At 66.6% G+C, this 57,671-nt stretch carries 40 protein-coding genes (2 of these 40 cut by a window edge); 17 read left to right on the top strand and 23 right to left on the bottom strand.

Annotated elements, in window-relative coordinates; translation table 11 throughout:
* Positions 1-149, bottom strand: partial view of a glycoside hydrolase family 68 protein gene (locus tag NZL82_RS02640; protein WP_261268212.1) — the beginning only. The gene continues 967 nt to the left of window position 1, outside the view; 149 of the gene's 1,116 nt are visible here — the first part of the coding sequence; its start codon is at positions 147-149; its stop codon lies off the left edge, out of view.
* 68 nt (positions 150-217) lie between these two features.
* Positions 218-1,585 (bottom strand): MFS transporter, encoded by a 1,368-nt coding sequence (locus NZL82_RS02635; RefSeq protein ID WP_405051335.1) that lies wholly within the window; start codon positions 1,583-1,585, stop codon positions 218-220.
* A gap of 175 nt (positions 1,586-1,760) precedes the next feature.
* Between NZL82_RS02635 and NZL82_RS02630 the strand changes: the two genes are divergently transcribed.
* Positions 1,761-2,216: a hypothetical protein gene (locus tag NZL82_RS02630; protein ID WP_261268211.1), complete on the top strand. Its 456-nt coding sequence runs from the start codon at positions 1,761-1,763 to the stop codon at positions 2,214-2,216.
* 7 nt (positions 2,217-2,223) lie between these two features.
* Here the strand turns inward: NZL82_RS02630 and NZL82_RS02625 are convergent, their stop codons facing one another.
* Positions 2,224-4,449 carry a S9 family peptidase gene (locus NZL82_RS02625; RefSeq protein ID WP_261268210.1) on the bottom strand — a complete coding sequence of 742 codons (2,226 nt, stop codon included), beginning with the start codon at positions 4,447-4,449 and terminating at the stop codon, positions 2,224-2,226.
* Between the two features lie 192 nt (positions 4,450-4,641).
* Here NZL82_RS02625 and NZL82_RS02620 point away from each other — a divergent pair, with 192 nt between their 5' ends.
* Entirely contained in the window at positions 4,642-6,000 is a 1,359-nt protein-coding gene (locus tag NZL82_RS02620; RefSeq protein ID WP_261268209.1) for an FAD/NAD(P)-binding protein, read from the top strand.
* A 21-nt stretch (positions 6,001-6,021) separates the two neighbouring features.
* On the opposite strand, the gene NZL82_RS02615 is transcribed toward NZL82_RS02620, so the two are convergent.
* Positions 6,022-7,536, bottom strand: a complete 1,515-nt coding sequence (locus tag NZL82_RS02615) for a tryptophan halogenase family protein (protein ID WP_261268208.1) — start codon at positions 7,534-7,536, stop codon at positions 6,022-6,024.
* 241 nt (positions 7,537-7,777) lie between these two features.
* Between NZL82_RS02615 and NZL82_RS02610 the strand changes: the two genes are divergently transcribed.
* Both NZL82_RS02610 and NZL82_RS02605 read left to right on the top strand, forming a co-directional pair.
* Positions 7,778-10,336, top strand: a complete 2,559-nt coding sequence (locus tag NZL82_RS02610; RefSeq protein WP_261268207.1) for a TonB-dependent receptor domain-containing protein — start codon at positions 7,778-7,780, stop codon at positions 10,334-10,336.
* Positions 10,337-10,401: 65 nt separating this feature from the next.
* A complete protein-coding gene (locus NZL82_RS02605) occupies positions 10,402-11,424 on the top strand; it encodes a LacI family DNA-binding transcriptional regulator (protein ID WP_261268206.1) in 1,023 nt (340 codons plus the stop codon).
* A 70-nt stretch (positions 11,425-11,494) separates the two neighbouring features.
* Here the strand turns inward: NZL82_RS02605 and NZL82_RS02600 are convergent, their stop codons facing one another.
* Positions 11,495-11,920, bottom strand: coding sequence for an organic hydroperoxide resistance protein (locus tag NZL82_RS02600; RefSeq protein WP_261268205.1), 426 nt, complete (start codon positions 11,918-11,920; stop codon positions 11,495-11,497).
* 109 nt (positions 11,921-12,029) lie between these two features.
* Here NZL82_RS02600 and NZL82_RS02595 point away from each other — a divergent pair, with 109 nt between their 5' ends.
* Positions 12,030-12,488 carry a MarR family winged helix-turn-helix transcriptional regulator gene (locus tag NZL82_RS02595; RefSeq protein WP_261268204.1) on the top strand — a complete coding sequence of 153 codons (459 nt, stop codon included), beginning with the start codon at positions 12,030-12,032 and terminating at the stop codon, positions 12,486-12,488.
* Between the two features lie 127 nt (positions 12,489-12,615).
* On the opposite strand, the gene NZL82_RS02590 is transcribed toward NZL82_RS02595, so the two are convergent.
* The 3 genes from NZL82_RS02590 to NZL82_RS02580 form a co-directional block, all read right to left on the bottom strand.
* Positions 12,616-15,009: a hypothetical protein gene (locus NZL82_RS02590; RefSeq protein WP_261268203.1), complete on the bottom strand. Its 2,394-nt coding sequence runs from the start codon at positions 15,007-15,009 to the stop codon at positions 12,616-12,618.
* Between the two features lie 108 nt (positions 15,010-15,117).
* Complete coding sequence (gene yghU / locus NZL82_RS02585) at positions 15,118-15,981, bottom strand: glutathione-dependent disulfide-bond oxidoreductase (protein ID WP_261268202.1); 864 nt, start codon at positions 15,979-15,981, stop codon at positions 15,118-15,120.
* A 75-nt stretch (positions 15,982-16,056) separates the two neighbouring features.
* The gene (locus NZL82_RS02580) at positions 16,057-17,568 is read right to left on the bottom strand and encodes a glycosyltransferase family 39 protein (protein WP_261268201.1); all 1,512 of its coding nucleotides are present in this window, start codon (positions 17,566-17,568) and stop codon (positions 16,057-16,059) included.
* A 244-nt stretch (positions 17,569-17,812) separates the two neighbouring features.
* Between NZL82_RS02580 and NZL82_RS02575 the strand changes: the two genes are divergently transcribed.
* From NZL82_RS02575 to NZL82_RS02555, 5 genes are read left to right on the top strand one after another with little or no spacing between them, the layout of a single operon-like run.
* Positions 17,813-18,712, top strand: a complete 900-nt coding sequence (locus tag NZL82_RS02575; protein ID WP_261268200.1) for a glycosyltransferase family 2 protein — start codon at positions 17,813-17,815, stop codon at positions 18,710-18,712.
* The gene (locus NZL82_RS02570) at positions 18,687-19,487 is read left to right on the top strand and encodes a ChbG/HpnK family deacetylase (RefSeq protein WP_261268199.1); all 801 of its coding nucleotides are present in this window, start codon (positions 18,687-18,689) and stop codon (positions 19,485-19,487) included. The genes NZL82_RS02575 and NZL82_RS02570 overlap by 26 nt, the downstream gene beginning before the upstream one ends.
* Positions 19,488-19,502: 15 nt before the next feature.
* Positions 19,503-20,054 carry an RNA polymerase sigma factor gene (locus tag NZL82_RS02565; RefSeq protein WP_261268198.1) on the top strand — a complete coding sequence of 184 codons (552 nt, stop codon included), beginning with the start codon at positions 19,503-19,505 and terminating at the stop codon, positions 20,052-20,054.
* Complete coding sequence (locus NZL82_RS02560; RefSeq protein ID WP_261268197.1) at positions 20,051-20,980, top strand: FecR domain-containing protein; 930 nt, start codon at positions 20,051-20,053, stop codon at positions 20,978-20,980. Before NZL82_RS02565 ends, NZL82_RS02560 begins: the two co-directional genes overlap by 4 nt.
* Positions 20,940-23,324: a TonB-dependent receptor gene (locus tag NZL82_RS02555; RefSeq protein WP_261268196.1), complete on the top strand. Its 2,385-nt coding sequence runs from the start codon at positions 20,940-20,942 to the stop codon at positions 23,322-23,324. The genes NZL82_RS02560 and NZL82_RS02555 overlap by 41 nt, the downstream gene beginning before the upstream one ends.
* On the opposite strand, the gene NZL82_RS02550 is transcribed toward NZL82_RS02555, so the two are convergent.
* The 15 genes from NZL82_RS02550 to NZL82_RS02480 all read right to left on the bottom strand — a co-directional run bounded on the left by NZL82_RS02550 (position 23,281) and on the right by NZL82_RS02480 (position 46,651).
* Positions 23,281-24,198 carry a glycosyltransferase family 2 protein gene (locus tag NZL82_RS02550; RefSeq protein WP_261268195.1) on the bottom strand — a complete coding sequence of 306 codons (918 nt, stop codon included), beginning with the start codon at positions 24,196-24,198 and terminating at the stop codon, positions 23,281-23,283. The two genes, NZL82_RS02555 and NZL82_RS02550, sit on opposite strands and share 44 nt — an antisense overlap.
* Entirely contained in the window at positions 24,195-25,106 is a 912-nt protein-coding gene (locus tag NZL82_RS02545) for a polysaccharide pyruvyl transferase family protein (protein WP_261268194.1), read from the bottom strand. Before NZL82_RS02545 ends, NZL82_RS02550 begins: the two co-directional genes overlap by 4 nt.
* On the bottom strand, positions 25,103-26,179 hold the full coding sequence (locus tag NZL82_RS02540) for a glycosyltransferase (RefSeq protein ID WP_261268193.1): 1,077 nt from the start codon (positions 26,177-26,179) through the stop codon (positions 25,103-25,105). The genes NZL82_RS02545 and NZL82_RS02540 overlap by 4 nt, the downstream gene beginning before the upstream one ends.
* Positions 26,176-27,090, bottom strand: a complete 915-nt coding sequence (locus NZL82_RS02535; RefSeq protein WP_261268192.1) for a galactosyltransferase-related protein — start codon at positions 27,088-27,090, stop codon at positions 26,176-26,178. Before NZL82_RS02535 ends, NZL82_RS02540 begins: the two co-directional genes overlap by 4 nt.
* Positions 27,087-28,232 (bottom strand): glycosyltransferase, encoded by a 1,146-nt coding sequence (locus NZL82_RS02530; RefSeq protein ID WP_261268191.1) that lies wholly within the window; start codon positions 28,230-28,232, stop codon positions 27,087-27,089. Before NZL82_RS02530 ends, NZL82_RS02535 begins: the two co-directional genes overlap by 4 nt.
* Entirely contained in the window at positions 28,229-30,268 is a 2,040-nt protein-coding gene (locus NZL82_RS02525) for an HAD-IIB family hydrolase (protein ID WP_261268190.1), read from the bottom strand. The genes NZL82_RS02530 and NZL82_RS02525 overlap by 4 nt, the downstream gene beginning before the upstream one ends.
* Positions 30,269-30,634: 366 nt before the next feature.
* Positions 30,635-32,545, bottom strand: a complete 1,911-nt coding sequence (locus NZL82_RS02520; protein WP_261268189.1) for an alpha-L-fucosidase — start codon at positions 32,543-32,545, stop codon at positions 30,635-30,637.
* A gap of 23 nt (positions 32,546-32,568) precedes the next feature.
* A complete protein-coding gene (locus NZL82_RS02515) occupies positions 32,569-34,881 on the bottom strand; it encodes a GH92 family glycosyl hydrolase (protein ID WP_261268188.1) in 2,313 nt (770 codons plus the stop codon).
* Positions 34,878-36,302, bottom strand: coding sequence for a glycoside hydrolase family 125 protein (locus NZL82_RS02510; RefSeq protein WP_261268187.1), 1,425 nt, complete (start codon positions 36,300-36,302; stop codon positions 34,878-34,880). Before NZL82_RS02510 ends, NZL82_RS02515 begins: the two co-directional genes overlap by 4 nt.
* On the bottom strand, positions 36,299-38,821 hold the full coding sequence (locus tag NZL82_RS02505) for a glycoside hydrolase family 3 C-terminal domain-containing protein (RefSeq protein ID WP_261268186.1): 2,523 nt from the start codon (positions 38,819-38,821) through the stop codon (positions 36,299-36,301). Before NZL82_RS02505 ends, NZL82_RS02510 begins: the two co-directional genes overlap by 4 nt.
* On the bottom strand, positions 38,818-41,403 hold the full coding sequence (locus NZL82_RS02500) for a glycosyl hydrolase 2 galactose-binding domain-containing protein (protein WP_261268185.1): 2,586 nt from the start codon (positions 41,401-41,403) through the stop codon (positions 38,818-38,820). Before NZL82_RS02500 ends, NZL82_RS02505 begins: the two co-directional genes overlap by 4 nt.
* A 294-nt stretch (positions 41,404-41,697) precedes the next feature.
* Positions 41,698-42,696, bottom strand: a complete 999-nt coding sequence (locus tag NZL82_RS02495; protein WP_261268184.1) for a DUF3667 domain-containing protein — start codon at positions 42,694-42,696, stop codon at positions 41,698-41,700.
* Between the two features lie 79 nt (positions 42,697-42,775).
* Positions 42,776-44,407: a Na+/H+ antiporter gene (locus tag NZL82_RS02490; RefSeq protein ID WP_261268240.1), complete on the bottom strand. Its 1,632-nt coding sequence runs from the start codon at positions 44,405-44,407 to the stop codon at positions 42,776-42,778.
* 315 nt (positions 44,408-44,722) lie between these two features.
* On the bottom strand, positions 44,723-45,751 hold the full coding sequence (locus tag NZL82_RS02485; RefSeq protein WP_261268183.1) for a glycosyltransferase family 1 protein: 1,029 nt from the start codon (positions 45,749-45,751) through the stop codon (positions 44,723-44,725).
* A gap of 15 nt (positions 45,752-45,766) precedes the next feature.
* Positions 45,767-46,651 (bottom strand): UDP-2,3-diacylglucosamine diphosphatase, encoded by an 885-nt coding sequence (locus NZL82_RS02480; protein ID WP_261268182.1) that lies wholly within the window; start codon positions 46,649-46,651, stop codon positions 45,767-45,769.
* 733 nt (positions 46,652-47,384) lie between these two features.
* On the opposite strand from NZL82_RS02480, the gene NZL82_RS02475 reads away from it, so the two are divergent.
* The 7 genes from NZL82_RS02475 to nagE all read left to right on the top strand — a co-directional run.
* Positions 47,385-48,095 carry a copper homeostasis protein CutC gene (locus tag NZL82_RS02475; RefSeq protein ID WP_261268181.1) on the top strand — a complete coding sequence of 237 codons (711 nt, stop codon included), beginning with the start codon at positions 47,385-47,387 and terminating at the stop codon, positions 48,093-48,095.
* Positions 48,096-48,211: 116 nt separating this feature from the next.
* The gene (locus tag NZL82_RS02470) at positions 48,212-48,949 is read left to right on the top strand and encodes a GntR family transcriptional regulator (RefSeq protein ID WP_261268239.1); all 738 of its coding nucleotides are present in this window, start codon (positions 48,212-48,214) and stop codon (positions 48,947-48,949) included.
* A complete protein-coding gene (locus NZL82_RS02465) occupies positions 48,942-49,982 on the top strand; it encodes an SIS domain-containing protein (protein ID WP_261268180.1) in 1,041 nt (346 codons plus the stop codon). The genes NZL82_RS02470 and NZL82_RS02465 overlap by 8 nt, the downstream gene beginning before the upstream one ends.
* Positions 49,979-51,118, top strand: coding sequence for an N-acetylglucosamine-6-phosphate deacetylase (nagA, locus tag NZL82_RS02460; RefSeq protein ID WP_261268179.1), 1,140 nt, complete (start codon positions 49,979-49,981; stop codon positions 51,116-51,118). The genes NZL82_RS02465 and nagA overlap by 4 nt, the downstream gene beginning before the upstream one ends.
* Positions 51,115-54,021 carry a beta-galactosidase GalA gene (gene galA, locus NZL82_RS02455; RefSeq protein ID WP_261268178.1) on the top strand — a complete coding sequence of 969 codons (2,907 nt, stop codon included), beginning with the start codon at positions 51,115-51,117 and terminating at the stop codon, positions 54,019-54,021. The genes nagA and galA overlap by 4 nt, the downstream gene beginning before the upstream one ends.
* Positions 54,022-54,076: 55 nt before the next feature.
* Positions 54,077-56,527 (top strand): phosphoenolpyruvate--protein phosphotransferase, encoded by a 2,451-nt coding sequence (gene ptsP, locus NZL82_RS02450; RefSeq protein ID WP_261268177.1) that lies wholly within the window; start codon positions 54,077-54,079, stop codon positions 56,525-56,527.
* On the top strand, positions 56,524-57,671 hold the 5' portion of the coding sequence (gene nagE / locus NZL82_RS02445) for an N-acetylglucosamine-specific PTS transporter subunit IIBC (protein ID WP_261268176.1). It continues 574 nt past the right edge of the window; only the first 1,148 of its 1,722 coding nucleotides appear in the window; it begins with the start codon at positions 56,524-56,526; the stop codon falls past the right edge of the window. Before ptsP ends, nagE begins: the two co-directional genes overlap by 4 nt.

Raw genomic sequence — 57,671 nt, 5'->3', positions numbered from 1 at the left:
GCATAGGCGATCTGCCACATGTCCCACAGATCATGGTCGGGCAGGATCGGGACGACATCGGCGGCCGTGAATACGGGCAGGCGCGCATCCGTCTGGGCGGCGATCCCGGCCAGCGCGTCGGCCGACCAATGGGTGGGGGTGGTCGTCATAATACCTCGGGATCAGAATTGGAGGATCAGAATTGGGGGATCGGAGAAAGGGAGCAGGAATCGGGAGATCAGGCCTGCGATGCAGCGCCGAGCGGCACCCCCTGCGGCGCGCGCGCGCGGACCCAGTAGACCGACGCCGCCGCGAACAGCATCAGCACGCCGCACAGGGTCAGGACGTTGCGCGGATCGCCGCCAAGCCAGCTTTGATAGAAAAGGGGCAGGGTCACGCCGAAGATCAGCATTGGAATGACGATCATCATGTTGAAGATGCCCATATAGACGCCGGTCCGTTCGGGCGGGATCGAGCCCGCCAGAATGACATACGGGTTGCCCATCATGCTCGCCCAGCCGAGCCCGATGCCTATGGCGGGGAGGAACAGCATCGCCTTGCTGGTCATATGGGGCATCGTCATCATGCCGATGCCGGTGATGACCAGGCACAGTGCATGGAGCGGTGCGGCACCGATCCGCTTGGCGAGCGGCACCATGGCGAAGGCGGCGACGAAGGCCACCCCGTTATAGAAGGCCGCGACCTCGCCATTGGTCAGGACGGCGGCGTGAAAGCCCGACGAAGTGGCATCGGCGGTGCCATAGACTGAGCGGCCGATCGCATAGATGACGTAATTCCAATAGGCCATCATCGCATACCATTGGAACAGGCTCATCAGGGCCAGCTTGCGCATCGGCATCGGCATGGCGCGGATCGCGTCGCCGATCTCCTTCAGCGTCGCGCCGATCCCCTTGGGTGCGGCGGCGATACGGGCGCGATCCCCGGTCGTGAGGGGGAGTTCGGGCACCCGCCGGATCGACCAGATGATCGTGGCGAAGGACAGGACCGCGCCGATCATGAACACGACGCGCGCCGTATAGGGAATATGATGCCCGTCGACCCAATCCGGGTTCATTCCCGCCCAGACCAAGATCGAGGGGGTCAGGAAGGCAAGCATCTGGGCAAGCCCGGTAAAGGCGCTCTGCGTCAGGAAGCCGATATTATGCTGCGCCCCGTCGAGCCGGTCGGAGACATAGGCGCGGTAGGGCTCCATGGTGATGTTGTTGCCTGCGTCGAGAATCCACAGTAGCGACACCGCCATTAGCAGCGACGAGCTGAGCGGCATGAAGAACAGACCAAGGGCGCAAAGCACCGCACCGATCACGAAATAGGGCGTGCGGCGGCCCCAGCGACTGTCCGTCCGGTCGCTCATCGCACCGATCAGCGGCTGGATCAGCAGCCCCGTCATCGGCCCGGCGAGCTGAAGCAGCGGAATCTGCGCCTCCGACGCGCCGAGATAGCTGTAGATCGGCGCCATATTGCCCTGTTGCAATCCAAAGCTGAATTGCAGTCCGAGGAAGCCGAGATTCATTTCCAGAATGCGGCCCAGGGACAGGCGGGGCTTGATCGGGGCCATGGTTCCGGCGGCGGGGGTGGACGGGGTCATGCGAATCCTCTCGCACGCGGGGGAAGGGCCATGGTCTATCGCTGGCTTGCCGCGTCGGGCTCGATCATGCCGTGGCTTTCAGAGGAATGCAACAAACGATTGCAAGGAATGCGACCGGTGGCGACTTGCCTGTGGTGCGGAGCCCGACGATAGTCGGACAGGAGGGAGAAACGCATTGATCCATCTTGGAATATTGGCACTGCTCACCCCTTTGCCTGCCATGACGGCGGCGGAGAGGAAAGTGTCGTGCGAACTGGGCAAGACGGTCCTTGCCGACATGCCGATCACGTCGGAGGCGGGCCGCTATATCGACACGGATTCCGGGCAGGCCGGTCTGCTGGCGCTATGCCCGGAATTGGCGGGAAAGCTGCCCGCCGGCTATCGGGCGGCAGACGCGGATGCGCGTTTGCGGGCCAGCATTCATGCGCCCCCCTTGGCGGGACCCCGGCCGCCGGTCGCCATTCTATACACGATCGGTCTTCCGGAGATCGATAAGGACGGGCGCCATGCCAAGCTGACCCTCACCACCGAATGTACCGGAATGTGTGGCAGCGGAATGCTCTATCGCTATGTCCGCACGAGCCGGGGATGGCGACGCGATGGCCCTCCATCCCCGCTATGGGTTTCGTGATCCCGGCTTATCGCCCGCCGGGGGGCAGGTTGGTCTCCAGATAGCGGGTCATCAGCGAATAGAGGTGGATGCTGGTATTCTCGCCCTCATAGATGCCGTGGCTGCGATCGGGATAGGCCATCATCGTGAAGGGCTTGTTGAAGTGGATCAGGCGATCCACCAGCTGATCCTGGTTCTGGTAATGGACATTGTCGTCCAGCGTGCCGTGGATCAGCAGCAGATTGCCCTTCAGCCGGTCGGCGAAAGTTATGGGCGAGCCGTTCTTATACCCTTCGGCATTGTCGTCGGGCAGGCCCATATACCGTTCCTGATAAATGGTATCGTAGAGCTTCATGTCGGTCGGTCCGGCGACCGCAATGCCGGTCTTGTAGAGGTCCGGATAGCGGAACAAGGCGTTCTGCGTCATCGCGCCGCCGCCGCTCCAGCCCCAGATGCCGATCCGCGCGGGGTCGATATAGGGCCGCGTCGCCAGCATCTTGCGCACACCCGCCGCATAATCGGCCGAGGCGAGGATACCGACCTGGCGATAGATGCTCTTGCGCCAATCGCGCCCGCGCGGGGTGGCGGTGCCACGCGGATCGAGGCTGGCGACCAGATAGCCCTTTTGCGCGAGCATCCTGTGCCACAGCCCCTGTGCCCCCGCCCAGCGGTCCGCGACCGTCTGGCCCCAGGGTTCGCCATAGACGAAGTAGAGGATCGGATAGCGCTTGGCCGGATCGAAGCCGGGCGGCTTGATCAGCCATCCGTCGAGTTGCGTCCCGCCGCCGATATCGACGCGGAAGAATTCGGTCGCGGGCAGGCCGCTGTCGGTGACTTCCTTCGCCAGCGGCGCATTCGCGGCCAGGGTACGCAGCGGCTGCTGGCGGGTCATGTCGAGCATGTCGGTGACCGGCGGCGCGTCGAAGCGCGAGACGGTGTGCAGTGCCCAATGTTCGCCAGGCGCAATATTGTAGCTGTGCGTGCCCGGCTGGTCCGCCGGGGTCAGCCGCTCGACCCTGAGGCGGCCCGACAGGGTGGTGCGATAGAGATAGCGCTGGGTCGGATTGTCGGGCGAGGCGATGAACCAGGCATAGCCCGCCTTCTCGTCGACATGGAGCAGATCGACGACGTCGAACTTGCCCGGCGTGCGGAGCGTCGCGCGGCCCGTCGCCCGGTCGACGGTGTAGAGGTGACGCCAGCCGTCCCGCTCGGACAGCCAGGTAAAGGCGCCGCCGCCCTTCAGCCATTCGGGCGCGGCATTCGCCTCGACCCAGGCGGCGTCCTTTTCAACCAGGATCGGCTTCACCGCACCGGTCGCGGGATCGCCGAGCAGGACATTGTAACTGTTCTGGAGCCGGTTGGACTGCTGGATGAACAGCGCCTCCGCTCCGCCCGCCCAGCTGATCTGCGGCACGTAATTCTGACGCGGGTCGCCCGACAGCTTGAACCAGCGGGTGGCACCACCGTCCAGGTCGATCGCGCCGACCGTCACCGCCGAGTTGGTCGTGCCCGCCTTGGGATATTGCAGCGGAATGACCTTGGAATATTGGCCGCCGGTGTTCTTGATCATGTCGAAGGTACCGACGCCCTTCGTATCGAAGCGCAGAAAGGCAATACGCTTGGAATCCGGGCTCCATTCGAACGCGCGGTGGACCGAGAATTCCTCCTCATAGACCCAGTCGGCCAGGCCGTTGACGACATAGTCGTCACCGTCCCTGGTCAGCGCGGTGGGCGCACCGCCGGAGATCGGTTCGACATAGATGTTGTTCGCGCGGACATAGGCGATGCGGCTGCTGTCGGGGGAAACCGTGGCGTAGAGCAGAGTGGAGGGCGCGGCGTCCTTGCCGACCTTGTGCAGCCGCTTGTTGGCGACGTCGTACAGCCAATAATCGGACAGTGCGTTGGTCCGGCGGAAGCGCTGGCCGTTGGTCTGGATCAACAGCCAGCGATTGTCGGGCGACCATTCATAGCTGTCGATGGACAAGGGGGCGCTTGCACCCGGCGGCACCAGATCGGACGCGGCGACCACCACCTGTCGCTTTCCGTCGGCGATCGCGTAGCGGACGATATCCTGTCCGCCCTGGGCCGCGCTTTCGAGCGCGAGATAGCTTTCGCCATCCTTGCCCCAGCGGCTTTCGCGGACGGATTCGATGCGGACGGCCTTCGGGCCGAAAATGCCCTCGACCGACAGGCTTTCCGTCGGGGCGGGCGCCGTGGTGGCAGCGGGGGGCTGAGCGGCGACGGGGACGGCCATGGCGATGGACGACAGGGAAACCAAAAGACCGGAAATCCGCCAACACGACCGCATCGAAACGTCCACTTGCCCAGAGATGATGCCGATAGCGTAACGCTCGGATGTAAAATCGTATACTGAAATCTGCGTGAAGAGGTGGCGCGATCCGATTAGAGGGTGATGCGACGCCAGCGGAAAAGGACGAGCGGACCAATGACGACGGGTATCGATCATGTCGCCATCATCGGTGGCGGCTTTGCGGGGACGCTGCTGGCCATCAATCTGGTTCGCCATGGCGGGCCGCGGGCGACGCTGATCGAACGGCGGGCCAATCAGTTGGCGCGGGGCGTCGCCTATAGCGCCGCGCATGCCGAGCATCTGCTGAACGTCCGGGCAGGCAATATGAGCGCCCTGCGGGACGACTCCGATCATTTCGTCCGCTGGCTGGTCGCGCGCGGGGCGGGGGATGCCAAGACCTTCGTGCCGCGCCGGGTCTATGGCGATTATCTCCGCGATCTGCTGATGGAGACGATCGCCGCCGATCCGGCTCGGTTGACGCTCGCCTCGGGCGAGGTGGTGGCGCTCGACCGCGAGGGGGCGGGCTATCGGCTGACGATGGAGGGCCGCGCGCTGTCCGCCGACGCGGTCGTGCTGGCGCTCGGCAACCTGCCGCCGCACAGTCCGCCGGGAATCGATCCGGCCGCGCTGGTGGAGGGCTGCTACCGGGAGGACCCTTGGGCGGGCGATATTGCCGAAGGGCTGGGGCCGGACGACCGGGTCTTGCTGGTCGGCAGCGGGTTGACCGCGATCGACGCGGCGCTGCTGCTGGATGCGAGCGGGTTCGGTGGGCGGATTACCGCCATGTCGCGGCGGGGCCTGGCGCCGCGTCGCCATGCCGAAACGCCGCCCGCCATGCCGCTGCGAGAGCGGCCCGCCGCCAGCTTGTCGGCGCTGGTGCGGCATGTGCGCTGTGCCGCAGACGAGCAGGGCTGGCGCGCGGCGGTCGATGCCTTGCGGCCCGTGACCCAGATGATGTGGGGTGCCGCCGATGGCGCAACCCGCGCCCGCTTTCTACGGCATTTGCGCCCCTATTGGGACGTGCATCGGCATCGACTGGCCCCTTCGGTCGCCGATCGGGTCGATGCGCTGGTCGAGGCGGGGCGGCTGTCCATCGCGGGCGGCAAGCTGGTGCGGGTCGAGTGCGATGGCGACGGGGCCCTCGTCCATTGGCGACGGCGCGGGGCCGACAAAGTGGAGGCGATGCGTGTGGCGCGGATCGTCAATTGCACGGGGCCGCAGGGAGATTTGCTGAGATCGCGCGAGCCGCTGATCCGGCAATTGCTGAGCCAGGGCATGATCCGGCCGGATGCGCTACGGATCGGGCTGGAGGTCGATGCGCAGAGCCATGTCGTGGCGGGCGATGGCGGAGTGGATGACCGCCTCTATTGCATCGGCCCGATGACGCGCGGCGGTTTGTGGGAAGTGGTGGCGGTACCGGACCTGCGGCAACAGAATTGGGAATTGGCACGGCGGCTGGCCCACGCCCAATGGGTGGGCGGCGAGGGGCTGTAAATCCCCCCGCGCCGGGTAGGATCAGGCCAGGGCTCCGATCCGTTTCAGCCAATCCGTATGGGCCGGCATCGATTCCGCCATCTGTCCGATCGCGCCCGCCAGCTTGCCGACAAAGGTCCGGCTCTGCGCAGGCTCGCCATAGGCCAGCAGCGGGTCGAGTCCCTGGGGCATATTGAACTGCCCGATATGCACCGCCGCCCAACTCGCCGGGCCGAACAGGTCCATGTCGCGCGCGACCAGACGACCAGCCGTGCGGAAATGCGCGATCTTCATCGCCAGCGTCTCCGGGATCGGCATCGCCGCGCATTCGCGCCACAGGGCCGAATCCTGTCGCTCGGTCAGCTTGTAGTGCAGGATCAGGAAGTCGCGAATCCGCTCATATTCGGTGATCGCGACGCGGTTATATTCGGTGATGGCCTCGGGCTCGAAGGCTCGGGTGGGGAAATAGGCGAGCAGCTTGGCGATGCCCGCCTGGATCAGATGAATGCTGGTCGACTCCAGCGGCTCCATGAAGCCGCTCGACAGGCCGATGGCCACAACGTTGCGGTTCCACATCAGCTTGCGCCGACCGGTGGTGAAGCGCAGGAAGCGCGGATCGCCCAATGCCTCTCCGTCCAAATTGGCCATCAGCGTCGCGGCTGCCGCGTCATCCGAGATATGGCGACTGCAATAGACATAGCCATTGCCGGTGCGGTGCTGGAGCGGAATGCGCCATTGCCATCCCGCCGCCCGCGCGGTCGAACGGGTATAGGGCGTCAGACCGTCGCCGCCGGTGACGCATGGCGCCGCCACCGCCCGGTCGCAGGGCAGCCAGTGGGTCCAATCCTCATACCCCGTGCCCAGCGCCTCTTCGATCAGCAGCCCGCGAAAGCCCGAGCAATCGACGAACAGATCCGCCGCCAGCGTCCGGCCATCCTCCAGCGTGACCGAGGCGACATGGCCGCGCGAACCCTCCAGGCGATGGTCGGCGATCTTGCCCTCGACCCGGATCACCCCGCGTGCCTCGGCATAGCGGCGCAGGAAACGGGCATAGAGGCCTGCGTCGAAATGATAGGCATAGTCGAAGGTCGAGGCGACGCTGCGCGGGTCGGTCATCGGCGCGGCGAACCGGCCGCGCTTGGCGGCACCCCATGCCATGGACAGGTCGTCGAAGGCGATGCCGCTGTCCGGCCCTCCCGCCGCCAGCCAATGCTGATGCACCGCGACCAGATCGAAGGATTTGCCGTGCGTGCCGAAGGGGTGGAAATAGCGATGCCCCTCGCGCCCCCAGCCGACGAATTCGATGCCGAGCTTATAACTACCCTTGGTCTCGCGCAAGAATTCGGCCTCGTCGATGCCCAGCGTCTGGTTGAACAGGCGGATCGGCGGGATGGTCGCCTCGCCCACGCCGACCGTGCCGATGGCGTCCGACTCGACCAGCGTGATGGTCAGCCCACGTGGGCTGGCATGGGCGAGGGCGGCGGCGGTCATCCAACCCGCCGTGCCGCCGCCGACGATCAGGACGGACCGGATCGCATCGGGGGGAGTATCGCTCATTCTGCCATCCTCTTCTTCACGCCTTGATCCTGTCGGTCCGGGTCGCGCGCCTGTCCCTTGGCATATCATGCAAAGGTTTGCGATCCCACCGCCATGATGGCGACGGTCATGCTGTGTTTTCTCGATCACAGTCATGCAGATTTTATGCAATGGTTTGCAAAAGTCGTGTTGCAAACGATTGCGAGTATGCTAACCCTTAATCACGACATCCCGGACACCGGGGCGAATCAGGAGAGGGTGAATGAAGACGAGCGTTCTGCGGTCCTGTGGATCGATGGCAGCTTTGGCGGTGGCGCTGGTGAGCTTCCCGGCCTTCGCGCAGACCAATGCCCCCCAGGCGACGACCGCGCAGCCGGCTCCGACCGGTTCGGGCGCCGTAGCCCAGGCCGGTAGCATCCCCGACGCCGGTGTGCAGAGCGAAGACATCGTCGTCACCGCGACCAGCGGCGAGCGCTCGCGCTTCCGCAGCTCGATCTCGGTGTCGCAGGTCAGCCAGGAAGCCATCCAGAATTTCACCCCGCGCTCGACCGCGGAAATCCTGCGCAACATCCCGGGTCTTCAGCCCAGCGATACCGCAGGTCCGGGCGGCAACGCCAATATCGGCGTGCGCGGCATCCCCGTTTCGACCGGCGGCTCGGAATATGTCTCGCTGCAGGAAGACGGCCTGCCCGACGTCCTGTTCGGCGACATCAACTTCGGCAACAACGACTATTGGCTGCGCTTCGACCAGAACATCAAGACGGTCGAGGCGGTGCGCGGCGGTTCGGCCTCGACCTTCGCCAGCCAGGCGCCGGGTGCGGTGATCAACTTCATCAGCAAGACCGGCGACATCAAGGGCGGCCAGGTCGCCTATTCCAACGGCTTGGGCTTCCGTGAACACCGCGTCGACTTCGACTATGGCGGCCCGATCGACGACAGCACGCGCTTCCACATCGGCGGCTATGCGCGCAACGGCGGCGGCTACACCAACGAGAATTTCAACATTCTGCGCGGCTACCAGATCAAGGCGAACATCACCAAGGATCTGCCCGACAATCGCGGCTTCATCCGTCTTTATTTCAAGCGGCTGGACGAGCAGGCGCCGACCAACACCACCACGCCGACGCTGGCGACGCTGGACGGTAATCGCGTGACCGGCTTCACCCCGCTGCCCAATTTCGACGGGCGTTCGGGTTCGGCCTATACGATCTACAACCGCAACTTCCAGTATCTGGACTATGACAATGGCGGCGTGAAGTCGGCCGAGGTGCAGGGCATCCACCCGCGCGTCACCGGCATCAGCGGCCAGATCCATTACGACTTCAACGACAATATCTCGCTCGACGACACGATGCGCTATCAGTGGATCAGCGGGAATTTCACGACCCAGTTCATCAACGTCCAGACGCTGACCGGCAGCGGCGGCCTGATCGGCTCGACCGTCAACGGCCAGACGGTGGGTTCGGTCCGCTATGCGGCTGGGCCGAAGCTGGGACAGTTGTTCACGGGAAGCTATGTAAACAACAATCCGAACATCAACGTGTTCATGAAGAACATGGACAATTTCGCCAACAACCTGACCCTGAACGGCAAGTTCCAGGTCGGGCCGGGCAAGGCGCGCCTGACCGCCGGTCTGTTCGTGATGCGGCAGAACATCGTCCAGGACTGGCATGTCAATCGCCAGTATAGCGAGCTGAACGGTAACAACGCCGCGCCGCTCGACCTGTTCTCGACCACCGGCACGCAGCTGACCGCCGCTGGCCAGGCCGGGTTCAACGACAATTGGGGCAGCTGCTGCGCCCGCCGCGTCGACCTGACCTATACCGACGTCGCGCCCTTCCTTCAGGCGGGTTACGAAGTCGGCGGCCTGAACCTCGACGCCTCGGTCCGCTATGACAGCGTGCATGGGGAAGGCACCGCGCAGGGCGGTATCGCGGGTCCGAATACCCGCGTGTCGGATGCGCTGGGCTCGGCGCTGATCCCCTCGCTGGTGCTCAACCCGACGGCCGAGAAGATCAACTATACCGATGGCTATGTCAGCTGGTCGGTCGGTGCCCTCTATGCGTTCAACAGCAAGACCAGCGTCTTTGCCCGCGCCAGCCGGGGTGGCCGCTTCAACGCCGACCGCCGTGTCCTGTCGGGCAATTTCAATGCCGATGGCTCGCTCAACAGCCAGGGGCAGGCGACCTCGGTCAATTATCTCAACCAGCAGGAAATCGGCCTGAAGCAGCGCGGCGGCATCTTCGGCGCGTCCTATTCGGTCGAAATCACCGGCTTCCGCTCGACGCTGACCGAGAATAATTACGACTTCACCCGGATCAACAACCCCGCGCCGAACAACAACCCGAACATCTCCAACGGCTATCGCTCGCTGGGTATCGAGTTCAGCAGCCGGGTGAGCTATGGCAATTTCCATCTGTCCGCCGATGCGACCTATGCGAATTCCAAGATCACCAGCAGCGCGACGGCGGGGCTGGTCGGCAAGAAACCCGGCGGCCTGCCCGACTTCCTGTTCGTCGTATCGCCCTCTTACGATGCGGGTCCGATCGCCTTCGGCGTCAGCGTGAACGGTCAGACCAGCACGAAGTCGGACGACTTCAACCTGTACACGATCAAGGGCTCGACCTTCGTCAACGGCTTCGTGACGGTGCGTCCGATGGAGAAGCTGGAACTGGGCCTGAACGTCAACAACCTGTTCGACAAGCTGGGTTTCCGTGGCGGCGGCGGGCTGTTCCCCATCCTGTCCTCGACCCAGGGGGTCTTCAACAATACCGCGCTGTATGGACGAACGCTAACGGCATCGGTCCGTTACCGCTTCTGACCGACAAACAACTTTGGGGCGGGTGCCAATGGCATCCGCCCCTTTTTTCGTTCAGGAGGCAGGCCATGACCGACACGGCCCAACCCGCCCGCACCCTGAAGGACATTGCTCGGCTGGCAGGCGTGTCGCCCGGCACGGTCAGCCGGGCCCTGGCGGGCAAGAGCGTCGTCAATGCCGAGACGCGGCAGCGGATCGAGGCCCTGGCGGCGGAACATAATTTCCAGATCAACCAGATGGCCCGTCGCCTGCGCGCGCAGCGTACGGGAGTGATCGGCCTCGCCATTCCACTGGGGCATGAGCGACGGCAGCGCCTGTCCGATCCCTTCTTCATGACGCTGCTCGGCCATCTCGCGGATGAACTGGCGGCGCGCGACCATGACGTGATGCTGTCGCGGATCATTCCGGATGACGACGACTGGCTGTCGCGCATCGCCCGTTCGGGCATGGCCGATGGCGTATTGCTGATCGGCCAATCGGATCAGCTGGCCGTGATCGAGGCGGTCGCGCAAACCTATCTTCCGCTCGTCGTCTGGGGCAGCAATCTGGCGGGGCAGCGTCACTGCGCGGTCGGCGTCGACAATCGGCTGGGCGGACGGCTGGCGGGCGAGCATCTGATCGCGACGGGCCGCCGTCATATCGCCTTCATGGGTGAAATCCGCACCCTGGAACTGGCGCAGCGCCATGCCGGGCTGTGCGATGCGCTGGCGCAAGCGGGATTGCCGCCGCCCTATCAGTTGGACGTCGCGCTCGCGCCCGACCTGATGCCCGATCAGATCGCCGCCAATCTGTCGCGATTGCAGCGGGAGGGGCGGGGGATCGACGGTATCGTCGCGGCCTCCGACATGATCGCGGTGGCGACCATGTCGGCGCTGGCCGCGTCCGGCGTTTCGGTACCGGGCGATGTCGCGGTCACGGGGTTCGACGATCTGCCGCTGGCCGAACGCGCGGTGCCGCGGCTGACCACGATCCGACAGGATCTGGAGGCGGGGGCGAAGGCCATGGTCGAGGCGCTGTTCGCGCGGCTGGACGGACAGGCGGCGCCGGGGCTGGAAATGCCGCCTCGCCTGATCGTGCGGGATTCGGCCTGAGGAAAAAAGAACGGCGCGGTCTTAGGGAAGAATCGACCGCGCCGGTAGGTTCAGGGAGTACGGATGGATGTCAGGCCAGCGTCAGGCCGACATCCACATTGCCGCGCGTGGCATTGGAATACGGGCAGATATGGTGCGCGGCTTCGACCAGTTTCTCTGCTTCGGCACGGTCGATGCCGGGCAGCGCGACGGTCAGGTCGGCCGTGATCCCGAAACCGCCCGCCGCGCGCGGGCCGATACCGACTTTGGCGGAAACCGACACGTCGTCGGGCACCTTCACCTTCAACTGCTGGCCAGCGACCTTCAGCGCGCCGATGAAGCACGCGGAATAGCCCGCCGCGAACAGCTGTTCGGGATTGGTGCCGTCGCCGCCCGCGCCGCCCAATTCCTTGGGCGTCGACAGCTTGACGTCGAGCGTGCCGTCCTCGGTCCGGGCATGGCCTTCACGGCCACCGGTTGCGCTGGCCTGGGTCTGGTACTTCACGTCGATCGTCACATCTGGTCTCCGATAATTGTTATCGCGATACATAAATGGCGCGAGTGATCGGGCTTGTCCAGCCCTTCTTTTATCGCGATATGCATTTTGTGATTTCGGGAGAATGTGGATGTCGGTGCCGTGGCCGCTGGACGATCAGTTATGCTTCGCACTGTACGCGGCCAATATGGCGGTCCAGCGCACCTATAAGCCGATGCTCGACCAGCTTGGCCTGACCTATCCGCAATATTTGGCGCTGCACGTCCTATGGGAAGAGGATGGCCGGACCATCGGTGCCATCGCCCAGCGGCTGGGGCTGGAGTCCAGCACGGTGACGCCGCTGGTCAAACGGCTGGAGGCTAGCGGGCAGCTGATGCGCGAGCGCGATCCGCAGGACGAGCGTCAGGTGCGTGTGCGTCTAACCCCGGCGGGCCATGCCCTGCGCGACCAGTGCGGCTGCCTGGGCGAGGAGATCATCTCCCGGTCCGGGATGGCGATGGACGACCTGACCGCACTTCGCGGCGAAGTGCGCGCATTGCGTCTGGCGCTCGAACAGCGAGAGGGCGGCGGCGACGGGAAGGCGGCGTGAAAAGGGGATCGCCGACAGCCCTTTGAGCTGGTGAACCGAGCTATGGCATAGTCCCTTGGTTTCGGTCCTCCCGGCGGTGCCGCCCGCCAATCTCCGTCAAGCCGGAGCGGCGGCCAAGGCAAACCCCTTACGGCTTTTGCGACAAGGCGAACACCACCCCCGGCGCATCGCGCAGCGTCAGGCTCAGCCCGCCATTCTGCGGCTGCGGCACCGTCAACCGCGCCGCCGTGAAGCCCGGCGGAACGCTGATCGCCCCGGTCATGTCGGCGCTGGCCGCGACCCGCTCGATCAGGAAAAGGTCGCTGCCGGACATCTGGCAACCGTCCGTCGTACAGGCGACAGCATCGATCCGGGGCAGTCGCACCAGCGTGGCGAGCGGTGCCCAGTCACCCCTGACGGGCCCGCGCACGATCCTATAACGGAGCGGGCCCGCCGCCGCCGGCCCCAGCCGCGCCGGATCGAGCGTCGCGACCGCGATGTCGGGCGAGGACAGGCGAACGTCGCGTCCGCCCTCCAGCATGACGCTGGTGTTGCCATCGGTGGTGGCGACCTCGACCGCGTCGGTCGGGGCCAGCCGCGTGCCCTCGGCGGCGCGGATCGAGAAGGTCAGGCGGCTATGGTCGGGCAGGACGGCCTCGTCCCGCGTCGCGAGCGTGACGGCGCCCGCGGCATCCTTGGGCGTCAGGCTGCGCGCGATCAGCGTCGCGGCGGGGCGCGGCGGCGCGGGCGTGATCGGCACCGACAGGGTCCGGCCGTCGTCCAGTCGTATCCTGGCGCTGTTCCCATCGGGCAGGCGGCCGTCGGCGGCGGTCGCGATCAGCCGATCGCTATCCCCCTCGCGCGTCACCTGATCGGGTGACAGGCGCACGTCGCCCACCTCGACCCCGGCAATCTCGTCCAAGCGCTGGCCGGTCAGCGTCACGAACCGGTCCCCCTTGGCCAGCGTCACCGTGTCGATCCGGCTGGCGGGCGAATAGGCGCGCAAGGTGACGGTGCGCGGAGCCGGATCGCCGATCTGTTGCACCTCCAGCGTGACGTCGCCACCGCGCGCGTTCTTCAACGGCAGGGTGACGGCGATGCCGTCATTGCCGCGAAGCGTGAAGGACACGGGCTGTGCCGCGCCGCCGGGCGATCGCATGGTGACCCCGGTGACGCAGGCGGCGGCGGGGCCGGTCAGCGTCACCGCATTGTCGCGGCCGACGACCAAGCTCTGCCCCGCATCGCCCGCGCGCCATGCCCCGCCGTCGGGGAATTGCAAGGTAAAGCTGGGCCCCTCGAACCCGTCGAAACCCCATTGGCCGTGCAGCTTGGCGGTGACCTTGCCCGACAGGCCACCGGCGGGCAGCGGTTCGGTCAGCACATAGCCGCCCCGGTCCGCCCGTGCCCGGACGGGCAGGTCGATCGTCTTGCCGTCCGCGCTGGTCAGCGACACCGTCATGTTACGGGCAAAGGCAGTCGAATAGATGAGCGGCGCACCCTCGACCGGCAGGACCAGGCCGGGGCGGGCACCGCAGAGGGGCTGATCCCCGGTCACGCGCAGACGCGGCGGGCTGACCGCGTCGATGGCCGGCATCGCGGCGACCAGCACCGATTTGGGCTTGGCGAAGGACGGTGCGGCGTTAAGCAGCAGCGACAGCCGATCCCCCTCGCGCGTCGCGAGCGTGGGCAGATAGCCGAATTGCGGATTGCCGAACGCGCCGAACACGCGGGCAATGTCGCGGATCACACCGATATAAGGGCTGTAATAACCCAGCCCGGCCTCGCGCGTATAGCTGAGTTGCAATGCCAGGTCGGTCGGTGCGCCGATCAGCGTGTCGGTCATCGAGCTGCTGTGAATATCCGCCAGCACCAGCGAATCGCGATTTTCAAGAAGACAGGCCGCCTGCAACTCGATGACGCGGGCCAGGCAATCGGGGTTCAGTTTGATCGCCAGGCTGTTGGACAGCGCCGGGGCGAGGGTGCGCAGAAATTCGGGATGGCTGTTTTCCTGGGCCCGGATCGCCGCGACGAAGGCGTTGAGGCGAGAGCGGTCGAGCGAGGCCTGGTTCAGATCCTGTACCGCGCGGACGAACTCGCCGGGGCGGTCGCGCACGGCATCGACGATCGTGCCCGATGCGCCGCCGGTCTCCGGCACCAGGAACAGCGCCATCTGCCGCGCGCCCTTGGGCACGGTCAAGGTCAGGCGGCGATCCTTGTCCTTGGCCTTCCAAGTCTCGGCGGACTGGACCCAATTCTTGGGCGGCGGATTGGTCGCACCGCTGAGAAAGGCGGAGAATAGGATGTAATGCGCCCGCTGGTCGCTCGGCAGATCCGCCTCGATGGTCAGGCGATCGCCAGCAGCGAGATTGGGCACCTCGGCTATGGGCAGCGTCTTGTCGCCGCGCGTCACCGCGATCCGCAAGGCCGGGCCGGGCAGGTCGAAGGGGGCCGGGTCGGCCGCGCAGAGCGGGCTTTCGACCAGAGCGGCGGCGGCTAGCGCCAGCGTCAGAAGAGGGCGCGGGAGGAAGAAGCGGGGGAGCATGGCAAGGACTTAAGGCGCAGACGGCCGCAGGGATCAACCCATTCGCGGCAGATGACATCGGCCCGTCATTTTTGATCCTCCCCATCAGCGATGGGGAGGATTGGCAGGTCAGCCGATCTTGTCGGCGGTCCGCGTCTCGAAATCGCTGGCATCGTGCCGCTCGGGCAGTTGCTCGGCGGGGTCACCCATGGTGCGGTTGACCATTCGCCCGCGCTTGACCGCCGGGCGTGCGGCCAGTTCACGGGCCCAGCGAATGACATGGCCATAGTCCTGCACCTGCAGAAACTCGGCCGCGCCATAGAGATCGCCCAGCACGAGCTGCCCGTACCAGGGCCAGATCGCCATGTCGGCGATGCTATAGTCATCGCCCGCGACATAGCGATGATGCTCCAGTTGCCGGTTCAGCACGTCGAGCTGACGCTTGGCCTCCATGGCATAGCGGTTGATCGCATATTCGATCTTCACCGGCGCATAGGCATAGAAATGGCCGAAGCCGCCTCCCAGGAACGGCGCGCTGCCCATCTGCCAGAACAGCCAGGACAGGACCCGCGCCCGCGCGGCGGGCTCGGTCGGCAGGAAGGCGCCGAAGCTCTCGGCCAGATGGGTCAGGATCGCGCCGGATTCGAAGATGGCGAGCGGCTCGTCGCCGCGATGGTCGACCAGTGCCGGTATCTTTGAATTGGGATTGATCTCGACGAAACCGCTGCCGAACTGGTCGCCTTCGCCGATGCGGATCAACCACGCGTCATATTCCGCGTCCGTATGACCGGCGGCGAGCAACTCCTCCAGCATGATCGTGACCTTCACCCCGTTGGGCGTGCCCATTGAGTAGAGCTGGAACGGATGCCGACCGACGGGCAGGGGCTTGTCGTGCGTCGCACCCGCAATCGGCCGGTTGATCGAGGCGAAGCGGCCGCCGCTCTCCTTGTCCCAAGTCCAGATGGCGGGCGGGGTATAGGCGTCGTCGCTCATGCGCTTGCGGCTCCATAAAGGGTTCGACGCGGCAAATGGGGCGGGGTGTCAGCGAAAACAACCGCGACCGTGCTTTTATTTCAGGGGCGGAACGAGCCGGTCGCGGCGGACATACAGGACTTCGTGCCGTCCTTCGCGCGGGACCGCCATTACCGGGCGATAGTCGCGGGCGAGAGCCTGGATCATCAGCCTTTGCGTCGCGACGTTCCAGGGCGAGAAGGGATCGTCCAGCGTCACGATGGCGGGCGGGCGGCGGGCCAGGATGCGCGCGACCTCCGCCGTCTCGTCCACCCCGATCGCCCCGCGCTCCGCCTCATAGGCGAGCGAGGAGGGGAAGGCATAGGCGGTCGGCACGCAGCCACCCGAAAGATGATAGAGGCTGGAATCCCCGGCAAAGACATAGGGACATTCGGCGCCATCGACGGCCGCCATCATCCTGGCCATGCGACGGATGCCATCGCCCTCGCTCGGGTCGTTGGTGGCGGCGTGGAAGATGAACAACCCGGTGCCGATCAGGGAGACCGGGACGATCGCCTTTCGCCCCATGGCGAAGGCGGGCACGGCGGCGAGCGAAAGCGGGGCGACCAGCGGCAAGGCATAATGGTCGAAGAACGCGCCGATCATCGCGAAGGCGACCAGCGCGAAGATCAGCCAGATGCGGGTCAGGGTCATGGCGGGGCTTTGCGGCCCCTTGCGCCACGCGATCACGGCGCAGGCGATCAGCGGCAGTAACTGGCCCCCGATTCCCGCCAGTCGTCCGACGATCTTCGCCATGGGATAGCCGCGTCGTAGCGTGATCGAGGTGAAGTTGGCGAACCAGAAGGCGTCGAACGCCGCCGGGCCCTTCATCCAATATTGCAGGACGATCAACGCCGTCGGCAACAGCCCCAGCACCATCCAGAGCAGCGCCGCGAATCCCAGCGAGAGGACGCTCGCTCGCGCCCGCCAGAGATACCAGAGATGGGCAAGCCCGAAGAACGCGCCTTCGACCAACGGGGTATATTTGATCTGGATGGCGATACCGGCCAGCAGGCAGGCCGCCACACCGCTCGTCCCGATCGCGCCCACCGCGCGCCGCTCGGCCAGGCGGGGGAGTTCCAGCGTGAGCACCGCCGCCGCCGTCATCGCCAGATTGTAGAAGACCGGCGACTGGCCGCTCCCGCCGCTGAGCAATGGCAGCCAAAGGATATAGGCTGCGCCCGCCGCCAGCCCGGCGGGCGGTGCCAGCGTCATGCGCCGCGCCGCCAGCCAGATCAGCCAGCCCGTCGCGGCGGCGCACAGCGTGGCGACCAGCTGATAGGCCAGGAAACCATCCCCCGGCAGCAGGCGGAAACCGGCGAACAGCAGGAACAGCCCCGGCGGCTTGCGATCCCAGAGATCGATATAGAGACGTGCGCCGTGCAACAGCCGATCGCCGACCAGCAGATAATATTGCTCGTCCACATGCGCGACCGGATTGCCGTAATCGCGCGCGCGGACCAGTACGGCGAAGATCAGCAGCGCGAACGCCACGACGGTCGGCCTGTCGAGGAGGCGGAGCGTGGCAAAGCGGCTGGCGTTCAAGCGGGGCGACGTCAGATCCGTCATTTCGATCCGTTCCGGGTGGGCTGCCGGGGGCCCCGGCTTCGCAGCGCCCATGTCATTGCCGGTCGCCCGATCGCAAAGGAAATCGGCATCGCATCCGCCCGGTGAAAAATTTTTCCTAACCTATGTCCGGTCGGCCGGGGGTGGTGACGTCAGGCTTATGAAACACCTCGACTTGAGCGGAAACGCTGTCGGGCGGGGGCTTTGGCGACGAGGTTGTTTTGGGTTTCATGGGCGGGGTGGGTTGATGCTGCTCGATGCGGAAGGCGCGGCTTGGCGCAATGTCAGGGCCTGCGCCAATGCCGGCAAGACGGAACAGGCACCGGCATATGTCGCGCCAGGTTGGACGGTGATCGTGCCCTTCTTCAACGAAGAGGCCGAACTGGCGGCGACGCTGGAAAGTCTGGCGCGGCAGAGCCTGCGCTTTCGGCTGGTGCTGGTGGACAATGGCTCGCTCGACGCCAGCGCGCGGGTAGCGGCGGAGGCGTGCGAGCGGCTGGGCCTGGACCATATCCTGCTGCATCAGGGATTGCCGGGCAAGATCAACGCGCTGCGCCTCGGCCTCGACCATGTCCATACGCGCTTCGTCGCGACGTGCGACGCCGATACGCGGTACCCGGAGACCTATCTGGCCGAGGCGCAGGCGCTGCTGGAACGACCCGGATGCGTCGTCGCGGGGGCCTATTTCATCGCACCGGGTGATGGCGAAGCGGAGCGTCGGCGCGAGTCCGCGACCATCCGTCTGGCCGCGCGACTGCTGCCTCGGCAATGCCATGCGGGCGGTGCGGGGCAAGCCTTTTGCACCAGGACGCTGAAGGCGGCGGGCGGTTTCGATCCGCGCCGCTGGAATTACGTGCTGGAGGATCATGAGGTGATCCACCGGGTGCTGCGCCACGGCACGATGCGTTATGCCGACGGCTTCTGGTGCACGCCCTCCGACCGGGAGCGGGACCGGGAATCGATCCGCTGGACCTTCAGCGAGCGCCTGCTCTACAGCATCGCCGCGCCGTTCGCGGGGGACTGGTTCTTCTACACGTTTCTGGCCCGCCGACTGACGGCCCGGCGGCTGACCACCGAGCGGATGCGCGAAAAGGCCTATCAGAATCTGGCGGGAGTGGTGGGTGAACCGGCTTATTCTATGCGCTGACGATTTCGCCTTTTCGACCGCAGACAGTCTGATCATCGCCGAACTGCTGAAAGCCGGCAAGCTCAACGCCACGAGTTGCATGACGCTGCGCCCCAATTGGGCGGAGGACAGCGCGATGCTGCGCGATCTGCCCGACACGGCGCAGATCGGGCTTCACCTGACGCTGACCGAAGAGGCGCCGATCCACCCCAATGGCTTTACCCGTGATGGGGTGATGCCAGGGATCGACCCGCTGACCCGGCTGGCTGCGCGCGGGCGGCTGGATCCGGCAGAGATCGCCCGCGAGGTCGAGGCGCAGTTCGACCGTTTCGAGGAGGCGATGGGGCGTCCGCCCGCCTTTGTCGACGGGCATCAGCATTCGCACGCGCTTCCCGGCATCCGCCCGATCGTGCTGTCCACCACGCGTCGCCGCGCGCCGGACGCCTGGCTTCGCACCTGCGAGGACAAAGTCGCCGCACTGCTCGGTCGGCCTTGGCGCGGCAAGGCGATCGGCAGCGCCTTTCACTCGCGCGGATTGCGCCGCGATGCCGGGGCGGCGGGGCTGCGCTGCAATGACGGCTTTGCCGGGCATTATGGCTTTGACGGCCGCTTTGCGCAGGCCCTTCCGTCTTTTCTCGATCGGGCGGGTCGCTTTCACCTGGTCATGTGTCACCCCGGCGCGGGTATGCGGCCGGGTGACGCCATCGCGGCGGCACGGCGGGACGAGGCCGATGTCTTGCGCGGGGTTTCGGTTTCGGACATGGCGGCGCAACGCGGGCTGGCCTTCGCCGCCTGACCAGAGGGCGGTGGATTGGGCGATACGGGTCTGGAAGGCCAGTTCATGGAGGCGCGACCGCTGCTGCGTCGCCTGTTGGCGGCCCGGCTCGGCTCGGTGGAGGATGCCGAGGACGCGCTTCAGGATCTCTGGCTGCGCATCGCTGCGCTGGAGGGGGGGCATGTCGAACAGCCCATTCCCTTTTTCTGCCGTATGGCGACCAACCTCGCCACCGATCGCCGGATTGCCGCCGCCCGACGCGGTGCCCGCGAGGGGGCATGGGAAGAAGTCCAGCCCCAATCGGAGGAATATGCCGACCCCGAACGCATCGTCGCGGCGCGGGGCGAACTGGCACAGGCCCAGGCGCGGATCGCGCAAATGCCCGAGCGGATGCGCCAGGCCTTTACGCTTTTCCGCTTCGAGGATCAGCCGCAACGGATGATCGCCGACCGGATGGGCATCACCGTCAGCGCGGTCGAGAAACTGTTGCGCCGGGCCTATCATTTTTTGCAGGAAAATCGGGAGATGGAGGGTGCGGATTGCACGTCACCGCATCGTCATGTCCTCGAAAGGAGCGCGGACGAGTGACGCGTGAGGAACAGGCGATCGACTGGCACATCCGGCAGCGTGACATGAGCGCGGCCGAATGGGACGCCTTTGCCGCGTGGCTGGAAGAAAGCCCGGCCAACGCACGCGCCTATGACGCGGTCGCGATGGCCGATGCGTTGCTGGTCCCGCCGACGGCGGCCGTGGAACCTGCTCCTCCGATTGAGGCAGTCAATGACAATGCCGGCTGGGGGCGCTGGTGGCTGCTCGGCGGGGTGGCGGCGGCTGTCGCTCTCGTCGCCGGCCCGACGATGTTGAACCGCGGCCCGGACATTCGGGTCGAGCAGACGCGGGCAGGGGAAACCCGCCAGATCGCGCTCAACGACGGCACCCGGATCGAGCTCGCCGGGGGATCGCGCCTCCGCTACGATCGTAACGACACCCGCGTCGCCACGCTGGAGACCGGGCAGGCGCTGTTCCATGTCCGGCACGACCCGTCCGCGCCGTTCGAACTCCATTCGGGCGCGGTCGTGATCCGCGACATGGGCACGGTGTTCGACGTGCGCCGTGCGGGAACCCGGCTGGACGTCGCGGTGGCCGAGGGATCGGTGTCGCTGGCTCCACTGGGACAGCAGGTCGCACTGACGGCGGGGCAGGGAATTCGGCTGGACGAAGCGCGCCATAGCCTGCGCCGCGTTGCGATCGATCCGTCCGCCATCGGGGGGTGGCGCGGCGGCTTGCTCGATTTCGACCGGGAGACGGTGGGGGCGATTGCTGCACGATTGCAATCGGCCTATGGCGTTCGCATCGCGGTGGAGGGGCCACTGGTCGATCGCAACGTCACGGGTGTCGTCCGGATGACGGGCGATGCCGGCAAGGATGTTCCCCGTCTCGCGAGGCTGATCGGAGCGGAGTGGCGCCAGAGCGGTGGGGACTGGATTTTGCGGGCGTCGGACGGGGATCGTTGAGCGCGGCCTTTGGGCCGCGTTCTGTCTCGTCCTGCCCGTTACGGTCCAGGCGCGTGAGCGGCCCGTAGCGGTCCCGCGCCGCATCGTCCTACCATCCGCGACGCTCGATATCGCCTTGCGCGAACTGGCGCGGCAGGGCGGGATTACCATCGTCACGACCGACGATCGCTTGCGCCGCGTGCGCACTCCGGCGCTTGCGACCCAATCCCCACCCGCGCGCGCCTTGTCGCAATTGCTGCGGGGGACAGGATATAGGGCGGTGGCGATCGATGGGGAAAGTTTCCGCATCGTCGGTTCGCCGCGCATGCCCCGACAGGCCTCGCCCAAGCGCGGACCAGCGCCACCGCCGCCGCCGTCCGGCAATGCGCAGGACATCATCGTCACCGCCAGCAAACAGGGCACCGAACTCGCTCGCTATCCGGGCAGCGTCTCCGTGATCGGGCGCGGGGTCACCATTCCCACGGGCTCGGTCGATCTCAGCGATGTGGCGGCGCAGACCCCCATTCTCCAGACCACCGCATTGGGGCCGGGGCGCAACAAGCTGTTCATTCGCGGCATCGCGGACAGCAGCTTCAACGGCGCGACCGAGTCGACCGCCAGCCTCTATCTGGACGAGGTGCAGATCGCCTTTGCCGGGCCCGATCCGGGTTTGCGGCTCTATGACATTGGCGAGGTCGAGATTGCGGAGGGGCCGCAGGGCGCATTGCACGGCTCGGGCGCGATCGGGGGGATCGTGCGGCTGACCTCCAACCCGGTGATGCTGGATCGCGATAGCGGGCGGCTGGAATGGGGTGGTGAGCTGACCACCCACGGAACCCCGAGCGGCGATGTCGCGGCGGTGGCGAATGTGATGCTCGTGCCCTCGACATTGGGCGTCCGGCTGGTCGGCTATCATGCCGTCGAGGGCGGCTATATCGACAATGGCCGAACGGGTGCGACCGATATCAACCGGGTGCTGACCAGCGGCGCGCGCGGCACCTTGCGATGGGATCCGGGCGATGGCTGGCGGATCGAATTGGGGGGCGGCACCCAGTCGATCGTCGCGCGCGATGCGCAATATGTGATGAACGAGGATGTGCTGGTCAGCCAAGCCGCAATCGCCCAGCCGTCCTGGAGCGACATGACGTTCGGCCGCCTGCTCCTGTCGAAGAGCGGGGCGGATGGCCTGCAATTCGTGTCGGCGACCGGACTGGTGCAGGGTGCCTCGTTCGAGCAGTTCGACGCCAGCGTGCTGGGCGCGCACCAATCCTATCAGCTGGATGGGTCGAAGACGCTGTTCACCCATGAAAGCCGCCTGTCGCGGCGATTGCCGGGGGGCGGGTCATGGGTGGTGGGCCTCAATCTGGTCTCCGACCAGTCGGTGATGGCGCGCTCGTTGACCGTCAAGCAAGGCGTCCGGCCGGTGATCGGAGTGACCAACGTCACCCGGAGCGGCGCGATATTCGCCGAGGCGACGCATCCGCTCAACGATCGCCTGTCGCTGACGCTGGGCGGGCGCGTGACGGCGGCGCGGGTCGATGGCGAACCCTCGATCAAGCCGCGAAGCACCCATTATGTCCGGGGACGCTCGACCACGCGGGTCGATCCGACCTTCGGCCTGTCCTGGCTGCTGGCCCCGCATTGGAGCCTGTTCGGACGCTATCAATCGGGGTTTCGCACCGGCGGTCTTTCCGTCGCGGCGGGGGTGGGGCGGGTCGCCAATTTCGAGTCGGACTCGATCCAGATGGTGGAACTCGGCATCCGCCATTTGCGGCGCGGCGCGACCGGCCTGTCCGCGTCGATCAGCCTGTCCCATGCACGCTGGACCGCGATCCAGGCGGACCTGATCAACCGGTCGGGACAGCCGGTGACCAGCAATATCGGCGATGCGCGGGTCGATGCGCTGGAGGGGTGGGCGGAATGGGTGCCGCATGCCGACTGGCATCTGACGGGCGCCTTCTTCGCGACGGACAACGAAGTGACCGGCTCCACCGCCGCGCTCAGTAAGGCGCGCAACCGCCGCTTGCCGGAAACGCCGAGCATATCGGCGCGACTGGGCGTCGTGCGCGATTTCCGCGTCACGCCGGACCTGACCCTGTCCGCCAAGGCCGAGGCGGCATTCGTCGGTCCCTCGGTATTGGGGGTGGGCGACATGTTCGATGTGCGCCAGGGCGGATATGGCATCGGCAATCTGGCGCTGACCGCGCGCACCGGCCGCTATACGCTGGTCGCGACGCTCGACAATGTGCTGGACGAACGGGGCAATCGCTTCGCCTTCGGCAATCCCTTCCTGCTGGGGCGGCGCACCGTCTCGACGCCGGTCAGGCCGAGGACGGTCGGGGTGCGGATGGGCGTCGACCTGTGATCGCGGCGCGGCCATAAGCAGTAAAGCCCGCCAACACATGACGCAGGCGAAAGGCATGGAAGTGGCGAATGGCAGGGACCGGCCCCACAAAGCGCATCCGCAAGTTTCGGACATCCTCGCGGATCAATCGTCCGATCCGCCGGTCGGTCAGCAGATGCTTGGCATAGAGCGCCCCGTCGCCGAACCCGTATCCCGCCAGCAGTGAGACCGCCTCTTCTTGGCAGCGCCGGCCATGGTGATGATCGACCACGAAGCCGGGGTCGTAGCGGATGGGAATCCCCGCCGCCTGGGCGCGGAACAGGAAATCGGTATCCTCAGCCGCCCGAAACGGCGCACCCGCTCCGAAACGTTCGTCGAACCGCCCGACCCGACCTCGCACATCGGCAGTGAATGCCAGATTCGCCCCCATGACGAAACCACCGGGAAAGCCCTGCGGATCGGCCATCATCGGGTGATCCTCGAGCTTGACCGTGACGGGCAGGTCCGCCGGATCGCCCAACAGGATACGCCCGCCAATGACCACCGGGGCCGGGATCGTCGCAAAGGCCTGAGCCAGTCGGGCAAAGTAATCGCGGTGCAGGACGCAGTCGTCATCGGTCATCGCGATGATCCGGCCGCGCGCTGCTGCCAGCGCCATGTTCCGCGCGCGCGACAGGCCAGGGCGCGGCTCCGACAAGAGGCGCACGGTGAAGCTGCGCTCGGTCGCCCATTGCCGGACCATCGCGGGCGTCCCGTCGGATGATCCGTTGTCGACGACGATCAATTCCAGCCGTTCCGCTCCGCCATGGCTCGCCGCCGTGACGATCGAGGCAAGCGTCGCGGACAGGCTGTCGCGGCGATTGCGCGTGCAGATCAACAGGCTGAGGTCGATCATCGCCCCACCATCTCCGCCGCCTCCTGCGGGCCCTGGGCTTGGCGGACGAGCGGGCTGTCGCTCGTCCAGGTAGCGATATAGGCACTGACCTTTCCATAGTCATTGTCCATCACGACATGCGGAATGCCGAGCAGCAGCGAAAGGATATGACCATGCAGCCGATCGGTCACCACCCTCTCGCCCCGTGACAACAGGCGCAGGCCGCGCTCGACCCGGATGCGCGCCCGCTCCAGCGGATCGGCTAAGAGAACGGGCGGCTCGTCCAGCCAATCGAGCAGGACACTTCCATCCAGCGCGGCCAGCGGCCCATCGTCCCGCTCGACCCGTTCCGCATCGGACCGCAACAGCATCAGGTGGCGACAATCCGGATCGACGGGCCGCACCAACGCGCCCAACCCGAAGGCAGAGTCGGGAGCGAGCTGCACCGGGCAATCGAAATGACGCTCCGCCAAGGCGACGCTTGCCGTGTCGCGGACATAAAGGTGGAAGTCGGGATGCCCGCCTGCCACGCGCGCGAAACGGTCGCGCTGGCCAGGATCGCGGAAATGGATCGATTGGGGAAGCTGGATGACCCGGCGGTCGCGGAAACGGGTCAGGATCGTTTCGCGAAAATGCTGGTGATGCGGCCAGATGTCGCCCAGATTGCCGCCGCCATGGATCATGATCGGCCCGGTGGGGCAGGCGCGGCGTAACGCGTCCTCATCGAAATCGTCCCACCGACAGACATAGGCTGGATCGCCGGTACCGATGTCATGCAGGCAGGTCACCTCGCCCAGCCAGATCGCGCTGTCGCCGACATTGGGGTGATCGGGGAAATCGACCAAGGCATAGGGTTCGCCGGGGCGGACATGCCGGCGATACAGGTCAAGCAATCGGGTCCGTTGGCGTCCGATGACGTCGGTGGTCATGCGGCGATAGCGCTCGGCGCAGCGTTGCGGACGCTGGCGTAAAGCGCCTCGCACCGATCGAGCCACAGGTCGCGGGCGAAATGCATCTCCACCCGGCGGCGGGCGGTGCGGCGCGGAACGGCGGTCGCGGTGAGGATGGCCTGTGCCAGCGCCGCCGCATCGCCCGCCAGTGCGATGCATCCGGCGTCGCCGACCACTTCGCGCGCCGCGCCCTGGTCGAACGCCGCAACGGGCAGGCCGCATGCCATCGCCTCGATCGCGACCAGGCCGAACGGCTCGTCCCAGCAGGGCGTGAAGACGAAGACGGAGGCTCGGCCCAGTTCCGCCGCCAGCCCGGCACCGTCCAGATGCCCGCCATAGCGGATCGCGCCGCCCAGCCGGGGCTCGACCTCCGCCGCCCAATAATCCGGGTCCTCGACCGCGCCGAACAGGGTCAGCGGCAGGCCCGCGATCCGCGCGGCGTCGATCGCCAGATGCGGGCCCTTATTCGGGGTGATCCGGCCGCACCACACCGCCTCTCCATTCCCGACGGGGACGAAGGGCCAGGCGGCGGGGTCGATCGCATTGTGCAGGACCGATGCCTCCGGCGGTGCGTCCTCGGGCCACCAGGCGCGCAACTGGCTGGCCGAGGTGACGGTCAGCCGGTGGGTCGGAGCCGGGCTGACCCGGACGAAATGGTGAAGCGCATCATAGGGCGGGACGTGGAGCGAGGTGACGGTCGGCGTCACCGCCGTCCGGCGCGGCTCCAGGGGGAAGCGATGCAGGCTGTTGTTATGCACCACGTCGAACCCGCCGCGCGCGATCCGGTCGCAGGCATCGGCATAGCCGCGATCGACATGCGCGATCAGCTCGGGCTTGCCGCGATGCTCGGCCCAGGGGAAGACCGCTTCATAATGCTCCGGCAGGACCGGATCGATGGCGAAGCGCGGGTCGCTGTCGCCACTGGCGAACAGCACCACTTCATGCCCGCGCGCCGCCAGCCCCTCGGCCAGATACCAGCCATGTGCCTCCATCCCGCCCAGAAAGGGCTGGCGGATCGGCTGGCGGACATGCGCGAGCAGCGCGATCCTCATGCCGCGACCTGAGCGCTGGCGGCGCGTTCCTCCAGCAGGCGGATGACGCTGGCGGTGTTGGCATAGGGCTGATGGCTCTGTTGCCCGGTCAGGGTCAGGTCGTCGGCATCCGGCTGGCGCAGGATGCGGATCGGGCGGCCCGGCGTGTCGTCGATCAGCCCCATCAGGCGAAAGGCGTGCAGCCAATGGCCCATGGTCCGGTATCCCCATTTCTTTTCGAACAACTCGGCATTGCGGACCACGCTGTCGATATGGTGGACGGGCGGCATATGGTGGGGATGGTATTGGTGATAGGCGAGGCCGCCCTTGATCCAGGCGATCGGCACGCCAGCCTTGTCCACGACCTTGCCGAAATCGGTGTCCTCGCCGCCATAGCCCGAATAGCGCTCGTCGAACCCGCCGGTCGCCAGGAAGGTGTTGCGCCGCATCGCGAAATTGAGCGACCAGAAGCAGCGATAATCCTCGCACCGCTCAATCCCTTCGGGCGGGGGGCCGCGCCGGTCGGAATGGCGGACCGCGCGCGCGGCAAAGTCCTCGTACTGCCAATCGCCTTGGGTCGCGCCGCCTGGCAGATACATGACTTCGCCCATCAGCAGCCCGTCCATCTCGTCCAGATAGCGGTCATATTCCGCGATTAGGCCGGGCGTCGGGATGCAATCCATATCGAGGAAGACCAGCTTGTCCCCCACCGCGGCGCGTGCCGCCGCGTTGCGCGCCTGCGCCAGCGGCAGTCGGGGGCCCGACACCCGCATCTGGCGAATGGGGAAGGGGGCGGCGGGAAGGTCATAGGCGTCGTCCTGCATGACCGCGACGATCAATTCGGTCGGCAGTTGCGTCTGACGACCGAGCCCCAGCACGACGTTGCGCAGGTGTTCGGGGCGTCCCCCGGCAAGAGTGACGACCGAGATCATGAACGGGCTCCGGCGGGATTGGTGGCGGGGGAAAGATCGAGTTCGGTGGGCCATAGCCGCACGGCCAGCGCCTCCAGCCAATCGGCGGCGTCTTGCGCGGGCGTGTCGGCGATCATCGCGCGCTGGGCGGCGGGGCGGTGTCCGGCGCGGGTCTCGGCCAAAGCGGCGGACCAGCTCTGCGCAGAAGAGGGCAGGTGCGACCGGACGCATGCGACCCCCGCTGCCGCCAGCGCTTCGGCCTTGCGATGCTGTTCGTCGAAATAGCGCCATTCGGGGATGGCGAGCCAGGGGCGGGCGGCGGCCAGGATCTGCTGGCAGGTGGTGTTGCCGGTCGAGGCGATGACGAGATCGGCGGCGGCGACATGATCCGCCGGATTGTCGACCCAGCCGCGATGCTCGATATTGGCGGGCTCGGTCGCATGCCAGTCGCGTACGACCGGGCCGATGGTGATCCAGCGCGCACCGGGGCGGCTGCGCGCGCCGACGCCCAGGGGAGCCTGCGCAAAGCCGCCGCCGCCGCCGCCGGACAGCACCAATATCACCTCTTCGTCCGCACCGACGCCGATCCGCTGACGCGCCAGTTCGCGTTCGGGCACGCGGGTATCGACGCCCAGGCCACCGGCGAAACAGGTCTTGGCGCGCATCGCGGCGTCCCATTCGGGCTGGGCCAGCGCTTCGTCAAAGGCCGCAAGCAGCCCGGCGGCTCCGTCATAGGCGGCGCGGTGGCCCGGATCGCTCCGGTCGCCATGTTGCAGCACCTTCACATGCGGCACCGAACAAATACGCGCGAGCTGCGCGATCTCCGCCGACACGTCGCAGATCATCAGCGCGGGGTCGGCACGGTCGAACCATCCCGCGATCACCGCCATCGCATGCCGGATCCCCGGCCACCCCAGCGGTGCGCAGTGCAGCGTATCGGGGGTCGGCACCCCGTCCATGCCCCGCGCCTCCAACCCCGTCGGCTCGAATAGCGAGGGGATGACGATTAGCTCGGCCTGGGGCGGCAGTGCCGGGAAAATATCGTCGCGTGCGCAAAAGACCGTCACGGGCCGTTCGGGCGGCAGCGCGTTTAGGATCGCGGCACAGCGTTCGGCATGACCGCGCCCTTGATGATGGACGAAATAGCCAAAGGGTCGGGTCATGCCGCGCTGGCCCGTATCGGGGAGAGGTTGGTACCGGTGGCTGCCCTGGCATCGGCCAGACCCAGCCGCTCCAACCCTTCCAGCACGCCCTGCGCGTGATGAGCGGCCACCCGCATCAGCCCTTCGCGCGGGGGCAGTCCGTCCAGCTCGTCGCTGGCATTGCCGACGACGATAGCGTGGCCGCAGGCCTCCAGCATGTCGACGTCATTGCCACTGTCCCCCGCCGCGATGCACGCGCCGAGCGGCAGGTTCAACCGCCGCGCATAGGCCGCGACCGCCGCGGCCTTGCCCCCCAATGGGGCCAGCACGTCGATCAGCCGGCCATGCGAAAAGACGGTCTTGGCGGCGATACCGTGTTCGGCCAACGCGGCGCGAACCCGTCCGGCATCCTCCGCCGTTCCGAAAAAGCTCAGCTTGTGCGGACCAGCGGTATCGCGTGGCTGTGGCCGCAAGCGCAACGGCTTGAGCGCGGCGACCACCGCCTTGCGATCCCATCCCTGATCGAGCCGGGCGGAAAAGAGCGGACACTCGCTCCAGCCGCGCGGACCCTTCAGCATGATCCGCGTACCGACATCGGTGATGAAGGCATCGGGTTCGGGCAGGCCCCATTGCGACAGGATCGCGCGGGCCATGGCGAAGGACCGTCCCGTCGCCACCACGAAGGGCAGGCCGCTCGCGCGTCGCCACTCGGAAAAGCCATGCGCACCCGCCGGGCAACCGGTCAGCGTATGGTCGATGTCGCTCGCCAACAGGCCCGGCGCGCGCGGCAACCGGGTATAGAGCGCGATGGACTCGGTGGCATAGCGACCCCAGTCGTAACGCGCCGCACCGGAACGCCCGGCCTGGCTCATCCGGGCATGGCATTCGCGATCCGACAGGATGGTCAGGCACGCCTGCGCAATGGCGTGTTCGTCGGTGGGCTCGATCAGCAGTCCGTGGTCTAGGGACCCCACGATCTCGCTCGGGCCGCCATGCCGGGTCGCGACGACCGGCACGCCGGCCGCTGCGGCTTCGATCAGGGTCAGGCCAAATGGTTCGTGAAGCGCCGCGTTGACGAAGACGCCGCCGCGTGCCGCGCGGTCGTATAGCGCCGCGACGTCATGACCGTCATGTTCGGGCGGCAGGGCGAAGCGTCCCAGAAGCTCGGGGCTTTGCGCCAGCGCCTGAAGCTCGGCCAGGACGGTGCGTTCTTCGGGCGATCCGGGGCCGTCGTGCTGCCCGGCCAGAATGACGAGATTGGCGGCCTCGCGCAACGCGGGCGAGGCGGCATAGGCGCGCGCGAGGCCCCCGAGATTCTTCTTTGCGACCGGCCGCGCGATCGCCAGAATTATGGGCTTGGCCGGATCGTGCAGCATCGTGTCGAGCCGCTCGGCCAGCGAGGGGCGGCTGATCGGGCTGGCATCGCGGCTGGGCACCCCCGGCGGGATGCAGTGAATGCGGCCCGTGACCGGGGCGGCATAGGCATGGACCTGCCGCTCGGCTTCGTCACGGGTCGAGACGATGATCGCGTCGGCCCCGGCGATGGCGCTGCGTTCGGCGGCGATCCGCCCATCCAGCGCGGGGCAATGACCCTGATGCTTGCGCTTGTCGATCCCCAGCGCGTGGGGCGTGTAGACGAAGGGAATGGCGAAACGCCGCCGTGCTTCGGCCGCCACGGCAGCCGCGTCCGAGAAATGCGCGTGGATCACATCTGGCAGCCGGGGCAGCCGTTCCAGATGCGCGCAGAACGCCTCGGTAAAGGCGGACAGGTCGTCCGCCAACGCTTCCTTTTCCAGGTAGCGATGATCGCCGGTGGCGATCCGATCGATGGTCAGCTTGGGCGACAGGCGCTCACTGGGCAGGCCATGTTCGCGATCGAGTCCATCGCCAGCAAACATTCGGGTGACGATCGAAACTTGATCAACATCAATATTGTCCACCTGAGCGAGCGCTGCATCCAGGATATAGGCGATATGTCCGCCCGTGTCGGCCGTGATGCCATAATGGACAGGCGGGGATTTCAGGCAGCCGCCAAGCGCCAAATGCAGGATGAACAATCTCGCCCCTTTCGTTATGGAGCGACAACGTTGTTAATATTGATTAGCTCCCGGAACTTGGCGCGAAATATCAAAGGACATCTGGAAGGCGGGTCCGGCCATCCCAATCTTGATCTTTATCAATCGTACGCGCTTTCCCAACGTATCCCTGTTCGTTTGCGGGCCGGTCATATGGGAATGCCTTCAGATCCCCCCGGCATCGAAGGGGGATGCGCTCCACAAACCGGGCGACCGGCTCGCGCTGTAGCGTCATGACAACGGCGAATAATATGGGGCAGTCGTGGACGAACCGCTGCGACGCGGCTCCGACCGGATGGTGCCGCTCGCCACCCCGCCCTCGCGGATGGGATGATGAGCGGCGTGGATTTACCGCTTGGTGAAGCCGCCGATCCCGGCGATCGCCAGCTTTTCGGCCGGCTTGGACATTTCGGCGAAGGTCAGCCGCAGATAGCGGACCGGTCGGACGCTGGTGAAGGGCAGGCGCTGGGTCGAGAGCGCATAGGCGATGTTGGAGAATTCGCCCGAACCCGCCGGGGTCCAGCTCTTCCCGTCGACGCTCGTCTCCGCGACATAGCCGCGTGGCGGGGCGGCATCGACCATGACCTGGCGCGAGGGGGTCAGGCTGAAGCCCGCGACATCGCGGACCTGACCCATATCGACCGTGACGCTGGCGGGCTTGCCCGGCGTCGGCGCAGGCTGCGTCCAGATGGTCTTGGCGTCATTGTCGAGGAGCTTTTCCGCGCCCGGCGCACTGGCCGAGACGATGGTCCAGCCCTTGGTATCGAGCACGGTCGGGTCGCTCGAGACGATCGCGGGGACGGGCACCGGCGCGACGCTTTGGAACAGCGAGACCTCGCTGATCGCCGGACAGACGGGCGCCTCGACGATGCGCAGGCGGACGCGGCGCGCGGTGACGGGGGCGGGCAGGCGGATGATCCGCTGCGCGCTGATGCACTCATGCTCGGCAAGCTGCTGCCACTGGCCGTTCACCTCGGCATCCACCGCGAAGCGCGTGACGCGCACGCCGAGCGGCAGATATTCGCGGATGCGGATCAGGTCGAAGCGGCGCCCTGGCGGCAGGTCGAGCGTCAGGCTGGGCGTCGTCACGCCATCGGGGGCCGACCAATAGGTGTCGCGGTTGCCGTCGAGGACCTTGGTCGCTTCATAGCCCTTGCCGCGCACATGGCTGGCGCTCGCCACCGCGCCTTGCGCCAGGTCGGTCGCGAAGCTGGCGCGGATCGCATCGCCAAAGCTCTTCAGAATCTTCACGTCCTGATCGGGAATACGGCCGCGCCGGTCGGGCGGCAGGTTCAGGTTCATATTGGTGCCGCGCGCGACCGAGGTGTCGAAATAGCCGATGAGATTCTCAGGCGTCCGGACCTTAGAATCCTCGTCGGCGTGATAGAACCAGCCGGGCCGGATCGACGTGTTGGTCTCGGCGGGCCACCACAGCGCGCCGCCGCGCACGCCCGAATTGCCTTCCGACTGGACATAAGGGTGGTTCGGCATGGTCGGCCAGCAGGGATCGCCCGCGATGCCGTCCTCATTGCCGACCCAGCGAATATCGGCACCCAGCGGATCGAAGGTGCACGCCATGGGCTGATATTGATGGACCAGCGCGATGATCGATGGCCAGTTGTAATATTTGGGCGCGTCGATCTGCCGCGTCTCGCGCGCACCACCATAATAGCCATCGCCGCCATTGGCGCCGTCGAACCAGAATTCGAACAGCTCGCCATAACCGGTGCAGAGTTCGACCACCTGTTTGCGGAAATATTCCACATAAGACGGGCGGCCATAATCGGCCCGATTGCGGTCCCAGGGCGACAGATAGATGCCGAAGGCGAGCCCGGCGCGCTTGCAGGCGTCCGACATCTCGCGGACGATATCGCCCTTTCCGTCCTTGTACGGCGAGTTGCGGATGCAATGCTCCGTCAGCCGGGTCGGCCACAGGCAGAAGCCGTCATGGTGCTTCGCCGTCAGGATGATGCCCCTCAAATTGCCTGCCTTGGCCGCTCCGACGATCTGGTCCGCGCTGAAATCACTGGGATTGAACGTCTTGGGGTCTTCGTCGCCATAACCCCATTCCTTGTCGGTGAAGGTGTTCATGGCGAAGTGGATGAACGCATATTGCTCGCGCTGATGCCAACGCCACTGCCGCGCCGAGGGGATGGCGCCATAGGGGGCGGGTGCACCCGGTCCGGCTTTCGCCATGGCGGGCGTGGCGGACGCGACCAGCCCGGAGGCGAGGACGGCGCGGCGGGAGAAATCGATCATCTTCAATGCGGCTCCGGGAAAGGTCAGGCGGGCTTGTAGTCGAAGGAAGGCGGGCGATCCTTCGGATCGCGGCCAAAGGCGCGGTTCGGCTGCGCGCCCATGGTGAAGGACAGGGTTCCGCCCCGGGACAGGGTGGCATGGTCGATCCAGCTCTTGGTCCAGGGGCGGCCATTCCATGTCACCGACTGCACATAAGGCGCGTCCGGGCCATTGCCCTTCGCCTCGACCGTCAACGTCCTGCCCCCGCCCATCGCCACCTGCGCCCGGTCGAACAGCGGTCCGCCGAAGACATAGGCGCCGCTGACCGGATCGACCGGGTAGAAGCCGAGCGAGGAGAAGAGGAACCACGCGCTCATCTGGCCGCAATCGTCATTGCCGATGATGCCATCGGGCGCGTTCTTGTACATCTCGGTCAGCAGGCGGCGGACCATCCTCTGCGTTTTCCACGGCGCGCCGACATAGGCATAGAGATAGGCCGCGTGCTGGTCCGGTTCGTTGCCATGCGCATATTGGCCGACCAGTCCGGAAATGTCTGGCGGCGCATTTTTGGGCAGGGTCGAGGGCGCGTTGAACAGGCCGTCGAGCTTGGCCTCGAACTTCGCATTGCCGCCCATGTGGCGGATCAGGCCATAGACGTCATGCTGGTTGAGGAACGTCGCCTGCCAGCCATTGGCCTCGGTATAGTCGCGCGACCAGGGCTTGGGCATATGGCCGAGCTGGATGGGGTCGTAATCCTTCCACCAGCTGCCGTCGTTGAAGCGCGGGCGGGCGAAGCCGATCGTCGGGTCGATGACGTTGCGCCAATTGCCCGACCGCTTGAGCAACCGGTCGGCCTGCGCGGTGGCCCCCGCCTTGCGCGCGATGTGCGACGCGGCCCAGTCGTCATAGGCATATTCCTGCGTCCGGCTGACGCTCTCGAACCAGATGTCGGCGGGGACATAGCCCTTGGCGTCATACAGGTCGCGGCCCTTGCTATTGTCCAGATCGGGCGCGGAAAAGTCGAAGCTGCGCTTGGCGATGCCGGGCCAGGCGGCGGCATAGTCGGCCGGAATGCCTTTCACCATCGCCTCGGCCATGATCGGCGTACCGTGCCAGCCGATCATGATCCCCGTCTCCTTGCCCTGGAGCGTCCAGACCGGCGGGCCATAGGCGCTTTGCTGGGTCTGGCGGATCACGTCCTCGATCAGCTTCCTGGCCTGCTCGGGCTGGGTCAGGATCAGCCAGGGATGCAGCGCGCGATAGGTATCCCAGGTGGAGAAGGTGCTATAGGCGAACTGCCCGGCGGGCAGCCTGTGCACCTGTCCGTCCAGCCCGACATAGCGCCCGTCCACATCCGAAAAGAGCGTCGGCGCGATCAGCGTATGGTAATTGGCGGAGGCCAGGATCGTTCGTTGATCCTCGGTCCCGCCCTCGACCCGGACACCGCCCAGCGCGGTCGCCCAATGGCGTTGCGCCGTTTCCAGGACGCGACCGAAATCCCAATGCGAGGCCTCTGTCGCCAGATTGGCCTTGGCTCCTGCCACATCGACCGCCGAAATGCCGCATCGGATCAGCAGCGGCGCATCGCCCAATTCGTCGAAATGCAGCGCGGCCTTCAGGCGGTTGCCCTTGACGGCGGTGCCCGTGGCGGGCGTATCGCCGTCGCCGTAAAGCTGGATCCTGCTCGGCTTCTTGGACAATTGCATCGCAAAGAAGATGCGCCGCCCCTTGGCCCAGCGGAACACGCGGCGCGTGCCGGTGATCGTGCCATCGGGTTCGATGGTGATCTCGGCATCGGTGATCAGCGGCTTCTCGTCGGTCTTGTCCAGGACGAGATGCGACAGGTCGATCAGGACATGGCCGGGCCCCTTGGGATAGGTGTAGCGATGCCAGCCGGTCCGCTCCGTCGCGGTCAGTTCGGCGAGCACCCCGGACTCCAGCTTGACGCGGTAATAGCCGGGCTCGGCCATCTCGTCGGAGTAACGCTGGCGATAGCCCGCGTCCGGGTCGGACAGCGGACCCGGCACCAGTTTCAGTTCCCCCCGCGTCGGCACGACCAGCACGTCCAGCATGTCGCCGATCCCCGTGCCCGACAAATGGGTATGGCTGAACCCCATGATCGAGCTGTCGCCATGGTGATAGCCCGAGCAGGTGTCCCAGCGCTCGACATCGGTATCGGGGCTCAACTGCACCATGCCGAAGGGCAGGACCGCGCCGGGATAGGTATGGCCATCGCCGCCCGTCCCGACGAACAGGTTGGGCCGGGTCGGCAGCGCGGGCAGGCTGGCCATGACGCCGCGAAGGGGAAGCGCGGCGAGCGCGGTCCCGGCGAGGAGCGAGCGGCGGCTGAACATCATGCGAACGTCTCTCGAAGAACCTGCGGCCGGGTCGCCGCGATGTGGACGATCAGTTCCCCGAACAGGCCATTGGCCCAGGCGAACCAGTCACGTGTGAACTTGGTCGGGTCGTTGATATCGACCCCTTCGTGAATGAAGCCGGTCCCCCCATGCGATCGACGGATCATCGCCAGGCTGTCGCGCAGCAATGCCGGATCGGTCGAGGTCAGCGCGCGGGTGATGACCGACATCGGCCAGACCTGTCCCGGCCCGGTATGCGGACCCCCGATCCCGCTGATCGCGGCCCCCTCGAAATACCAGGGATTGTCCTTGCTCCAACACGCGGAGACGGTGCGTTGCCACAGCGGATCGGCCGGGTCGACGCAGCCGAGATAGGCCAACCCCGAAAGCGAGGGGACATTGGCATCGTCCATGAAAACGGCATTGCCGTAACCATCGACCTCATAGGCCCAGACCGTCTGTCCGTTCGGCAGCGTCATGGTGCCGTGCTGCCTAAGCGCGGCTTCCACTTCGCCAGCGAGCGCGGTCGCGTCCTGTGCCAGCATCGGCTCCCCGACCGCATTCGACAGGGCCGCCAGTTCGCGCAGCGTCGTCATCGCGAACAGATTGGCGGGGATGAACTGTTCGTACAGACACGCATCGTCCGAGGGGCGGAAGCCCGAATGGATCATACCGTTGGGACGGGTCGGCAGGCCATAGCCGCGATAGAGCGTCTCGGTCGGCTCGGGTGCGGAGCGGCGGAAGCGATAGGGGCCCAGGCCGTCCTTGCGCTGCTGCTCGCGGAAGGTCTTCACGATCGACCGCGCCGAGGCCTTCCACTCCGCGTCGAACGGCGTCACGTCGCCCGTCTCGCGCCAATAGCCGTACGCCAGCCGGATCGCGTAGCAGAGCGAGTCGATTTCCCACTTCCGCTCGGCGACGCCGGGCTTCATCTCGGTATCGTCCTTCAACGCCCAGCTTAGGTTCGTTTTGGCGTTCGGGTCCTGCATGAAGGCATTGGCATAGGGGTCGATCAGGATCGACCGCGCCTGCCGCCCGATCAGCCCCCGGAACAGCCGCCCGAGCGCGGGATCGCGCTTCACCAGATGCAGATAGGGCCTTAGCTGCGCCGCCGAATCCCGCAGCCACAGGCAGGGAATGTCGCCGGTGATGACGAAGGCGTCCGGCTTGCCGTTCACCTCGCCCAGCGACAGCACGGTGGTGTCGAGCGTGTTCGGATAGCAGTTCCCGAACATCCAGCGGAGTTCGGGATCGGCGATCATCTTCGAGATGCGGGTGATCTCCGCCTCGACCGCCTTCGATACGAAGCGGCGCTCGGCGACCGGGGGACGCTTGCTGACGAAGCCGGGTGCGGCGGCGAAGGCCGGCGTCGCGGCGAAGGCCGCAGCGCCAGCCATGAGTTCGCGGCGGTTGGGCGTCATTTCGGCAGATCCTGAGCGTTGCCTGTCACGGTGAACTGCGTCCACTGGCCCGCGCCGTCACCCGGCTGGCCGCCGCCGATATAGAGCTTGTACGTGCCCGGCAGGATACGGCGGCTGCCGTCGCGCCAGACCTGGCTCATCAGGCGCGGATCGATGGTGAAGCGCGCCGTTCCGGCTTGACCGGGCTTGAGCGCGACGCGCGTGAAGCCGACCAACTGGCGTTGCAGCACGGGGTCGGTCATCACCAGCGTCTCGCCCGTGGCGGGGGGGACGAGATAGGCCTGCGTCACTTCCTCACCCGCTCGCGCGCCGGTGTTGCGAAGCTGCACCGCGACCTCGACCGGCTGGCCCGCCGCGACGCTTGCCGTCACGGTCGGCTGACCGTAATCGAACCGGGTATAGCTGAGCCCATGGCCGAAGCCCCAGGCGGGCTTGCCGGTGAAGTAGCGATAGGTCCGCTCCTTCATCCCATAATCGGCAAAGGCGGGCAGGTCGGCGGTCGATTGATAGATGGTCACCGGCAGACGGCCCGAGGGATTCACGTCACCCGCCAGAATCTCGGCCAGCGCGGTCCCGCCCTCGGCGCCGGGGTAGAAGGCGGCCAGCGTCGCGGCGGGTTTGATGTCCCCCAGCGACACCGCCGAGCCCGAGACGACCACCGCGACCACCGGCTTGCCCGTCGCCTGAAGCGCGGCGAGCAGCTTGCGCTGCATCTCGGGCAGCACGATGTCGGTCCGGTCGCCGCCTGCGAAGCCGGGGACCGAGACGCCCAGTGCCTCGCCCTCCAGATCGGGCGACAGGCCGACTATCGCGACCAGCACATCGGCGTCGCCCGCCACCTTCAGCGCCTCGGCCTGAAGCGCTTCGGCGGGCGGGAGCCATTGCAGGCGGAAACCTTCGTCGCCGCCCTTGTGATCGATCTCGACCCGGATGCGGCGCGGCGCGGTGCCGTCGATCGTGGTTTCCAGCTTCTTGCCGCCGATCACGTCGTCGATGACCAGCTGATCGTCGACATACAGCTTGACCGCATCATGCGCGGGGCAGGCGTGCCAGCAGGCCGGACCATCGAGCCGCAAGCGATACTGGCCGGGACCCGGTGGGGTCAGCGTGCCGGTCCAGCGGCGCTGGAAGGGCGCGGTCTTGGTATAGTTGAAGTCGATGCGGCGATCCTGTCCGCTGGCCGCCCATTGGCCGTTCGCGCCCATCGTCTCGACCGTCAGGCCGGTCTTGCCGTTGCTCGACAGCGCCGTCTCGGGCACGCCTACAAAGGCGCCCTCGGCCAGCACCGATCCTTGGGCGTAGCGGATGTCGCGACCGAACTTCGCGCGAATGCCCTCGAGCGGCGTCACCGGGTTGATCGCGGTGCCGTGATAATTGCCCTCCAGCACGCCCAGATCATCGGCATTGGCCCCGAAGACCGCGATCCGCTTGCCCTTGAGCGGCAACAGGTCGTTCGGATTGTCGAGCAGGATGATGCCCTTGCGTGCCGTCTCCAGCGCCAGCGCACGGTTGGCGGCGGTGCCGAGCTGGTTGGGCTTGATCCGGTTCCAGGGGCTGTCGACCGTCAGCATTCGCCGCACCGCCAGCGCGCGAGCCAGTGCGGTGTCGATCTCGCCTTCGGAAATCAGGCCGCGCGTGACCGCTTGCGGTAGCGAGAGATAGGCCTTGCCGCAGTTCAGGTCTGTTCCGGCGCGCAGGGCGGCCGCCGCCGCGGCAGGCGCATCGGGCTGGGCATGGTGAAACATCCAGATATTGCCGACTGCGTCGCAGTCCGACACCACCAGCCCGTTGAAACCCCAGTCGCGGCGCAGGCGCTCGGTCAGCAGCATCGGATTGGCGCAGACCGGCGTGCCGTGGATCGCGTTATAGGCGCACATCAGCGACAGCGCCTGACCCTCGGTGATCGTCGCGCGGAAGGCGGGGAGGTAGGTCGCCTCCAGATCGCGTGGGGACACCATCACGTCAAAGCTGTCGCGACCGCCCTCTGGTCCCGAATGGACCGCCAGATGCTTGACGGTCGCGACCACCTTGGGATGCTTCAGGTCCGGTCCTTGCAGGCCACGCACGAAGGCGATGCCGATCCGGCTGGTGAGGAACGGGTCCTCGCCATAGGTTTCCTGGCCCCGGCCCCAGCGCGGATCGCGGAAGATGTTGATATTGGGCGACCAGATGGTCAGCCCCTGATAGAGGCCGCGATCGGCGTTCAGCGGCTGGCTGTTGAACTTGGCGCGCGCCTCGGTCGCGACGACGTCGCCGACCTTCTGGATCAGCGCGGGATCCCAGGTCGCGGCCATGCCCATCGCCTGCGGAAAGACGGTCGACGGCCCGTTGCGTGCGATGCCGTGCAGACCCTCGCTCCACCAGTCATAGGCGGGCAGGTCGAGCGCGGGTTCGGCGGGGGCCTCGTTGACCAGTTGCGCCGCCTTTTGCTCGACGGTCAGCTTGCGCGCGGCTTCGGGAAGGGCGGGAGCGGGGGCAGCGGCCTGACCGGCGGCGGCAAGGAGAAGGAAGGGGATCACTGGGCGTCCTTCGGACCGAGGGTGTAGATGGCAAGCGTACGCGCCAGGGTGGCGGCGTCCGCGTCGCTCTGGATGGTGACCGTGATGCTTTCGCCGGGCAACAGGTCGAAGCCGTCATCGGACGGCTCGGCGGCGATGGTGCCGAAATTGACCTGCACCTGGCGCGCGAGATGGCGCGCGGTCAGCGTCAGTTGCTTTCCCGCCCAGCGCGCGGTGATGCCCGGCGCCGGATAGAGCATGTCGCGCGGCACCTTCCGCTCGACGATCTGGCGCGCGATCACCGTGTCGCCGTCGAACAGCTCGGCGACGGCGTAGCTCGCTTCAGGGGCCGCCCCGGCGAACAGCGTCGCGTCGGGGATCATAGCGATATCGCTGGCCGAGGCGGCGGCCATGGTCGCACTGCCCGATTGCGAGCCCAGCTTGCGCCCGTCCATGCCATAGCCGGTGACGCGCCAGCCGAGCGGCTTCGGCGTCGTCGCGTCGGAAACCAGGGCGATCCGCGTCGCACCGGGCTTGGTCTCCGCAACGATGGTCTGGGGCGCGAAGAAGCGGCGGACCTCATGCTGCAGCATCTTGTCATGCCCGGTCCAGTCGATGCTCGACCAGCTGATCGCGGGCCAGCTGTCGTTGAGCTGCCAATAGAGCGACCCCAGGGTCACCGGGCGGCACGCGCGGTGATGGCGCGCGGCCAGACCGATGGCGCGGGCCTGCATCGCCTGGGACAGGTAGACCAGATCGGCGAAGTCGCGCGGATCGCGCAGATTCTGCTTCAAGTAGAAGGTGACGCGCTCATTGCCTTCGCCCGCCAGAAACTTCTGGTGCGCCTTCATGACCGGGCTGTCGATGCGGAAATCCGCCGGGTCGGCGAAGGTCGCGATGGTCGACAGGTCGGGAAAGGCCTGGAAGCCATATTCGGACATGAAGCGCGGGCAGCTATCCGTGTAGCGTTCGATCGGCTTGGAGCCGGACCAGACGTCCCAGAAATGTCGGTCGCCATTCTTGTCGGTGTCGGTCGGTGCCTCATAATCGGTCGAGGGGGAGCCCGGCCAATAGGGGATGCCGGGCGAGTTCTTCGTCACCGCCTCGCGCAGCACGCGGTCGAACAGCACGGCCATGCCGGTGCCGATCCGCTCCTGCTCGTCGGGGCCGACCGCCTTCTTGAACGCCTTGCGATCCGACCAGTTTTCCCAGCCCGACAGCACCTCGTTATTGCCCGCCCAGATGACCAGCGAGGGATGCGATTGCAGGCGCGCGACCTGCTCTTCCGCCTCGATCCGGACATTCTCGCGGAACTGGGCGTCGGGGGGCGTCACGCTGCCGCCGAACATGAAGTCCTGCCAGACCATCAGGCCCAGCTCGTCGGCGGCGTCGTAGAAGCTATGTTCGGGATAATAGCCGCCGCCCCAGACGCGGACCATGTTCATATTGGCCTTGGCGGCCTTCTCCAGCATAGCCCGCTCCGTCGCGGCAGGGACGCGCGCGGGGAAGGCGTCGAAGGGGATGACGTTGGTCCCCTTGGCGAAGATGACGTTGCCGTTGACCTTCAGCCCGAAGCTGCCGTCCTTGCGGACCAACTCGACGGTGCGCAGTCCCGTGCGCTTCTCGACCGAATCCGCGCCCGCCAGCGTGGCGGCCACCGTGTAGAGCGGATGCGCGCCGAAGCCGATCGGCTGCCAACGCTGTGGGCGGGTGATCGAGACGGGGACGACCACATCGTTCTCGCCCGGCTGTAGCGCCACGTCGCGCTTTACCCGGATACGGCGGCCGTCAGGGCCGGTGACGGTCACGTCCATCCGGCCGGTCTGCGTACGGTCGGCGACCACCGAGGCGCGGGCGAGGATGCGCGCCTCGGCATCGGTCAGCGCCTCCTGCTCGATGCGGAGGTTGTCGATCCGCGCGGCGTCCCACGCCTCCAGCCGGGCGGGCCGCCAGATGCCCACATCGACGATGCGAGGCGCCCAGTCCCAGCCATATTGATACTTCGGCTTGCGGATATAGGGCGAGGTCTGCTTGCCCTTGGGCTCGTCGCCATAGGGGGAGTCATATTCGCCGGGCAGCGGGTTCTTCTCGGCTAGCACCATCGGCTGGAGCGTCTTGATCGGCGAGGCGAAGGTCACGACCACCTCGTTCGCGCCGGCCTTGAGCAGCGGCTTGGCGTCGGCGCGCCAGCGACGATGGGCATTGTCGGCGGAGAGCAGCTTTTGGCCGTTGACGGTCACGGTCGCGAAGGTGTCCAGCCCGTCGAACACCAGGTCGAGATGATCGCGGCGCAGCATCTCCGGCGTGACGTCCAGCGTGGTGCGATATTGCCAGCCGGTCAGGCCCGCCCATTGGATCGGGGCTTCGTTCGCGCCCTGATAGGGATCGGGGACGATATGCGCGGCAATCAGATCCTGCTGCACGCTGCCCGGGACAGTCGCGGTCAGCCAATTCGCCGCCTGTGGATGCGCGCGGGCGGCATCGGCGTCCTTGGGGTCGATCCGAACCTGCCAATGATCGAGCGCCGCCACCGTCTTGGGTGCGGCCAGCGCGGGGAAGGGAAGGGCGAGCGCGGCCAGGATCAGGCCGAGGCGATGTTTCAAGACGATTTCCCCGAAAGCTGGCGGCTTCGCGGGCGCCGGTCCGACGCGGCAAAGACCTTGGAAGATGGGCGCCGATCGCGCTTGGCGAAGGGAGTGGGGCGCGCCGAGCCGATGGGCAAAATCCCCCCTATCGTCAGGCTCTTCCTCGCCACCCCGCGTCCCCTTCAATCTACCGGCTTATCTTGCGCCGGTATTCTCATGGTATGTTTTGGTATCATGACAAGGCGGATCGGGGGCGTCCACCCTTTTATCGTGTGAAACAATTCGTCTCGGCGCTGCAACCGATTGGCGGTGTCAGTGTGCGATGCCGAGCGCCAGCAAGCCGATCACCCAGATCAGCAAAACGGTCGCCGCCATCACGCACAGCGCCACCGTCATGAACAGGCTGGTCACCCATCCCAAACCATAGGCGCCACGCGTCTGGGCGAAGAGATGCACCGGAAAGGCTAGCATCAGCATCGCTTCCCCCGGCAGATGCGCCAGCTTCACCCACAGGATCATCACCACCGTCAGCAGACTGACGAAGCTGAGCGAATAGGTGACGAAGACGGCATGATCGAACATCGCGACGCCGCGTTTCCAGATGAAGAACAGCCCCATGAACGGCATCGACAGCAGGATCAGCGCCCAAGAGAATTTATAGCCATTGGCCTCCATCTTGAAGAAAAGGAACTCCGGATCGCGCGCGGCATGGGCCAGCTTCTCGTCGAGCGATTTCCAGCCGGTCATCACGGGGGCATGATGCTCTGCGTTGCCGGAGGGCGCACCGGCGACCTCTCCGCCCCCGAGCGCCGCGCTCGTCAGATCGAGCTGGCGATAGCGTTCGGCCAGGCGCGCACGTTCCTTGTCGATGGCGGCGACATCGCCCTTGTTGGCGACAATGGCAGGACGCTGTCGATCGAGCGCGGCGATCTGCGCCTGGGTTTCGACCGCCTTGGCATGGATTTCGGTCGCGGCCTCCTGCGTATCGGGGGCCTTCAACGTCGCGAAGCCGCCCAGGATCGAGTAGGCGATATAGAGCAGGAAGACGCTGAACAGATACAGCGCCAATGGTGACAGGAAACGCCGCCGCTCGCCCGCGATATAGCGGCGGGTCAGCTCGCCCGGGCGGGTGACGAGGAAGGCGATGGTGCGCCAGACCTGCCCCTCGATATGCAGCACGCCGTGGCTGAAATCATGCCACCACGCGCCCAATGTGCGATGAATATGCGAGGATTGGCCGCATGCGTGGCAATAATGGCCGACCAGCGTCGCGCCACAATTCAGGCAGCTTTCCCCGACATTACCGTGCATCCCACCCCCCTGATGCAAACTCCATTGGCGAGACACGATAAATTTCGCCTTGGCGCAAGCGCAAAGATGATGGTCGGGCTCAGCTTTGGGCGGACAGGCGGGTATCGATCAGGTCGAGTTCGCGCCCCAGCCGCTGTGCGGTGGCGGAACCGATCATGCGGGCGTTGAGCAGTTCGAACACCACCCGCCGTTCAGCCCGGATCGCGGCCAACCGCATCTTGCGCTCCACCTCCTCGAAGCGGCGGGCATCGGGGTCCACATCGCCCTCCAGCGTGTCGATCCGGCTGCGATAGCCGTCCATCAGGCGCGAGGCGATCTCGACATATTGGTCGGCATCGTCGCGGCCCTCGGCCATTTCATGCTGGAGGCGCTCCAGTTCCGCGATCGCGGCCTTGGCGGCGGCGAGCCGGGTCCGGTCGAGCTCGCTGGCGGCATCCTCATTGGGCAGAGCGAGGCCGCGCAGCAGCAGCGGCAAAGTCAGGCTGGCGATGACCAACGACGAGAGGATGACCCCGCATGCCAGGAAAATGACCAGATCGCGCGCGGGAAAAGGCGTGCCGTCGGTCAGCGTCAGCGGCAGGGTCAGCGCACCCGCCAGCGTGATCGCGCCACGCGCGCCCGCCACCGACATGGCGGTGATGACACGGCGCGGCGGACTGGTATGCTGCGGATTGTTGCGATGTCGGAACAGGGTCAGGCGCAATGCGACCCAGGTCCAGGCGAAGCGCAACGCCGCCAGGCCCGCGACGATGGCCAGCACATACAGCCCCAGCCACCAGATGCTGTGATGCCCGGTCAGCATCACCGTGTCGCGCGCGCCGGCGAAGACCTGCGGCAATTGCTCGCCCAGCAGCACGAAGATGATGCCGTTCAGCGTGAATTGCAGCATGTCCCACACCGCCTGCCGCCGGATGCGGGTGGCGGCCTTGGCCCCCGACGAGACGTTGGTGAAGGACATCGCGATACCTGCCGCCGCCGCCGCCAGCACGCCCGAACTCTCGATATGTTCGGCGACCAGATAGGCGGCAAAGGGGATCAGCAGGCTGACCAGAATGTTCGATCCGCTGTCGTCGCCGAAACGGCGCGCGAACAGCCCCTTGGCGGTGATCGTGCCCCAGGCGATCCCCACGCCCAGGCCGACCCCGGAGATCGCCATCCACAGGAAGGTCAGCCCTGCTCCGGTCAGCGAGAACGCCCCCGTCAGCGCCGCCGCCACCGCGAAGCGTAGGCAGACCAGACCCGACGCATCGTTGAGCAGCGATTCCCCTTCGAGGATGTGCATCATGCGCTTGGGGATGGGGGCCTTTTGCGCGATGGCCGACACCGCGATCGGATCGGTCGGCGACACCACGGCGGCCAGCGCGAAGGCGACGGCATAGGGCATGGCCGGGATCATCCAGTGGATAAACAGACCCATGCCCAGCACGGTCAGGAACACCAATCCCAGGGCCAGTCCCAACACCGCCCCCGCGTCGCGAAACAGTTCGTCCTTCGGAATGCGCCAGCCATCGAGAAACAGCAGAGGCGGCACGAACAGCAGGAAGAAGATTTCGGGATCGAGCTCCACCCGGATCTGCGCGATGCCACCGATCACCGCGCCGAGTGCGATCTGGACCAGCGGGCGGGGCAGCGCCGAGGGCAGCAGGCGGGAGATGATCCCGCTCAACACCACGGCGAGGAGGAGGAAAAGGCTAAGCGTGACGACGTCCAATCGGGGACCTTTCGGGTGCAGCGGTTGGAGCGGCCATGGCGACAAGCGGCACGACCGATGGATCAGCGACAGGCGGGCAAGCCCCGCACCGAATCGCGCGAGGCCCATGAATGACATGGGCGGCAAGCTTGGTTCAACCCGTTAAACGGAGTTTTCCAAGTTGATGCATGTGTCGGCCCGACCTTCCCAGAGCAAGAAGCCCAGCAAATCTGGTGAAGCACGCCCACGAGGGGAAGTTGCTGACGCCTCCCCAACGGATTTCGGCCTTAACGGGACGGTGCGGCGAGTTTCGCCATGACCCATGCCGAGAAGGGGCTACGCCGCCGCGCGCAGGGGGTGGTTGATGGGGGCGAGTGCCGCAAGGAACTGCTCCGCGCTCGCCCGCCAGGTGAAGCCCTGCCCATAAGCGGCGCAGGTGTCGCGATCACGGCTCAGCGCCCCGGCAATGGCCACGTCCAGCGCTTCGTCCATCACGCCGACTTCGGGGGTGAGCACGTCGAGCGGCCCCTGGACCGGCAGCGCGGCGACCGGCGTGCCGCAGGCCAGCGCCTCGATCATCACGAGCCCGAACGTGTCGGTACGGCTGGGAAAGACGAACACATGGGCCGCACGGTAGATCGCCGCCAGTTCCTCGCCGAATTTCGCACCCAGGAAATGCACGTGCGGATATTCCGCAGCCAGCGCCGCGCGCGCCGGACCATCTCCGACCACCACCTTGGAGCCCGGCGCATCGGTCGCCAGAAAGGCGGCGATGTTCTTCTCCACCGCGACCCGCCCCGCATAAAGCTGTACCGGACCGGGCAATGCGCGGACGAACGCGTCGCGCGGACCATCGGGGCGGAAAAGGGCGGTATCGACCCCGCGCCCCCAATGGCGGCTTTGCGGCAGGTCATGCGCGGCCAGCGCCGCCGCCACGCTGGGCGTCGAGGCCAGGATCGCGGACGAGGGCGCATGGAACCAGCGGACATAGCGCCATACCAGTTCGGGGCTGATCGCCCTGATCCGCGCGGCGACATATTCGGGGAACTGGGTGTGATAGGCGGTGGTGAAGGGCAGACCGCGAGACAGGCACCACCGCCGTGCGCGCAGCCCCAATGGTCCCTCGGTCGCGATATGGATCGCATCGGGGCGAAACGCGCCCAGCGTCCGCCCGACCACGCCCGGGCCCGGCATCGCCAGCCGTATCTCGGAATAGGTGGGGCAGGGCACCGAGGCGTAGAGATCGGGCGAGATGATCGACAGATCATGGCCCATTGCTCGCAGCTCCGCCGTCACCGACTGCAGCGTGCGGACCACGCCATTCACCTGGGGGGACCAGGCATCGGTGACGATCGCAATGCGCATGCCGTTTCCCTTCGCTCAGGCGGCGATGGCGGCCGCCATGGGCTGCTGGCGGCGGGCCTCCATCTCGTCGCCCCAATGGAGGATTTCCATCGTGCCGTCGAAATGCTCGACCAGTGCGGTGCAGCCTTCCACCCAGTCGCCGTCATTATAATAGGTAACGCCGCCGATCTCGCGAATTTCCGCGGTGTGGATATGCCCGCACACCACGCCGTCGACGCCGCGCGCACCCGCCGCATGGGCGACTACCTCCTCGAAATGCGAGATGAAGGCGACGGCGTTCTTCACCTTGGCCTTGGCGTGCTTGGACAGCGACCAATAGGGGCGCTTCATCCACCGGCGGACGATGTTGACCCAGCGGTTCACCTCCATCAGCGCGGTATAGGCGAAGTCGCCGACATGGGCGAGCCAGCGATGCGCCAGCGTGATCGCGTCGAACTCGTCGCCGTGCAGGATCAGCAGGCGGCGGCCATCCGCCGTCTCGTGGATCGCCTTGCGGCAGATGGCGATGCCGCCGAAATCCATGCCGGTGAACTGCCGAAATATCTCGTCATGATTGCCGGGGATATAGACGACGCGGGTGCCCCGCTTGGCGCGCTTGAGCAGCCGCCACACCACGTCATTGTGCGCGGCGGGCCAGTAGAACTTCTTCTTCAGCCGCCAGCCGTCGATCATGTCGCCGACCAGATACATGGTCTCGCTATCGACATGGTCGAGAAAGTCGATCAGCATCTCCGCATTGCAGCCGCGCGTGCCGAGATGGACGTCCGAGATCCATATGGTGCGATACCGGCGGCGCTCATGGCCTTCGGGTTCGGGCCTCACCGGCGCGCGAGGGATGAAGTCGAGAATGGCGGCGTCTTCGTGCAGCGAACCATCCATCGTTATGCTGGTCATCGGCATCGGCGTTCCCCACGCTTGGCGTCCCGCCTGTCATGCCCGTCATCTGTTACGCCTGCGTCGCAAATCGGTGACAGACGCGCAGCATTTCGATGACTCCTTCAAGTCACGCAGATGAAAAGCCCGTCGGTCCCATGGTCGACGGGGCTGTCTCGCATCGTCGTGTGAAAGCATTCCCCTGGAAACGTACGCTCACCGACGCTGCATAGGTCCGATCATTCTTATGGGAGGCGGCCAGACGGTGCCTGCTTGCCTCGATCTGGCAGTAGGTCTTGTCGTGCAGCTTCTGTGCGTAGGCGGTCAGCTTGGCCGGGCGGACAGCAGGGGCGCAATCATGGTGCCGCAGGGGCTGCCCTCTTGTCAGGATCGGCTCGGCGCACCGTCGTTCAGGATCATGGTGCGAACGCCCAACATGCCGAACCCCCCCCTTGTGTGCGTCGCGCCGCGCGGCGAGGCGATGTGCGTTACAAGATAAGAGGGTGTAGGGATTCCCTGCCCTCGGCAATCTGCTTTATATTTCAAGCATACCAGTCTGTAACCAAAATGCCATTGGTCCGAAAACGGGAAAAGTTTGTCGTCGACCTTATGAGACCATTATACTGGCGCATTGCGTCTTGGGCTGCTTAAATGACAGAATCCTGGCGTCTGCCGTGGCGAGGGGCGGAGCGGCGGCTGAATAATTTTCTGGGGGATGCAGGCGATGGCGACACCATTGTCGCGATGTGGATCGACGCTGTTGGAAATTTGCGTCGACGATGCTGACGGCATTGCCGCCGTGGCGGCGGCCGGGGGCGACCGGATCGAGCTATGCGGTGCGCTTGCGCTGGGTGGGCTGACCCCGTCGGCGGCGCTGGTCGCCTGTGCGGTGGACTCCGGCGTTCCGGTCCATGCGATGGTGCGCCCCCGCGACGGCGACTTTCGCTATGACGCGGGTGATGTCGCCGTGGCGACCGAGGAGATCCGGCGCATGGTGGCGCAGGGTGTCGCTGGCGTCGTGGTCGGAGCGATGGCGGACGACCACCGGCTCGACCTCGACATATTGGCCCGCTGGCGCGACGTGGCGAAGGATGTGGCGATCGTGCTCCATCGCGCGATCGATCTGGTCGCCGATCCGGTCGCGGCGGTCGAGGCGGTGGCTGGTCTGGGCTATGATCATATTCTCACCTCGGGCGGCGCGGCGACGGCGGAGCAAGGTGCTGCCGTGATCGCAGACATGGTCGCGGCGGCGAATGGCCGCGTTGCGATCATCGCCGGGTCGGGGGTTTCGGCGGACAATGTGGCGCAACTGATCGCCAGGACCGGCGTCGATGCGGTCCATGCCTCCGCCAGTATTCGCGAACCATGGGGGGATTCGCGGATCGAGGCGATGGGTTTCGCATCGGGTCAACGGCGTCGAACCGATCCCGCCCGCATCACCGCCATCCGTCAGGCTATCGAGAGAGGGTAAAATCCAATGTATGCCATATATAATACCTATTGCCCGGTTGATGGGGCTGCGATAGACCAGTCGTCGAAGCGGTACGCGGCATGAGTGACGCGAAGGCAAAGGGGGATGGCGCGGCCATGACATTCTCGGCGCAGGTCGGCTCTTTCCGAAAGGGGAACCCCGCGCCGTTATACCTTCAGCTTCAGCAGTTGTTGCGCGATGCGATCAACGGCAATGTGCTGGCCGAGGATGATGCCATTCCCGCCGAACGCGATCTGGCGATCGAATATGACGTGTCGCGGATCACGGTGCGCAAGGCGATCGGCGGTCTGGTGGAGGAGGGGCTTCTGACGCGGCGGCGCGGTGCGGGCACCTTCGTCGCCGGTCGCGTCGAAAAGAGCTTTTCCAAGCTGTCTTCCTTTTCGGAGGACATGATCGCGCGAGGTCGTACCCCGAGCAGCCAATGGGTCAGCCGCGCACCCGGCACGGTCACGCCCGAAGAGGCGATGTCGCTGGGTCTGTCGCCGGGCGCGCCGGTCTATCGGTTCCAGCGTGTGCGCTTCGCCGACGAGGTGCCGATGGCGATCGAATTGTCGGCCATTGCGGGCTTTGCCTTGCCCTCGATCGAGGCGGTGGACCGGTCACTTTACGCCGCGCTGGAGCGGGCGGGGCACCGGCCGGTGCGCGCACTGCAAAGGCTGCGTGCGGTGCCGTTCGGGGCGGACCATGCCAAGATGCTGAACGTCGATCCGGGCCATGCGGGCCTGTTGATCGAGCGGCGCGGATTCCTGCGCGATGGACGGGCGGTGGAATATACCCAGTCCTTCTATCGCGGTGATGCCTATGATTTCGTCGCGGAGTTAACCGATGTCTGATGTGATGACCGCCGGAAGTGCGGATGCCGGCACCCTGATGGGAGCGGAAGCGGGCGAGGCGCCGGAGGCGATCGCCCGGCTGCTCGCGCGCAATGCGCCGACCGTCAGGGCGCTGGCCGAGCGGCTGCGTGCCGCCCCGCCGCCGGTGATCATCACCATCGCCCGTGGGTCGTCGGATCACGCCGCAACCTATGGCAAATATATATTGGAGACCAAGACGGGTGTGCCGGTCTCCTCCGCCGCTCCCTCTGTCGCGTCGATCTTCGAGACGACCATGAAGGTGCAGGGCGCGCTGGTCATCGCCATCTCGCAATCGGGTCGCAGCCCGGACCTGCTGGCGACGGTCGAGGCTTACCGAGCGGGCGGCGCGCATATCGTCGCGCTGGTCAATGACGAGGAATCGCCGCTGGCGACCGGCGCCGACACCTTCCTGCCGCTGTCGGCCGGTCCCGAAAAGGCCGTCGCCGCCACCAAGTCCTGCCTGACCGCGCTGGCGGGTCTGGCGCAGCTGGCTGCCGCCTGGGCCGGTGACAAGACGCTGGAAGCCGCGCTCGCCGATCTCCCGGGGCAGGTCGAACAGGCGCTCGGCCTCGACTGGTCCGCCGCCGTGGACGGCCTGCGCGAGGTCAGCCAGATGTTCGTGCTGGGGCGCGGCTATGGTTATGGCGTGGCGCAGGAAGCCGCGCTGAAGCTGAAGGAAACCTGTTCGATCCAGGCCGAGCCGTTCAGCGCCGCCGAAGTGCGTCACGGCCCGATGCGGATCGTGGAGCCAGGCTATTCGGTGCTGGGCTTCGCCACCTCCGACATCGCGGGCGAAGATGTGCGCGCGGTCGCCGACCAGTTCGAGCAGCGCGGCGCCAAGCCGTTCGTCGCGGGGCAGGGGGGCGCATTGCCGATGGTCGCGGGCCACCCCGCGCTGGAGCCGATCGCGATGCTCGCCAGCTTCTACCGCATGGTCGAGGCTCTGGCCCTTGCCCGTGGCATGGACCCCGACTCCCCGCCGCATCTGCAGAAAGTGACCCGCACGCTATGACCCGCTTCCGCTTCATCAACGGCCATGTCGCGACTTCGGGCGGTGTCCTGCCGGGTGCGGAGATCGTGGTGGAGGGCGACCGGATCGCCGCCATCGGCGCGGTCGAGGGTTCGGGCGACGCGATCGACCTGAACGGCGGCTGGGTCGTCCCGGGTTATATAGACACCCAGGTCAATGGCGGCGGCGGCGTGCTGTTCAACGACCGGCTCGACGTGGACGGCATCGCAGCCATGGCGGCGGCGCACGCCGTTTATGGCACCACCGCGATGCTGCCGACCCTGGTCAGCGAGACGCCCGACAAGATTGCCCGCGCGCTCGACGCCATCGATGAAGCGATCGAAGCCAAGGTGCCCGGCATCGTCGGCATCCATGTCGAGGGGCCGGTGCTCAATCCGGCGCGCAAGGGCATTCATGACCCGAGCCGCTTCCGCGATCTGGACGAAGAGATGGTCGCGGTCCTGACTCGCCCGCGCCGTGGCAAGGTGATGCTCACCATCGCCCCCGAACGCGTGCCGGTCTCGACGATCGAACGGCTGGTTCAGGCCGGCGTCCTGGTCAGCGCGGGGCATAGCGAAGCCAGCTATGAGCAGGCGATGGCGGCGTTCGATGCCGGCCTGTCGGGCATCACCCATTTGTTCAACGCCATGCCCGCGATGCAGCAGCGGGTGCCCGGCCTTGCGGGCGCGACGCTCGACGATCCGCGCCCCTATAGCGGTCTCATCATCGACGGCTTCCACGTCGCCGCGCCGATGCTCCGGCTGGCGTTGAAGGCACGTCCGTTCGACCGGCTGATGCTGGTCACCGACGCCATGTCGTCGGTCGGAGCGGTCGAGAAGGACTTCGTGCTGCACGGGCGCCATATCGACGTGTCGGGTGGCAAGTGCACCTATGCCGACGGCACGCTGGCGGGCTCCGACCTCGACATGGGGGCGGCGGTCGCCAATGCGGTCGAACAGTTGCGGATCACGGTCGATCAGGCCACCGCCATGGCCGCGACCCATCCGGCCGCGTTCTTGGGGCTGTCGCATGAGCGTGGCGCGCTTCAAGTTGGGCTGCGCGCCGATTGGGTGGTGCTCGATGCCGCGCTCAAACCCGTCGAGACGCGGATCGCCAGCGCCGAGACCGTCGCGGCATGACGATCGCGCGCCGCGAACTGCTGCTGAGCAGCGCCGTCGTCGGGCTGGTGGGCGGCATCGCGCCCGTCCCGGTCTTTGCCGCACAGCGCCGCCCGGCGGACGGCGCGGGCGCGCTTCCGATGCCGGCGCCGGTGAACGCCTTGCCCGCCGCGCTGCCGGTGCAGGACCCTGCTCGTGTCCTGATGGATCGGGGCTGGCTGTTCCATGAAGGCGATGTCGAACCCGCACCGCTGGAGACGCATGACGCGACCTATGCGTCGGTCAAGGCGGGCAATGCGCGCGGGGCGGCGGCGGTCGATTATGACGACAGCGAATGGCAGTCGGTCGATCTGCCGCACGACTGGGCCTCGTTCCAGCCGTTCGAAAAGACCGCCAATGTCGCGCAAGGCTATCGCCCGCGCGGGATCGGCTGGTATCGGCGCACCTTCCGTCTCGACCCCGCGCTTCGCGGACGCCGGATCGAACTGGAATTCGGCGGCATCGCGACCAACGCGACCATCTGGGTCAATGGCAGCGTCGTTTCGCACAACTTCTCGGGCTATAGCGCGGTGCGCATCGACCTGACGCCGTTCGCACGCTTTGGTGATGAGGCCAACGTCGTCGCGGTCCGGGTGGACGCCAACGCCATGGAGGGTTGGTGGTATGAGGGCGCCGGGCTCTACCGCCATGTCTGGCTGGGCGATTACGCACCGGTATCGATCGCGACCGATGGCGTGCATGGCGACCCCCGCCGCCGCGCCGACGGCAGCTGGCACGTCCCCGTCACCACCACCCTGACCAGCATCGCCCCCACCGAAACCACGGTCACGGTCGAGGCGCGGCTGCTCGATCCGCAAGGGCGCGTCGTCGCGCAGGGCCAGGCGCAGGCCAGCGTGGCGTCGCTGGAAGAGGGGACGGCGGGCCTCGACCTGCCGGTCGCCGACCCCGCGCTGTGGTCGATCGAGCGGCCGACGCTCTACACGCTCGACGTACGGCTGCTGCGTGATGGAGGGATGGTCGATCAGCGGCGCGTGCCCATCGGGTTCCGCACCATCCGCTTCGATGCGGACAAGGGCTTTTTCCTCAACGACAAGCCGGTCAAGCTGAAGGGCGTCTGCCTGCATCAGGATCATGCGGGCGTGGGTACCGCGATCCCCGACGCGCTGATCGGCTGGCGGCTGGAGCGGTTGAAGGCGATGGGCTGCAACGCGGTCCGGTCCAGCCACAATGCGCCGACGCCCGAACTGCTCGATTGGTGCGATCGCCTCGGCCTGGTGGTGATGGACGAGAACCGGCAGTTCAATCCGGCCCCCGAATTCCGTGCCCAGCTCGAATGGCTGGTCCGCCGCGATCGCAACCATCCCAGCGTCATTATGTGGTCGGTGTTCAACGAGGAACCGATGCAGGGCACGCCCTCGGGCGTCGAAATGGTCAAGCGCATGGCGCACTGGGTCCGCGGGCTGGACGACAGCCGCCCGGTGACGGCGGCGATGAACGGAGCGTTCTTCAATCCGATCAACGTCGCGCAGGTCGTCGATGTGACCGGGTTCAACTATTACCAGGGCGACTACGACCGCTATCATCAGCTCAATCCGACCAAGCCGATGACCAGTTCGGAGGATACCAGCGCCTTCATGACGCGCGGTGCGTTCGAGAGCGATCCCGCCCGCCATATCGCGTCGAGCTATGACGACGAGGCGGCGAGCTGGGGCGCGACGCACCGGGCCGCGTGGAAGAAGATCGCCGACCGGCCCTATGTCGCGGGCGGTTTCGTCTGGACCGGCTTCGACTATCATGGCGAGCCGACGCCCTATGAATGGCCGACCATCGCCAGCTTCTTCGGCATCATGGACCTGTGCGGTTTCCCCAAGACCGCGTTCGACATTCACCGCGCCGCCTGGGTCGATGACGAGGCCGTCGTGGCGATCGCGCCGCACTGGACCTGGCCGGGGCGTGAGGGCAAGCCGACCAAGGTCATGGTGCTGTCTAACGCCGAACGCATCGTCCTTCGCCTGAACGGCAAGACGGTGGGCGAGGCGGCGGTCGACCGGCTGATGGGCAATGAATGGACCGTGCCCTATGCGCCCGGCCGGATCGAGGCGATCGCCTATCGCGGCGGGCGCGAGGTGGCACGCGCCGCGCATGAGACCACCGGCGCACCGGTCGCGCTCCGCCTGACTCCCGCGCGGACAGTGATGGCGGGCGATACCGAGGATGCGCAGGCGATCACCATCGACGCGGTCGACGCCAAGGGGCGTCATGTTCCTACCGCCAATCTCATGACCCGCTTCACCATCGACGGCGGCGCGATCATCGGTGTGGGCAATGGCGATCCGAACAGCCACGAGCCGGAAAAGGGCCTTCAGCGCTCGCTGTTCAATGGTCTGGCGCAGATGATCGTGCGGCCCGATGCCGGGCGCGGGCGGATCACGATCCGCGCGACGGCGGACGGGTTGAGGCCTGCCAGCCTGCGGCTCGACCGACTGGGTGTGGCCCCGCGCGCGCAGGTGCCGCTGGCCGCAGGCGATATGGACCTGCGCGACTGGCGCCGGTCGGAGCGGCAGGATGCCAAGCCCTCGCCCGATTTCGCGCCTGCGTCGAACGACAATAATGGCTGGGCCTTTGTCCGGGCGGGTACGCCCACCCCGGCGGAGGCGGCGGGTTACCGCGTCTATCGCACCATCGTCACGCCGCGCCATGCGGTGGCGGCGCGGGGCGGGGAGATCCGCTTCGGCTCGGTCGGCGGCATGGCCAGCCTGTGGGTCGATGGAGTGATGGTCGCCGAGAAGCGTGATCCGCAGCCCGGCCCGCTGGTCGCGCCACTGGCGCCGGGACCGGGCAAGCGGACGATCGTCCTGATCGTGGCCGCGCTGGGCAATGTCGAAAGCGGCCTGTTGGGCCGGGTGTCGGTGCGCGACCGCTGATTGGCGGCGCGCGCTTTACCGACAAAGGGATGCGATTTGGCGAAAGTGACGTGCAATGAGTGACCTGACCATTTTTGCCCCTCTGTCGGGTTGGGTGACGCCGCTGGCGCAGGTGCCTGACCCGGTCTTCGCCGAAAAGATGCTGGGCGACGGGATCGCGATCGATCCGGTGAACGATGCGCTGTGCGCCCCCTGCGATGCCGTCGTGCTGACCGTGCACGAGGCGGGACACGCGGTGACGCTGCGCAGCACCGAAGGGTTCGAGCTGATCTGCCATATCGGGATCGACACTGTGTCGCTGGGCGGCAAGGGGCTGACGCCGCAGGTGCAGGCGGGGGCGAAGGTGCTGGCGGGACAGCCGCTGATCCGCTTCGATCTCGACCATCTGGTTCAAAACGCGCCCGCCGTGGTGACGCCGATCATCGTCGCCGATGCCACCCGTTATGGTGTCGAGCCGATCGCGCAAGGTCTGGTTGCCATCGGCGATCCGCTTCTGCGCGTCGTGCCGCTGGCCGTGCAGGCTGCGGAGGCCCAGGAAGATGGCGAGGCTCTGGTTCAGGAGACGGTCGTCGCGCTGTCGCACGGCCTCCATGCCCGCCCCGCCGCGCGATTGGTCGAGGCGGTGCGGCGGCATGAGGCGAAGGTCACGCTGTTCCATGGCGATCGCAACGCCTCCGCGCTCAGCGCGGTCGGGTTGCTCGGCCTGGGGCTGAGCCACGGTACGACTGTTCGGATCGAGGCGACGGGTGCGCAGGCCGCCGCGGCAATGGGCGATGTCATCGCTTTTCTGGGTGACGCCACGCCGGAGGAGACGCCGGTCGACGCGCCCGAGCCCGCCCGTGCCGAAGGGCCGGGGCTGGGCGGTGTTCCCGCCGCGCCGGGGTTGGCGGTGGGCCCGATCCATCGGCTGACCCGCGCCGCCATTCCGGTCGAGACGCTGGCCGGTTCGACGGAAGAGGAAACCGCCAAGCTGACCGACGCGCTGACGCGGGTTCGAGAAGGGCTGGTGCAGGCGGCGGCGGCCGGTGGTGCGCGGGGCGGCGTGATGGCGGCGCATGGCGCGATGCTGGCCGATCCCACGCTGACCGAGGCGGCGCTCGCGGCCATCGGTCGGGGGCTGAGCGCCGGTGTCGCCTGGCAGGAGGCCATTGCCGAACAGGTCGCGGTCCTGGTGTCGAGTGGCGACCGGCGCATCGCCGAGCGCGCCGACGATCTGCGCGATCTGGAACGCCATGTCCTCGCCGCGCTGGCGGGATTGCCGATCGAGGGCCCGAGCGTTCCCGTGGGCGCGATCCTGGTCGCGGAGGACCTGCTCCCCAGTCAGGTCGCCGCGCTCGATGCCGGAACGGTCGCGGGGATCGCGCTGGTCAAGGGCGGGCCGACCTCGCACGCGGCCATATTGGCGGCGGGCATGGGCCTGCCCATGGCGGTGGCGTTCGGCGATCCTCTGGTGACGCTGGAGGATGGCCGCGTCATCGTCCTCGACGCCGATCGCGGGTTGATCGACCCCGAACCCGATCAGGATGCGCAAAGCCAGGTGCGCGACACGATCGCCCGCCGCAAGGCCGAGATGGAGGCCGCGCGCGCCGCGCAGGGGCCCTGCCGCACGCTGGACGGAACGCGGATCGAGATGTTCGCCAATCTGGGCTCGGTCGGCGATGCCGAGGCGGCGGTGAAGGAAGGCGCGGAGGGCTGCGGCCTGCTGCGCACCGAATTCCTCTTTCTGGAACGCGCAACCGCGCCGACCCGCGAGGAGCAGGCGCGCGATTATCAGGCGATCGCCGACGCGCTGGGCGATCGGCCGATGATCGTCCGGCTCCTCGATGTCGGTGGGGACAAGCCAGCGCCTTATATGGACCTGCCCGTCGAGGAGAACCCGGCGCTGGGCCTGCGCGGCATCCGCGTTGCGCTGGCCGATCCGCAATTGCTGGAGGATCAGGTCGGCGCGATCCTGTCGGTGCGCCAGCCCTGCCGGATCATGGCCCCCATGGTCGCCAGCCTGTCCGAGCTGGAGGCGGTTCGCGCGGTCGTCGAGCGACAGGGCGGCAAGGCCGAGGTCGGCGTCATGATCGAGACCCCGGCAGCGGCGATCTCCGCCGATATTCTCGCGCGCAAGGCCGATTTCTTCTCGATCGGTACCAACGACCTGACGCAATATACGCTGGCCATGGATCGCGGCAACGCGGCGGTGGCGGCGGGGGTCGATGGGCTCCATCCGGCGGTGCTGCGGTTGATCAGCGCGACCTGTGACGGGGCAGGGCGGCATGACACGCCGGTCGGGGTGTGCGGCTCGCTGGCTGCCGACCGGTTGGCGGTGCCGATCCTGCTGGGGCTGGGCGTGACCGAATTGTCGGTGCCCCCCGCGCGGGTCGCCGCGATCAAGGCGCTGGTCGGCAAACTCGACCTCGCCCGTTGTCGTGCGGCGGCGATGCAGGCGCTGGCGCTGCCCTCTGCCGCGGCGGTTCGCGCGCATATCACCAAGATGCTTCAGGAGATCGGCGCATGAGCTCGCCCATGGCCTCGCTTCAATCGCTCGGGCGGGCGCTGATGCTGCCCATCGCGGTCCTGCCGGTGGCGGGGCTGCTGCTGCGCCTTGGCCAGCCGGACATGCTGAACATCGCCTTCATGGCGAATGCGGGCAACGCGATCTTCGACAATCTGGGTCTGTTGTTCGCGGTCGGCGTCGCCACCGCCTTTGCCCGCGACGGCAATGGCGCGGCGGCACTGGCGGGGATCACCTGCTATCTGGTCACCATCAAGGGCGCCGAGACGCTGGTCGTGCCGCCTACGGGAACCGGGGCGGGGCTGGCCAAGGACATTGCCGCGACCGTCGAGGCGGCGTGGCGGACCAAGTCGGTCCACCGGTTCGACGTGCCGGTGGGGATCGTCGCCGGGCTGATCGGCGGTAGCTTCTACAATCGCTTCGCCACGATCAAAATGCCAGAATATCTCGCCTTTTTCGGTGGGCGCCGGTTCGTTCCGATTATCTCGGGCATTGCCGGACTGGGGCTGGCGGCGTTGCTGGGCGTGGCGTTCGGTCCCGTCAATGCGGGCATCGATGCGATGAGCCAGGGTATCGTCCAGGCGGGCGGGCTGGGGCTGTTCGCATTCGGCGTGCTGAACCGGCTGCTCGTCGTCACCGGGCTGCACCATATCCTGAACACCGTCGCCTATTTCGTCGTGGGCGATTATCAGGGCAAGACCGGCGATCTGACCCGCTTCTTCGCGGGCGATCCGACGGCGGGCGCGTTCATGAGCGGCTTCTTCCCGGTCATGATGTTCGGCCTGCCCGCCGCCTGCCTCGCCATGTATCATGAGGCGCTGCCGGAGCGGAAGAAGGCCGTGGGCGGCATGCTCTTCAGCCTGGCGCTGATGTCGTTCCTGACCGGCGTGACCGAGCCGATCGAGTTCAGCTTCATGTTCCTGGCCCCGGTCCTCTATGCCTTCCATGCGATCCTGACCGGCGTGTCGGAAGCGGTGATGAACGCGCTGGGCGTGCGGCTGGGCTATACCTTCTCGGCCGGTCTGTTCGACTATGTCATCAATTTCGGCAAGGCGACCAAGCCGTTGCTGCTGATCCCGATCGGCGCGATCTATGCGATCCTCTATTATGCCGTGTTCCGCTTCGCTATCCGCCGTTGGAACCTCCA

The sequence above is a fragment of the Sphingomonas sp. LC-1 genome, assembly GCF_025371035.1.
Classification (GTDB): Bacteria; Pseudomonadota; Alphaproteobacteria; order Sphingomonadales; family Sphingomonadaceae; genus Sphingomonas; species Sphingomonas sanguinis_E.
The sequence above is the reverse complement of the archived record's forward strand: the minus strand, read 5'-3'. Positions and strand labels throughout refer to the sequence as shown.

Bases quoted from the DNA above. Each gene is read 5' to 3' on its own strand.
- NZL82_RS02635 (WP_405051335.1), bottom strand. From the start codon at position 1,585: ATGACCCCGTCCACCCCCGCCGCCGGAACCATGGCCCCGATCAAGCCC.
- NZL82_RS02625 (WP_261268210.1), bottom strand. From the start codon at position 4,449: ATGGCCGTCCCCGTCGCCGCTCAGCCCCCCGCTGCCACCACGGCGCCC.
- NZL82_RS02620 (WP_261268209.1), top strand. From the start codon at position 4,642: ATGACGACGGGTATCGATCATGTCGCCATCATCGGTGGCGGCTTTGCG.
- NZL82_RS02615 (WP_261268208.1), bottom strand. From the start codon at position 7,536: ATGAGCGATACTCCCCCCGATGCGATCCGGTCCGTCCTGATCGTCGGC.
- NZL82_RS02610 (WP_261268207.1), top strand. From the start codon at position 7,778: ATGAAGACGAGCGTTCTGCGGTCCTGTGGATCGATGGCAGCTTTGGCG.
- NZL82_RS02605 (WP_261268206.1), top strand. From the start codon at position 10,402: ATGACCGACACGGCCCAACCCGCCCGCACCCTGAAGGACATTGCTCGG.
- NZL82_RS02595 (WP_261268204.1), top strand. From the start codon at position 12,030: ATGTCGGTGCCGTGGCCGCTGGACGATCAGTTATGCTTCGCACTGTAC.
- NZL82_RS02590 (WP_261268203.1), bottom strand. From the start codon at position 15,009: ATGCTCCCCCGCTTCTTCCTCCCGCGCCCTCTTCTGACGCTGGCGCTA.
- yghU (WP_261268202.1), bottom strand. From the start codon at position 15,981: ATGAGCGACGACGCCTATACCCCGCCCGCCATCTGGACTTGGGACAAG.
- NZL82_RS02580 (WP_261268201.1), bottom strand. From the start codon at position 17,568: ATGACGGATCTGACGTCGCCCCGCTTGAACGCCAGCCGCTTTGCCACG.
- NZL82_RS02575 (WP_261268200.1), top strand. From the start codon at position 17,813: ATGCTGCTCGATGCGGAAGGCGCGGCTTGGCGCAATGTCAGGGCCTGC.
- NZL82_RS02550 (WP_261268195.1), bottom strand. From the start codon at position 24,198: ATGATCGACCTCAGCCTGTTGATCTGCACGCGCAATCGCCGCGACAGC.
- NZL82_RS02545 (WP_261268194.1), bottom strand. From the start codon at position 25,106: ATGACCACCGACGTCATCGGACGCCAACGGACCCGATTGCTTGACCTG.
- NZL82_RS02540 (WP_261268193.1), bottom strand. From the start codon at position 26,179: ATGAGGATCGCGCTGCTCGCGCATGTCCGCCAGCCGATCCGCCAGCCC.
- NZL82_RS02535 (WP_261268192.1), bottom strand. From the start codon at position 27,090: ATGATCTCGGTCGTCACTCTTGCCGGGGGACGCCCCGAACACCTGCGC.
- NZL82_RS02530 (WP_261268191.1), bottom strand. From the start codon at position 28,232: ATGACCCGACCCTTTGGCTATTTCGTCCATCATCAAGGGCGCGGTCAT.
- NZL82_RS02520 (WP_261268189.1), bottom strand. From the start codon at position 32,545: ATGATCGATTTCTCCCGCCGCGCCGTCCTCGCCTCCGGGCTGGTCGCG.
- NZL82_RS02515 (WP_261268188.1), bottom strand. From the start codon at position 34,881: ATGATGTTCAGCCGCCGCTCGCTCCTCGCCGGGACCGCGCTCGCCGCG.
- NZL82_RS02510 (WP_261268187.1), bottom strand. From the start codon at position 36,302: ATGACGCCCAACCGCCGCGAACTCATGGCTGGCGCTGCGGCCTTCGCC.
- NZL82_RS02495 (WP_261268184.1), bottom strand. From the start codon at position 42,696: ATGCACGGTAATGTCGGGGAAAGCTGCCTGAATTGTGGCGCGACGCTG.
- NZL82_RS02485 (WP_261268183.1), bottom strand. From the start codon at position 45,751: ATGCGCATTGCGATCGTCACCGATGCCTGGTCCCCCCAGGTGAATGGC.
- NZL82_RS02480 (WP_261268182.1), bottom strand. From the start codon at position 46,651: ATGCCGATGACCAGCATAACGATGGATGGTTCGCTGCACGAAGACGCC.
- NZL82_RS02470 (WP_261268239.1), top strand. From the start codon at position 48,212: ATGACATTCTCGGCGCAGGTCGGCTCTTTCCGAAAGGGGAACCCCGCG.
- NZL82_RS02465 (WP_261268180.1), top strand. From the start codon at position 48,942: ATGTCTGATGTGATGACCGCCGGAAGTGCGGATGCCGGCACCCTGATG.
- nagA (WP_261268179.1), top strand. From the start codon at position 49,979: ATGACCCGCTTCCGCTTCATCAACGGCCATGTCGCGACTTCGGGCGGT.
- galA (WP_261268178.1), top strand. From the start codon at position 51,115: ATGACGATCGCGCGCCGCGAACTGCTGCTGAGCAGCGCCGTCGTCGGG.
- ptsP (WP_261268177.1), top strand. From the start codon at position 54,077: ATGAGTGACCTGACCATTTTTGCCCCTCTGTCGGGTTGGGTGACGCCG.